53 protein-coding genes and 2 pseudogenes are annotated in these 55,931 nt (G+C 69.3%); 18 read left to right on the top strand and 37 right to left on the bottom strand.

Translation table 11 applies throughout. The features are described 5' to 3' along the window. Positions 1-343 precede the first annotated feature (343 nt). The gene (locus tag ACIHAX_RS24600) at positions 344-928 is read left to right on the top strand and encodes an NAD-dependent epimerase/dehydratase family protein (RefSeq protein ID WP_397279758.1); all 585 of its coding nucleotides are present in this window, start codon (positions 344-346) and stop codon (positions 926-928) included. 7 nt (positions 929-935) lie between these two features. Here the strand turns inward: ACIHAX_RS24600 and ACIHAX_RS24595 are convergent, their stop codons facing one another. From ACIHAX_RS24595 to ACIHAX_RS24540, 12 genes and pseudogenes are all read right to left on the bottom strand, one after another. Continuing rightward, positions 936-2,105: a MarP family serine protease gene (locus ACIHAX_RS24595; RefSeq protein WP_397279756.1), complete on the bottom strand. Its 1,170-nt coding sequence runs from the start codon at positions 2,103-2,105 to the stop codon at positions 936-938. Between the two features lie 118 nt (positions 2,106-2,223). Then, positions 2,224-4,935, bottom strand: a complete 2,712-nt coding sequence (locus tag ACIHAX_RS24590; protein ID WP_397279754.1) for a fumarate reductase/succinate dehydrogenase flavoprotein subunit — start codon at positions 4,933-4,935, stop codon at positions 2,224-2,226. Next, positions 4,932-5,180, bottom strand: coding sequence for a hypothetical protein (locus ACIHAX_RS24585; RefSeq protein ID WP_397279935.1), 249 nt, complete (start codon positions 5,178-5,180; stop codon positions 4,932-4,934). The genes ACIHAX_RS24590 and ACIHAX_RS24585 overlap by 4 nt, the downstream gene beginning before the upstream one ends. A 45-nt stretch (positions 5,181-5,225) precedes the next feature. Further along, positions 5,226-5,635, bottom strand: a pseudogene (locus ACIHAX_RS24580) (ATP-binding cassette domain-containing protein); the annotation flags it as partial. Positions 5,636-5,667: 32 nt separating this feature from the next. After that, positions 5,668-6,528 (bottom strand): ABC transporter permease, encoded by an 861-nt coding sequence (locus ACIHAX_RS24575; RefSeq protein WP_356969639.1) that lies wholly within the window; start codon positions 6,526-6,528, stop codon positions 5,668-5,670. After that, a complete protein-coding gene (locus tag ACIHAX_RS24570; protein ID WP_397279752.1) occupies positions 6,525-7,952 on the bottom strand; it encodes an ABC transporter substrate-binding protein in 1,428 nt (475 codons plus the stop codon). The genes ACIHAX_RS24575 and ACIHAX_RS24570 overlap by 4 nt, the downstream gene beginning before the upstream one ends. A gap of 12 nt (positions 7,953-7,964) precedes the next feature. Continuing rightward, positions 7,965-8,192, bottom strand: coding sequence for a ferredoxin family protein (locus ACIHAX_RS24565; protein ID WP_039797742.1), 228 nt, complete (start codon positions 8,190-8,192; stop codon positions 7,965-7,967). Beyond that, positions 8,193-8,948: a GntR family transcriptional regulator gene (locus ACIHAX_RS24560; RefSeq protein WP_379256255.1), complete on the bottom strand. Its 756-nt coding sequence runs from the start codon at positions 8,946-8,948 to the stop codon at positions 8,193-8,195. 236 nt (positions 8,949-9,184) lie between these two features. Then, positions 9,185-10,180, bottom strand: a complete 996-nt coding sequence (locus ACIHAX_RS24555) for a pyridoxal-phosphate dependent enzyme (RefSeq protein WP_364437987.1) — start codon at positions 10,178-10,180, stop codon at positions 9,185-9,187. Beyond that, on the bottom strand, positions 10,177-10,788 hold the full coding sequence (locus ACIHAX_RS24550) for a QsdR family transcriptional regulator (protein ID WP_356969632.1): 612 nt from the start codon (positions 10,786-10,788) through the stop codon (positions 10,177-10,179). The genes ACIHAX_RS24555 and ACIHAX_RS24550 overlap by 4 nt, the downstream gene beginning before the upstream one ends. A gap of 46 nt (positions 10,789-10,834) precedes the next feature. Beyond that, positions 10,835-12,628, bottom strand: coding sequence for an acyl-CoA dehydrogenase (locus ACIHAX_RS24545; protein ID WP_364437983.1), 1,794 nt, complete (start codon positions 12,626-12,628; stop codon positions 10,835-10,837). Positions 12,629-12,813: 185 nt separating this feature from the next. Then, the gene (locus tag ACIHAX_RS24540) at positions 12,814-15,810 is read right to left on the bottom strand and encodes an AAA family ATPase (RefSeq protein WP_397279749.1); all 2,997 of its coding nucleotides are present in this window, start codon (positions 15,808-15,810) and stop codon (positions 12,814-12,816) included. 264 nt (positions 15,811-16,074) lie between these two features. Between ACIHAX_RS24540 and ACIHAX_RS24535 the strand changes: the two genes are divergently transcribed. Further along, the gene (locus ACIHAX_RS24535) at positions 16,075-17,220 is read left to right on the top strand and encodes an epoxide hydrolase family protein (protein ID WP_397279747.1); all 1,146 of its coding nucleotides are present in this window, start codon (positions 16,075-16,077) and stop codon (positions 17,218-17,220) included. A 48-nt stretch (positions 17,221-17,268) separates the two neighbouring features. Next, positions 17,269-17,466, top strand: a complete 198-nt coding sequence (locus tag ACIHAX_RS24530) for a hypothetical protein (protein ID WP_397279745.1) — start codon at positions 17,269-17,271, stop codon at positions 17,464-17,466. A gap of 362 nt (positions 17,467-17,828) precedes the next feature. Here ACIHAX_RS24530 and ACIHAX_RS24525 read toward each other — a convergent pair whose 3' ends face one another. Beyond that, positions 17,829-18,302: an SRPBCC domain-containing protein gene (locus ACIHAX_RS24525; RefSeq protein ID WP_397279743.1), complete on the bottom strand. Its 474-nt coding sequence runs from the start codon at positions 18,300-18,302 to the stop codon at positions 17,829-17,831. Positions 18,303-18,365: 63 nt separating this feature from the next. Between ACIHAX_RS24525 and ACIHAX_RS24520 the strand changes: the two genes are divergently transcribed. Continuing rightward, positions 18,366-19,130, top strand: coding sequence for a metalloregulator ArsR/SmtB family transcription factor (locus ACIHAX_RS24520; RefSeq protein WP_397279741.1), 765 nt, complete (start codon positions 18,366-18,368; stop codon positions 19,128-19,130). Positions 19,131-19,144: 14 nt separating this feature from the next. Here the strand turns inward: ACIHAX_RS24520 and ACIHAX_RS24515 are convergent. The 3 genes and pseudogenes from ACIHAX_RS24515 to ACIHAX_RS24505 all read right to left on the bottom strand — a co-directional run. Then, a pseudogene (locus ACIHAX_RS24515) lies at positions 19,145-19,318 on the bottom strand (NAD-dependent epimerase/dehydratase family protein); the annotation flags it as partial. Positions 19,319-19,597: 279 nt separating this feature from the next. After that, the gene (locus tag ACIHAX_RS24510) at positions 19,598-19,771 is read right to left on the bottom strand and encodes a hypothetical protein (protein ID WP_364437958.1); all 174 of its coding nucleotides are present in this window, start codon (positions 19,769-19,771) and stop codon (positions 19,598-19,600) included. A 264-nt stretch (positions 19,772-20,035) separates the two neighbouring features. Further along, positions 20,036-20,530, bottom strand: a complete 495-nt coding sequence (locus ACIHAX_RS24505) for an MFS transporter (RefSeq protein WP_397279738.1) — start codon at positions 20,528-20,530, stop codon at positions 20,036-20,038. A gap of 93 nt (positions 20,531-20,623) precedes the next feature. Here ACIHAX_RS24505 and ACIHAX_RS24500 point away from each other — a divergent pair, with 93 nt between their 5' ends. Further along, positions 20,624-21,430 carry a LysR family transcriptional regulator gene (locus ACIHAX_RS24500; RefSeq protein ID WP_397279925.1) on the top strand — a complete coding sequence of 269 codons (807 nt, stop codon included), beginning with the start codon at positions 20,624-20,626 and terminating at the stop codon, positions 21,428-21,430. Between the two features lie 58 nt (positions 21,431-21,488). Here ACIHAX_RS24500 and ACIHAX_RS24495 read toward each other — a convergent pair whose 3' ends face one another. Then, positions 21,489-22,388, bottom strand: a complete 900-nt coding sequence (locus tag ACIHAX_RS24495; RefSeq protein WP_397279736.1) for an SDR family oxidoreductase — start codon at positions 22,386-22,388, stop codon at positions 21,489-21,491. Positions 22,389-22,552: 164 nt separating this feature from the next. Between ACIHAX_RS24495 and ACIHAX_RS24490 the strand changes: the two genes are divergently transcribed. Next, the gene (locus ACIHAX_RS24490; RefSeq protein ID WP_397279734.1) at positions 22,553-22,843 is read left to right on the top strand and encodes a hypothetical protein; all 291 of its coding nucleotides are present in this window, start codon (positions 22,553-22,555) and stop codon (positions 22,841-22,843) included. An 84-nt stretch (positions 22,844-22,927) separates the two neighbouring features. Here the strand turns inward: ACIHAX_RS24490 and ACIHAX_RS24485 are convergent, their stop codons facing one another. After that, positions 22,928-24,427 carry an MFS transporter gene (locus tag ACIHAX_RS24485; protein WP_397279732.1) on the bottom strand — a complete coding sequence of 500 codons (1,500 nt, stop codon included), beginning with the start codon at positions 24,425-24,427 and terminating at the stop codon, positions 22,928-22,930. A 123-nt stretch (positions 24,428-24,550) separates the two neighbouring features. On the opposite strand from ACIHAX_RS24485, the gene ACIHAX_RS24480 reads away from it, so the two are divergent. Further along, positions 24,551-25,519 carry a LysR family transcriptional regulator gene (locus tag ACIHAX_RS24480; protein WP_397279730.1) on the top strand — a complete coding sequence of 323 codons (969 nt, stop codon included), beginning with the start codon at positions 24,551-24,553 and terminating at the stop codon, positions 25,517-25,519. A gap of 101 nt (positions 25,520-25,620) precedes the next feature. Here ACIHAX_RS24480 and cysC read toward each other — a convergent pair whose 3' ends face one another. Genes cysC through ACIHAX_RS24465 form a run of 3 tightly spaced genes read right to left on the bottom strand, consistent with a single transcriptional unit; the run spans position 25,621 to position 29,297 of the window. Continuing rightward, positions 25,621-27,456 (bottom strand): adenylyl-sulfate kinase, encoded by a 1,836-nt coding sequence (cysC, locus tag ACIHAX_RS24475; RefSeq protein ID WP_397279728.1) that lies wholly within the window; start codon positions 27,454-27,456, stop codon positions 25,621-25,623. After that, the gene (gene cysD / locus ACIHAX_RS24470; protein ID WP_356969610.1) at positions 27,456-28,388 is read right to left on the bottom strand and encodes a sulfate adenylyltransferase subunit CysD; all 933 of its coding nucleotides are present in this window, start codon (positions 28,386-28,388) and stop codon (positions 27,456-27,458) included. Before cysD ends, cysC begins: the two co-directional genes overlap by 1 nt. Before the next feature lie 9 nt (positions 28,389-28,397). After that, complete coding sequence (locus tag ACIHAX_RS24465; RefSeq protein WP_397279726.1) at positions 28,398-29,297, bottom strand: helix-turn-helix domain-containing protein; 900 nt, start codon at positions 29,295-29,297, stop codon at positions 28,398-28,400. Between the two features lie 84 nt (positions 29,298-29,381). Between ACIHAX_RS24465 and ACIHAX_RS24460 the strand changes: the two genes are divergently transcribed. The 3 genes from ACIHAX_RS24460 to ACIHAX_RS24450 are packed head-to-tail and all read left to right on the top strand — an operon-like array spanning position 29,382 to position 32,494. After that, positions 29,382-30,545 (top strand): hypothetical protein, encoded by a 1,164-nt coding sequence (locus tag ACIHAX_RS24460; RefSeq protein WP_397279724.1) that lies wholly within the window; start codon positions 29,382-29,384, stop codon positions 30,543-30,545. Further along, on the top strand, positions 30,545-31,321 hold the full coding sequence (locus tag ACIHAX_RS24455) for an SDR family oxidoreductase (RefSeq protein WP_397279722.1): 777 nt from the start codon (positions 30,545-30,547) through the stop codon (positions 31,319-31,321). Before ACIHAX_RS24460 ends, ACIHAX_RS24455 begins: the two co-directional genes overlap by 1 nt. Before the next feature lie 9 nt (positions 31,322-31,330). After that, positions 31,331-32,494: a sulfotransferase family protein gene (locus ACIHAX_RS24450; RefSeq protein WP_397279720.1), complete on the top strand. Its 1,164-nt coding sequence runs from the start codon at positions 31,331-31,333 to the stop codon at positions 32,492-32,494. A 490-nt stretch (positions 32,495-32,984) separates the two neighbouring features. Here the strand turns inward: ACIHAX_RS24450 and ACIHAX_RS24445 are convergent, their stop codons facing one another. Beyond that, the gene (locus ACIHAX_RS24445; protein WP_397279718.1) at positions 32,985-33,662 is read right to left on the bottom strand and encodes a PaaI family thioesterase; all 678 of its coding nucleotides are present in this window, start codon (positions 33,660-33,662) and stop codon (positions 32,985-32,987) included. Positions 33,663-33,860: 198 nt separating this feature from the next. On the opposite strand from ACIHAX_RS24445, the gene ACIHAX_RS24440 reads away from it, so the two are divergent. Beyond that, positions 33,861-34,511: an HAD family phosphatase gene (locus ACIHAX_RS24440; protein ID WP_356969599.1), complete on the top strand. Its 651-nt coding sequence runs from the start codon at positions 33,861-33,863 to the stop codon at positions 34,509-34,511. 12 nt (positions 34,512-34,523) lie between these two features. On the opposite strand, the gene ACIHAX_RS24435 is transcribed toward ACIHAX_RS24440, so the two are convergent. Continuing rightward, a complete protein-coding gene (locus ACIHAX_RS24435) occupies positions 34,524-35,117 on the bottom strand; it encodes a TetR family transcriptional regulator (RefSeq protein ID WP_355078927.1) in 594 nt (197 codons plus the stop codon). A 93-nt stretch (positions 35,118-35,210) separates the two neighbouring features. On the opposite strand from ACIHAX_RS24435, the gene ACIHAX_RS24430 reads away from it, so the two are divergent. Together ACIHAX_RS24430 and ACIHAX_RS24425 are read left to right on the top strand one after the other, a co-directional pair. After that, complete coding sequence (locus ACIHAX_RS24430) at positions 35,211-35,504, top strand: hypothetical protein (RefSeq protein WP_355078929.1); 294 nt, start codon at positions 35,211-35,213, stop codon at positions 35,502-35,504. After that, positions 35,501-36,022, top strand: a complete 522-nt coding sequence (locus tag ACIHAX_RS24425; RefSeq protein WP_397279715.1) for a hypothetical protein — start codon at positions 35,501-35,503, stop codon at positions 36,020-36,022. Before ACIHAX_RS24430 ends, ACIHAX_RS24425 begins: the two co-directional genes overlap by 4 nt. Before the next feature lie 95 nt (positions 36,023-36,117). Here ACIHAX_RS24425 and ACIHAX_RS24420 read toward each other — a convergent pair whose 3' ends face one another. From ACIHAX_RS24420 to ACIHAX_RS24400, 5 genes are all read right to left on the bottom strand, one after another. After that, positions 36,118-36,615, bottom strand: coding sequence for a hypothetical protein (locus ACIHAX_RS24420; RefSeq protein ID WP_364437910.1), 498 nt, complete (start codon positions 36,613-36,615; stop codon positions 36,118-36,120). Positions 36,616-36,709: 94 nt separating this feature from the next. Next, a complete protein-coding gene (locus ACIHAX_RS24415; RefSeq protein ID WP_397279713.1) occupies positions 36,710-37,987 on the bottom strand; it encodes an RNA polymerase sigma factor in 1,278 nt (425 codons plus the stop codon). A 13-nt stretch (positions 37,988-38,000) separates the two neighbouring features. Beyond that, positions 38,001-38,351, bottom strand: coding sequence for a YciI family protein (locus ACIHAX_RS24410; RefSeq protein WP_397279711.1), 351 nt, complete (start codon positions 38,349-38,351; stop codon positions 38,001-38,003). Positions 38,352-38,462: 111 nt separating this feature from the next. Next, entirely contained in the window at positions 38,463-39,269 is an 807-nt protein-coding gene (locus ACIHAX_RS24405) for an ATP-binding cassette domain-containing protein (protein WP_355078939.1), read from the bottom strand. Continuing rightward, positions 39,266-39,937 carry a FadR/GntR family transcriptional regulator gene (locus tag ACIHAX_RS24400; RefSeq protein WP_397279709.1) on the bottom strand — a complete coding sequence of 224 codons (672 nt, stop codon included), beginning with the start codon at positions 39,935-39,937 and terminating at the stop codon, positions 39,266-39,268. Before ACIHAX_RS24400 ends, ACIHAX_RS24405 begins: the two co-directional genes overlap by 4 nt. A 169-nt stretch (positions 39,938-40,106) precedes the next feature. Between ACIHAX_RS24400 and ACIHAX_RS24395 the strand changes: the two genes are divergently transcribed. Beyond that, the gene (locus tag ACIHAX_RS24395) at positions 40,107-41,864 is read left to right on the top strand and encodes a 2-isopropylmalate synthase (protein ID WP_397279707.1); all 1,758 of its coding nucleotides are present in this window, start codon (positions 40,107-40,109) and stop codon (positions 41,862-41,864) included. Positions 41,865-42,058: 194 nt separating this feature from the next. Here the strand turns inward: ACIHAX_RS24395 and ACIHAX_RS24390 are convergent, their stop codons facing one another. Further along, on the bottom strand, positions 42,059-42,442 hold the full coding sequence (locus ACIHAX_RS24390) for a nuclear transport factor 2 family protein (protein ID WP_356969583.1): 384 nt from the start codon (positions 42,440-42,442) through the stop codon (positions 42,059-42,061). 88 nt (positions 42,443-42,530) lie between these two features. On the opposite strand from ACIHAX_RS24390, the gene ACIHAX_RS24385 reads away from it, so the two are divergent. Then, on the top strand, positions 42,531-43,316 hold the full coding sequence (locus tag ACIHAX_RS24385) for a helix-turn-helix domain-containing protein (RefSeq protein ID WP_397279704.1): 786 nt from the start codon (positions 42,531-42,533) through the stop codon (positions 43,314-43,316). Between the two features lie 15 nt (positions 43,317-43,331). Here ACIHAX_RS24385 and ACIHAX_RS24380 read toward each other — a convergent pair whose 3' ends face one another. Both ACIHAX_RS24380 and xylB read right to left on the bottom strand, forming a co-directional pair. After that, the gene (locus ACIHAX_RS24380) at positions 43,332-43,961 is read right to left on the bottom strand and encodes a maleylpyruvate isomerase family mycothiol-dependent enzyme (protein WP_355078945.1); all 630 of its coding nucleotides are present in this window, start codon (positions 43,959-43,961) and stop codon (positions 43,332-43,334) included. A gap of 142 nt (positions 43,962-44,103) precedes the next feature. Further along, positions 44,104-45,513 carry a xylulokinase gene (gene xylB / locus ACIHAX_RS24375; RefSeq protein ID WP_364437888.1) on the bottom strand — a complete coding sequence of 470 codons (1,410 nt, stop codon included), beginning with the start codon at positions 45,511-45,513 and terminating at the stop codon, positions 44,104-44,106. A 235-nt stretch (positions 45,514-45,748) separates the two neighbouring features. Between xylB and ACIHAX_RS24370 the strand changes: the two genes are divergently transcribed. After that, the gene (locus tag ACIHAX_RS24370) at positions 45,749-46,240 is read left to right on the top strand and encodes a hypothetical protein (protein ID WP_364437885.1); all 492 of its coding nucleotides are present in this window, start codon (positions 45,749-45,751) and stop codon (positions 46,238-46,240) included. Here the strand turns inward: ACIHAX_RS24370 and ACIHAX_RS24365 are convergent. The 6 genes from ACIHAX_RS24365 to ACIHAX_RS24340 form a co-directional block, all read right to left on the bottom strand. Then, entirely contained in the window at positions 46,231-47,253 is a 1,023-nt protein-coding gene (locus ACIHAX_RS24365) for a glycoside hydrolase family 172 protein (RefSeq protein WP_356969573.1), read from the bottom strand. The genes ACIHAX_RS24370 and ACIHAX_RS24365 overlap by 10 nt on opposite strands. Beyond that, positions 47,238-47,690 (bottom strand): thioredoxin domain-containing protein, encoded by a 453-nt coding sequence (locus ACIHAX_RS24360; RefSeq protein WP_356969571.1) that lies wholly within the window; start codon positions 47,688-47,690, stop codon positions 47,238-47,240. The genes ACIHAX_RS24365 and ACIHAX_RS24360 overlap by 16 nt, the downstream gene beginning before the upstream one ends. Before the next feature lie 56 nt (positions 47,691-47,746). Further along, positions 47,747-49,228 (bottom strand): FGGY-family carbohydrate kinase, encoded by a 1,482-nt coding sequence (locus ACIHAX_RS24355; protein WP_397279923.1) that lies wholly within the window; start codon positions 49,226-49,228, stop codon positions 47,747-47,749. A 2-nt stretch (positions 49,229-49,230) separates the two neighbouring features. Then, positions 49,231-50,643, bottom strand: a complete 1,413-nt coding sequence (locus tag ACIHAX_RS24350; protein WP_356969569.1) for an L-fucose/L-arabinose isomerase family protein — start codon at positions 50,641-50,643, stop codon at positions 49,231-49,233. Between the two features lie 119 nt (positions 50,644-50,762). Further along, the gene (locus tag ACIHAX_RS24345; RefSeq protein ID WP_364437877.1) at positions 50,763-51,641 is read right to left on the bottom strand and encodes a family 43 glycosylhydrolase; all 879 of its coding nucleotides are present in this window, start codon (positions 51,639-51,641) and stop codon (positions 50,763-50,765) included. A gap of 38 nt (positions 51,642-51,679) precedes the next feature. Continuing rightward, positions 51,680-53,968, bottom strand: a complete 2,289-nt coding sequence (locus tag ACIHAX_RS24340) for an excinuclease ABC subunit UvrA (protein WP_397279700.1) — start codon at positions 53,966-53,968, stop codon at positions 51,680-51,682. A gap of 63 nt (positions 53,969-54,031) precedes the next feature. On the opposite strand from ACIHAX_RS24340, the gene ACIHAX_RS24335 reads away from it, so the two are divergent. Continuing rightward, entirely contained in the window at positions 54,032-55,000 is a 969-nt protein-coding gene (locus ACIHAX_RS24335) for a helix-turn-helix transcriptional regulator (RefSeq protein WP_397279698.1), read from the top strand. A 67-nt stretch (positions 55,001-55,067) separates the two neighbouring features. Next, positions 55,068-55,469 carry a nuclear transport factor 2 family protein gene (locus ACIHAX_RS24330; protein ID WP_397279696.1) on the top strand — a complete coding sequence of 134 codons (402 nt, stop codon included), beginning with the start codon at positions 55,068-55,070 and terminating at the stop codon, positions 55,467-55,469. Positions 55,470-55,931 lie beyond the last annotated feature (462 nt).

Raw genomic sequence — 55,931 nt, 5'->3', positions numbered from 1 at the left:
TGCGCCGTTCGCGGCCCGGCTCGCGTCCGAGATGCGACTGCATGAGCGGCAAACCACGCGCAGCCCGGTCACTTCAACCGCGCGCGACGTCGCAGCATTGATACCGACGCGCCCCGCGCACCTGCACCACGTCTTTCGAGCGAAGCGAGACCGAGCATCCGCCGTGGGCGGCCCCGGGGGCGGGGGGGGGGGGGCCCCCCGCGCGCCCCCCCCCCGCCCCCCCCGGGGGGGGGCCCCCCCCCCCCCCCCGCCGGCCCCCCCCGCCCCCCCGCGGCGCCCCCCCCCCCCCCCCCCCCCCGGGGCCCCCCACCACGCCGCGACGAAGTCGCGGCAAAATGGTCCAGTGCGCATCTTCTTGGCCGGTGCGACCGGCGTTATCGGAGTCCGCTTGCTTCCGCTGTTGATCGAGGCGGGGCACGAGGTCGCGGGGATGACCCGATCGGCGGGGAAGGCCGATCCTTTGCGGGCGCTGGGGGCCGAGCCGGTGGTGTGCGATGTGTACGACGCCGACGCCCTGTCCGCCGCCGTGGTCGGGTTCGGGCCCGACATGGTGATGCATCAGCTCACGGACCTGCCGGACGACGCGGCGCTGCTGCCGGAGCGGGCCGAGGCGAACGCGCGCATCCGTACCGAGGGCACCCGTAACTTGATCGCCGCCGCGCGGGCGGCCGGGGCGAAACGCTTTCTCGCCCAGAGTATCGCGTGGGAGCCGGCCGCGGGCCGGGGCGCGGTGATCCAGGAGCACGAAGCGGCTGTGCTGGACTTCGACGGCGTGGTGGTGAAGTACGGCCAGTTCTACGGTCCTGGCACCTACTACGAGACCGAGCTGCCCGCGCACCCGCGTGTGCATGTCGACGATGCCGCGGAGCGGACCATTCCGCTGCTGGATGCCTCGAGCGGTGTGGTGATCATCGCCGACGCGTCCTGACCGGCGGTCAGGACGCGCAGGGGCCGGTGTCGACCGGGCGGTCGGAGCGCCACCCGTGGTCGAGCCGGTCGAGGACTTCCGGCAGGCTCGTGGCGAATCCGACATTGCTGTTGTTCTCGTCGACACCGAACACGATGCCCAGCACCCGGCCGTCGCGGTCGACCAGTGGCCCGCCGGAATTGCCGTGCTGGATCGAACCGTCCAAGGTGTAGATCTCGCGTTCCCCGACACCGGTGCGGTAGATGTCGCGCACCTGGCGTTCGGCCCGGCCGCGCACCCGCGTGGCGGACGCGGTGTAGGACCCGCCCCTGGGGTAGCCGAGCGCGATCGCGTCGTCGCCGGGATCGGCCGGTTCGGGCGCGACGGTCAGGGCGGGCGCGGTGAGCCCGGGGACGGCGAGCACCGCGATGTCCATGGTCGGATCGAACCGCACCACAGTCGCGGTGAGCGATCCGGCCGCGGTGTCGACGGAGACTTTGCTGGAGCCCGCGACGACGTGCGCGTTGGTCAGCACGCGCTCCGGCGCGATGACGAATCCGGAGCCGGACTGGCGCACGCCGCAGGTCGGCGCGAGATCCTGGACGCGAAGCACACTCTGGCGCAGTGCGGCGGGCATCGGTCCCGCGACGATGCCTGGATCGGGCGGCGCGAGCGGGCGGCCGAGCCCGGCGTCCACGATCGGTCCGGTGAGCACCTCCGACAGTCCGGACAGCCAGAACGGCGCGACGTCGTCGACGGTCCGCACGGTCGTCGAATCACGCACCAGGGCGGACGATTCCAGCGGTGCGGCGAACAGCCACACCACCAGCGGCACCGCGAGCGCGTAGGCGAGACATCCGCAGACGGCGTCGGCGCGTTGCGCGACGGGATCGGACACCGTCGCGCGGGCGGCTCGTCCGGCCCGGTGCCCGGCGACCGCGCCGAACGCGACCAACCCGGCGACCACCGTCAGCGCGAGCAGGAGCCGCACGGCGCCGGGAGCCAGCTGACCGAACACCGTGGCCGAGAGCGCCGCGCCGAGAATTGCTCCTGCCAAGGCGCCCGCGAAACCGGGCAGCCCCACGATCGCGCCGCGACGCCAGCCGAGCACCGCGGCCACCACGACGGTGGTGAGCACGGCGAGATCCAGCCAGTTCGGCAAGGTCAACGCCATACTCCCGTCGCTGCTGGTGGACAACGGCGACGGATTCGTCGTCGGCCGCCCCGTCGCCATCCGGCTGTGTCACGGCCGACGAGTCGGCAACGGTCGAGCCGCTAATCTAATCAGCGATTCGAGCTGCGGCAACCACGCCGCGCTAGGCCGTCGGCTGGGTGGCCAGCGCTCGCCGGGCATACGCGCGCACGTCGGCATCGGTGTCGTCGATCGCGGCGCGCAGCGCGTCGTGCGCGGCGGGCAGGTCCGGCCACGCCGACAGCGACAGCACCGCCGCCTTGCGGACGTCGAGATGCGGATCGTGCAGTGCCGCAGCCAGGATCGGCACCGCGAGATCCGGGTCGGCACCCGCGAGCCCGCGCGCCGCGCCCACCCGGATCTGCCAGGCCGAGTGACGCAGGGCGCCCGCCAGCGCGGTGACGTCGGCCGGCTCGGCGCCCAGCTGCGCGAACGCGGTCAGGGCCGCGGCGCGGACCAGCGGGTCTTGGTCGTCGGCGAGGCGGCGGATCACCTCGGCCCCGCCGCCGCCGATGGCGGCCAAGCCTTGGGCGACCGCGATCCGCACTTCCCGGTTGCCGTCGGCGGCCAGGGTGGCGACGCCGTCCCGATCGTTCAGCGAGACCAGCGCGCGGACCGCCTCGATGCGGACGCGATGATCCTCGTCCGCCAACGCCGCGCGGTAGTGCGCGGGTTCGCCTGCCCGCAGGGCGCGCAACAGATCGATCACCGTGGACCGCACGACGGGGTCGGCCGAGCCGAGCCGGTCGGAAAGTCCTGCCGCCGAGGGCAACACCTCGACGAGTTCGCGCAGGCTGGCCGCGGCGGCGCGCCGGACCGAGGCCGCCGTGTCGTCCAGCGCGTCGCCGAGGGCGGTCGCGAAGCCCTCCGGGGTGTGCTCGGTCAGCACCGAGATCGCCGCGGCCCGCACGCCCGCGTCGGCATCGGTCAGATAGCTGGACAATTGCTCCACGGTGGGCTCGTCGAGCGCGAGCAGCGCGACGATCCGGGGAGACGGGGGAGTGGCGGGCTGCGCCGGCGAACCGGCCGCGGTGCGATCGTGCTCAGCGCCGCCGCCGGTGTGCGGCGCACGGCCGACGACCTGGTGCGGCTGGTGCACCGGCACCACCTCGGCATCGGCCGAGGGCAGGTCGTCGAGCCCGGGCACCGGAACCAGGTACGGCGCCACCGGCCGCTTCAGGAACGCCATGGTTCCGTCGGGGTTCTTGCGCAGGTTGAGGTGGTATCGCCATTCGACATCGTCGCGTTCGGGTAGGTCGGCGCGCTCGTGGTAGAGGCCCCAACGGGATTCGGTCCTGGTCAGTGAGCTGCGGGCGGCCATCTCGGCGCAATCTCGGATGAACGACACCTCCGCCGCGCGCATCAGCTCGTGCGGGGTGCGCGCGCCGATGCCCTCGACCTCCCCGCGCATCCGGTCGAAGGTCTCCACCGCGATGGCCAGCTTGGTCGCCGTCTTGGGCGGCGCGACATAGTCGTTCACGAAACGTCGCAGCTTGTATTCCACCTGCGGTTGCGGCGGCCCCTCCGGCTGGCGCAGCGGCCGGTAGATCAGCTCATGGGCGGCGGCCAGCTGGTCCTCGGGCAACTCGGCGGGCGCGGCGACCTCGTCCAGGGTGGACGCGGCGTGCGCACCGGCGAGATCGCCGAAGACGAACGCGCCGATCATGTAGTTGTGCGGCACGCACGCCAGATCGCCCGCCGCGTACAAGCCGGGCACCGTGGTGCGCGCGTGCTCGTCGACCCACACGCCGGAGGCGGAATGGCCACTGCACAAACCGATTTCGGAGATGTGCATCTCGATGTCGTGGGTGCGATAGTCGTGGCCGCGGTTGGCGTGGAAGGTGCCTCGGGTGGGTCGCTCGGTGGTGTGCAGGATTCCTTCGAGCGTGCTCAGCGTCTCGTCGGGCAGGTGCGACACCTTCAGGTAGATGGGACCGCGCGCGGATTCGATCTCGCGCTTGACCTCGGCCATCATCTGGCCGGACCAGTAGTCGGAGTCGACGAAGCGTTCGCCTTCGGCGTTGACCTGGTAGCCGCCGAACGGATTGGCGACGTAGGCGCAGGCCGGGCCGTTGTAGTCCTTGATCAGCGGGTTGATCTGGAAGCATTCGATGCCGCTGAGTTCGGCCCCGGCGTGGTAGGCCATCGAGTAGCCGTCGCCCGCGTTGGTCGGGTTCTCGTAGGTGCCGTACAGGTATCCGCTGGCGGGCAGCCCGAGCCTGCCGCACGGCCCGGTGGCCAGGATCACGGCTTTCGCACCGACGGCAACGAATTCGCCGGTGCGGGTGTGCAGGGCGGCGGCGCCGACGGCGCGTCCGTTGTCGGTGAGCACGCGCACCGGCATGAGCCGGTTCTCGATGCGGATCTTCTCGCGCATCTTGCGCTGGCGCAGGACGCGATACAGCGCTTTCTTGACATCCTTGCCCTCGGGCATCGGCAGCACGTACGAGCCGGACCGGTGCACTCGGCGCACGGCGTACTCGCCGTACTCGTCCTTCTCGAACTTCACGCCGTAGCGTTCCAGCCGCTGCACCATGGCGAAGCCGCGCGTCGCGGTCTGGTAGATCGTGCGCTGGTCGACGATGCCGTCGTTGGCGCGGGTGATCTCGGCGACGTAGTCCTCCGGCTCGGCCTTGCCCGGGATCACGGCGTTGTTCACGCCGTCCATGCCCATGGCCAGCGCGCCGGAGTGCCGCACGTGCGCCTTCTCCAGCAGCAGCACGTTCGCGCCCTGCTCGGCGGCGGTGAGCGCGGCCATCGTGCCCGCCGTGCCGCCGCCGATGACGAGCACGTCGCAGTCCAGCCGAATCCGTTCCGATAGCGGCGGAATGTTCACAGTTTCTCCAGGATCTCGGCCTTGGTCGCGGCCCGGTCGATCGCGTCCCTCGGGCTGGGCACCGGCACCAGCGCCCGCAGCGTGCCGCCGCCGAGCACGGCGATGCGGTCGCCGAGCAGCAGGGCCTCGTCGAGGTCGTGGGTGACGAAGACGATGGTGGTGGGGTGGGCGCGCCAGGTCTGGATCAGCAGGCGCTGCATGGTTTCCCTGGTCTGGGTGTCCAGTGCGCCGAAGGGCTCGTCCATCAGCACGGCGCGCGGCGCGGCGGCCAGGCTGCGCGCGAGCTGGACGCGCTGGCGCATGCCGCCGGACAGGTCGCGCGGCAGGTAGTCGGCGTAGCCGGTGAGCCCGACCTCGTCCACCCAGTGCAGGGCGGTGGCCCGCCGCTGGGCTCGCGTGTGCCGCGCAGGCGCAAGGCGAGTTCGATGTTCTGCCGCACGGTGCGCCACGGCAGCAGGGCGTCGTCCTGGAACACCAAGGCACGGTCGGCCGCGGGCCCGGTGACGTGGTCGCCGTCGGCCAGGATGGCTCCGTCCTCCGGCCTCCGCAGTCCGGCGACCGCGCGCAGCAACGTCGACTTGCCGCAGCCGGATTTGCCGACCACGACGAGAATTTCGCCCGGCGCGATGGACAGGTTCAGCCCGTCGAGCACCGGCTCGCCGCTATAGGCGATGCGGACACCGCTGAGACTCAAGGCCATTCCGGTCGATGCCGGTGCGTCGATCACTGTGGTCATGCTTCGACCTCCCTGGGCAGCCAGCGGGTTATGCGGCGGCCGGCCAGCTCGACCAGCCCCGATGTCGCGAAACCGAGGACGCCGATGGTGATCATGCCGACGAACACCGCCGGATAGTCCACGATGGTGTAGGCCTGCCAGGTGCGGTAGCCGACGCCGAGGCGTCCGGAGATCATCTCCGCGGAGATGAGACAGATCCACGCCACGCCGACGCCGACGGACAGCCCGCTGAAGACGCCGGGCAGGATGCCGGGGAACACCACGCGGGTGAGCACGTCCAGCCGGGACGCGCCCAGCGTGCGCACCGCGTCCTCCCAGATCGTGGGCAGTGCGCGCACCGCGTGCCTGGTGCTGACCAGCACCGGGAACAGCGACGCGGTGAACGTGATGAACACGATGCCGGACTCGTCGTTGGGGAACAGCAGGATCGCGACCGGCACCAGGGCGATGGCCGGGATCGGGCGGACGAGTTCGGCCAGCGGGCCGAAGGTGTCGGCGAGCAGCCGCGACCGGCCCAGTCCGATGCCCGCGATCACGCCGATGACCGCGGCCAGCCCGAAGCCGGTGACGATCCGGATCAGCGACTGCGCGATGTCCAGGTAGTACTGGTCGGAGCGCAACTGCGTGCCGAATTCGGCGACGATCTCGGTGACGGTCGGCAGCGTGTCGAACCGCAGGCCCGCCGCCCGCACGTTGTTGACCGTGAGCAGCTGCCACAGTCCGACCGCGGCGGCGACCGAGCCCACCCGCAGCAGGCGCGAGCGCCAGGCCGATCGCAACGCCGGCGTGGCCGCCGATCGGGTGGCGGCGGGTTCGGCCGCGGCCCGCACCGCCGGTGCGGCCAGTTCGCTGGTCATCCGCGTACTTCCGTGACGGCCTGGTCGTAGCCGACCGGCGTGGCGGACGGGTGCGCCTGCCGGTAGCGCTGCGCGGCCGCGGTGGTGGTGAAGGGCAGGTAGGCGGCGCCGTCGCGCAACCAGATCGACTTGTCGGCGAACCAGCGGGTGCCGAGTTCGGTGTCCGGGACGTAGGCGGCGCGGATCGTCCGGCCCTGCGCTTTCGCGGCCTGGACAGCGCGCAGCAGGCAGGTCGGGTCCGCGGCCGGTTGCGGCTTCGCCGCGCCGTCCACCCACAGTTCGCCGGCCAGCGCGGGGTTCTCCGCCGCTTTGCCGCAGATCGGGTCGGCGCCGGTGACCCGGGTCGGGTTGGCGGTGGCGGCCAGGTCGCGGTCGTAGTCGCCGCGTCCGGTCTCCGTGTACGCCTTCCGCAGCGGCCCGTCGTCGACGAACCGATCGATGTCGAGGTCGGCGAAGTCGCCGATCGACTTCAGGTAGGCCACATCACCTTTGAGCGCGTTGACCAGGCTCGACTTGAGCGTGGTGTCGAAACTCGTTCCGCCGGGACCGTTGTAGAGGTACACCACCTCCTGCGGCAGCCCGGACCCGTCGGCGACGATCTCGGCGGCTTCGAACGGCTTCTCCTGCAGGAATTGGGTGGCATCCAACTGCGCGGCCAGGAACGCCTGCAGGACCTCAGGGTGATCGGCGGCGTACGCGCGTCGGGCCACCACGCCGTGGAAGGTCGGCACGCCGAGTTCGGCGCCGTCGTAGAGCAGCTTGGCCTTGTTCTGGAAGACGACCAGACCGGGCCACGCGACGAATTGGGACAGCGCGCCCACTTGGTGGGATTCCAGGGCGGTCGCGCCGACCTGCGGCTGCTGGTTGAGCACTTCAACGCCCTTGGCCGGATCGATGCCCGCCCGGGACAGCGCCTGCACCAGCGTACCGTGCCCGGCCGAGCCCACGCTGGCCGAGATCTTCTGGCCCGCCAGGTCGCCGATGCTGGTGGCCGCCGAATCGTTCGGTACGACGACCATGTTCAGCGCGCCCTTGGGGTTGTACCCGGTGACCGACACCAGTTCGGTCCGCGCGCGCTCGTTGACCTGGGTGCGAGAGCCGTTGATCAGCAACGGGTAGTCGCCCATGGAGCCGATGTCGATCTTCTCGGCCACCATCTGCGCGGTGATCGGCGCGCCGGTGTCGTAGTCCTGCCACTCGACCTGGTACTTCGCCCCACCGTTGTCGGTGATCTTCTGTAGCCGCTGCTCGAGGTAGCCCTGCGCGCGCAGCAAGGTGCCCGCGGTGACGGTGTTGATGGTCTTGGACTGGTAGCCGACGACCACCTTGACGGTGCCGGCGGGGGTGTCGTCGGACTGCTCCAGCGAGCACCCGGTCAACGCGAGCGCGGCGGCGAGCAGGACGGGGGCGAGTTTCACTTTCATCGGTCTTCCAGATCAGCGGAGCAGGTAGGGCATGTTGACGGTGACGGCGCCGGTGGGGCAGCGGGCCGCGCAGGGACCGCAGTACCAGCACTCGTCCACGTGCATGAAGGCTTTGCCGTTCTCGGGGTTGATGGCCAGCGAGTCGAGCGGGCAGATCTCGACGCACAGCGTGCACCCCTGGATGCACAGCGACTCGTCGATGGTTACGGGGATGTCGGCGCGCTGGTTGACGAGTGCCATCTAGAGGACCTTCCATTCGGGTGTGCTGCGGGTCAGGCTGCCGCGCATGGTGATGCGGTCACCGCGCATGCGGATGTACTCCAGATCGACCGGACGGCCGTCGTCGAGCCGGGTCAGTCGTTCCAGCATCAGCAGCGGCGCGCCGCCGGGGACGTCGAGGGTGGAGGCGGTGTGCGGGTCGGCGGGCACCGCTTCCAGGGCGAGGTCGGCCGAGCCGAGCGACTGGCCGCTGATGCGTTCCAGCAGCACGAAGACGTCGGTGTGCTCGAGGTCGTGGCCGAGCACCTCGGTGCCGATGTCGGGCACGAGGTAGGTGAGGTCGAGGCTCAGCGGCAGATCCGCCAGGTAGCGCAGGCGCTCCAGATAGACCACGCGCTCGCCGGGCGCGAGACCGAGCCTGCGCGCGACGGCGGGCGGCGCGGCGACGTGCATCGCCGCGCGCACCTCGTTGCGCACGGTGCCGTGGCCCTTGAAGGTCTCCTGCAGCCCGAGCAGAGCGTCGAGCCCGTGGTCGTACTTGCGGGTGGCCACCCGGGTGCCCACTTTCGGCGCCCGGTCGATCAAGCCCTCGTCCTTCAACAGCGCCAAGGCGTCGCGCACGGTGTTGCGGGAGGCGCCGTACTCGGCGGCGAGTTCCTGTTCGCTCGGCAGCGCGTTCTCGAACGCGCCCGCGTGCAACTGGTGGCGCAAGATGTCGGCCACCCGCCGCGCTTGATCGGCGCGCAACTGCCGCACCGGCGTGGGTTCCGCTGCCACCGTCTCCGCCTTTCTATCGCTGACCTGCACGAATAGCGACGATAGTGTGGTTGTGGTCGCGCGCTTTCCCGCGTCGCCGCCGGGAGAAATCAGAGGATGTTATTGCGCCGGGAGCCTCGCGGCCCGACCTGGCGATATGCGCGGCCGTACGGCTAATACGCCACGTCGGGTTACGGCGGCCGAATTCGGATCACAGCGATTCGAAAGCGAGGTCCCGCGGGCCGCGTCGCGCGAATCTACGGTCGCGGACCGTAGGTATTGAGGAACAGCGCCGGCCCGGCGCCGAAGAAGCCCGCGCGATCCAGAGCGAGCAGGGCCGCGAGCGCTTTGGCGGTGTAGACGGTCTCCAGGTGCAGCCCGGCGCGTTCGGCGCGCTGTGCGGCATCCACGGCGGCGGGCGTGGTGTGGCCGTAGCCGGGGCCGAGCCATTCGATGGTCAGCGTGAGGTCCTCCGGCCGCAGCCCGGTCGGCGCGAAGCGCGCTCCGCGGGCGCGGAGCAGACGCTCGGTCCGTCCGGCGAGCCGGACGATGTGCTTCGCGTCGAGGGGGAGCGTGTCGTTGACGACGACTCCGACCACGCGCGTGCGCAGTCCGGCCAGGCGCAGGCCGAGTGCGAGGCCCGCGGCGGTGCCGCCGGATCCGACCGCGGTGACGATGTGCCCCGGCTCGGGCAGCTCACCCGCCGCGATCTGTGCCGCGAGTTCGCACGCCACCTCGACGTAACCCAAGGCTCCGACCGGCGACGATCCGCCCGCAGGCAGGAAGTACGGACGCGTGCCGCCCCGCACGCGTCGCAGATACAGCCAGGGCGCCGCGAGGATCGTGCGCAGTTTGGTGTGCGTGAAATGCAGAGCGGCGCCTGATTTCTCCAGCCGCCGCAGTTGCGCGCGCACGTGGTCGTCGACCGGCTGGTCCACCAAGGCGAGCTCGGTATCGATGCCCTGGGCACGGCCGTACAGGGCGGTGGCGAGCCCCCAGTTTGTTCCGGTGCCGCCAACGGTGAGGATGGTGCGCGCGCCCCGTCGCCGTGCCTCCGGCAGCAGCCACTCCAGCTTGCGGACCTTGTTGCCGCCCCATTCGCCGTCGCCGTATCCGCTTTCGTCCTTGCACCACAGCTGGGCCGTGGTGCCGAGGTCGCACCGGCGGACGGGCGTCGGAGCGGTGCCGAGGCGGACGAACGGCAAGGTGTCGGCCACCTCGGGAAAACGCTGGTGCAGCAGCGCCCCGGTCACGGTGTGATCGCGTCGGGGATGCCCAGCAGCGCCGCCTGGACCTCGTGCAGCCGGTCGATGTCGCCGCGAATGCCCGCGACGTTGTCGTTGTACAGGAACGCCTCACCGAGCCGGACGAGCGCGTAGGCCAGCAGCGCGGGTTCCAGCGGCGGATCGTATCCGTCCTCTTCGGCGGCGCGCGCGATCAACTCCTGGACGGTGCCGACGACCAGCGGCTGTACCGGCCCGTCGCTCGCGGTGAGGATGCGCAGGCCGGACAGCGGCTCGTTCTCGAAGTAGCGCCGGAACGGCTCGTTGTCGGTCATCCAGCGGTTGACCCGGTAGAGCACGTCCAAGATGCGCCGCGCGCCGGTGGAGCGGCGACGGGCGTCGGCGCGGGTGAGCAGCGCCTCGAACTCGCCGGCCAGAACGGCACCGAGCACTCCGTCGCGGGAGCCGAACCAGCGGTAGACCGAGGCGCGGCTGAGTCCGAGCTGCCCGGCGATCGCCTGGATGTCCACGCGCTCGCCGGACAGGAACGCCCTGCGAGCATGCTCGATGACCTGTTCCCTGGTCGCGGAGGCCGGGCGGCCGGGAGGACGGGTGGTCCGCTGACTGGAATCGATCACCGCGGAATGGTACATCTTTTAGAACATGTATCGAAACGCGCCGTGCTCAGAACCACTCGTCCCGCATCTGCAAGGTGGTCGTATCCAAGGTGGCGAGCAGATCCAGCGCCGGTGCGGTCTTGGGTAATTCGAAACGATAGAAGAACCGGGCCGCGTGCCGCTTGCCATCGTAGAAATCACCGGATCGGTCCGCGGTGGCGAGGAACTGCTCCAGCCAGATCCAGGCCAGTACGGTGTGCCCGAACGCTTCCAGGTACACCGAGCTGTTGGCCAGCGCGGCTTCGATGTCGCCGGAGGCGAACAGTCCCGCGGTCACCTCGACCAGACGCCGCCACGCCGAATCGAGTTGAGCGGCAAGCTCGGCGGCCTCGCCGCCGGCCGCGCGCGCGGCGGTGATGGTCGCGTCCACCCGGGCCCCGAGCGCGAGCAGGCTCGCGCCACCCTGCTGGGTCACCTTGCGTCCCAGCAGGTCCAGGCCTTGGATGCCGTGCGTGCCCTCGTGGATCGGGTTGAGCCGGTTGTCCCGGTAGTGCTGCTCGACGTTGTATTCGCGGGTATAGCCGTAGCCGCCGAGTACCTGGATGGCGAGGCTGTTGGCCTCGAGGCACCACTGCGAAGGCCAGCTCTTGGCGATCGGGGTCAGGATGTCCAGCAGCAGGGTGACCGCGCGGCGTTCGTCCTCGGATTCGGCGGTGCGCTGCTCGTCGACCAACTGCGCGCAGTAGAGCACCAGCGCCAACGCGCCTTCGGCATAGGACTTCTGGGCCAGCAGCATCCGCTTCACGTCGGCGTGCTCGATGATCGGCCGCTGCGGCGCGGACGGGTCGGCGGGGAGCTTGGCCCGGCCCTGGGTGCGCGTGCGGGCGTAGTCGAGCGACTCGAGGTATCCGGTGTAGCCGAGGGCGGTGGCGACCAGGCCGACGCCGATGCGCGCCTCGTTCATCATGTGGAACATGTAGGTCAGTCCGCGTTGCGGCTCGCCGACCAGGTAGCCGATCGCGCCGGGCGCGCCACCGGGCGTCCAGCGGCCCTCGCCGAAGTTCAGCACGGTGTTGACCGTGCCGCGGTAGCCCATCTTGTGGTTGAGCCCGGCCAGAGCGACGTCGTTGCGCTCACCGATCGCGCCGTCGTCGCCGACCAGGAACCGGGGCACCACGAACAGCGAGATGCCCTTCGTGCCCGCGGGGCCGCCGGGGATCTTGGCCAGCACCAGGTGCACGATGTTCTCGCCGAGTTCGTGATCGCCGCCCGAGATCCACATCTTGGTGCCGAACAGGCGATACGTGCCGTCGCCCTGCGGTTCGGCGCGGGTGACGATGTCGGCGAGCGAGGAACCGGCCTGCGGCTCCGACAGGCACATGGTGCCGAAGAAGCGGCCCGCGAGCATGGGCTTCACGAACTTCTCGACGTGTTCCGGGCCGTGGGCGAGAAGCAGATTCGCGTTGGCCACCGTGAGGAACGGGTAGCCCGCGGTACCCGGGTTGGCCGCCTGGAACCAGGCGTAGCTCGCCTGCGCGACGGTCGCGGGCAGCTGGGCGCCGCCCAGTTCGTAATCCATTGCGGCCGAAGGCAGACCGGCCTTCGCGAAGGCGGCCAGCGCCTGGCCGACCTCCGGGATGATGGTCACGCGCTCGCCGTCGAAGGTGGGTTCGTTGGCGTCGTTGAGCTTGTTGTGCGGCGCGAAATACTTGGTGGCCAGCTGCTCGCTGAGCTCGAGCACGGCGTCGAAGGTCTCCCGCGAGTGCTCGGCGTACCGCTCGCGTTTGGTGAGCGCTTCGACGTCCAGCCACTCGTAGAGCAGGAACTCGAGATCGCGCCGGGACAACAAGGTCGACCGCATCAGCCAGTCCTTTCGAGACATGTTCGACTTATTGTATCTTACGGGCCAGTGTGCGGGTGCGGGACCGGTAGTCCCTGCCGAATGCGTATCCGGGTGCGCCGCCGGACCGGCTGTCGTGGACGATGTCCTCCCCGACGCTCCCACCAGGCTGGTCGTCCTCCAGTTCGGTCGTCCGCCGGTGGTCATCATCCGCAGCCGAGCAATCCGCGTTCTCGCGCGATCGCGGCCGCCTCGGTGCGGCTGGACGCTCCGAGCTTGGTGAGGATCCGCGAGACATGCACACCCGCGGTATTGGCGCTGATGAACAACTCGGCCGCGATCTGCCGGTTGCTCGCGCCCGTAGCCACCAGGCGTAGGACGTCGAGTTCGCGCGGGGTCAGGCCCGAGATGCTCGCTGGCCGGGCCGTGGCGGGCCGGTTCCCGGCTTCGGCGAGCTCGATGCCGGCGCGGTCGGCCAGCTGTCTGGCTTGCTCGGCAAGCGGCGCCGCCGCCAACTCGTCCGCAAGCCCGAGGACCGACCGCAGTGCGTCGCGTGCCGCCGCGCGATCACCCGCGGCCAATTCCGCTCGCTCGGTTTCGAGCAGGGCGCGCGCCAGCTCGTACGGCCGACCCAGGGCTTGCCAGGAGGAAACCGCCGCGGCCCAGTCGGCGGGACGGCCGCTGCGCACCGCGTGGCAGGAATTCCGGTACGCGGCGTCGACCGCGGTGGTCACCGGCAGCTTCGCGAGAGCGGAGTCGAGAACCATCGGCGCGCAGCGGGTTCGGGCGATCGCCTCGGCCAGTGCCCATGCCTCGTGCGGGTGCGCGAGCAGATCGTCCGCGGTCAGCGTCGCGGCGCCGATCTCGGCGGCGCGCTGCGGATTCCCCGCCGCGTGCGCGATCTCGGTCTGCACGGTGTGCAGCTGGATTTGATATTGCCTGGCCCAGCGCCGATTCCCGAGCAACGGCTGTGCGCTCGCCGCGCTCGCCGCCGCGGCCTGGTCGTCTCCACGCGCCAGCACGATCCGCGCGTGACACAGCAGCAGCGCGGCGGTGCTCAACGGGGGCAACTGCTCGGTGAGCGACTCATCGATCAGATCGAGAGCCTCGTTCCAACGACCCAGCGCGGTGAGCGCTTGCGCCCACTTGACCAGCAGGATCGGCGCGGCCTCGGCGAACCGGTAGCTCTCGTGCGCGGCGCGCAACCCCTGCTGGATCGCCGCGATGGCCGCCTCGTCGGCGCCCGCCGACACCAGCAGCGCCGTCTCCCACAGCACCACGGTCAGCAAGGTGCCCGGATTTCCCGCAGCATCAGCGGCGGCATGCGCCTGCTCGAAATGGGTCATGGCGACGTCGGGACGGCTCGCGGCGGCCAGCCCGAGATAGGCGTGGGCACGCGCGGCCAGCGACGCGGCGCTCCGGTCCTCGCGAAGGACGCTCGAATGCCGCCGGTGCCTCGCGGCGTCCGCACCAGCCGTGTCCTCTGCTTCGACGCCCCCGCCCGGGTTCGTTGCGACCGCGCCCGGCGCGCGGAGCGACGATGCCGTGACCGGCGAGGTGTCGTCGACGGGCGGGTCACCACGTAACTGTTCGGCTACCTCGACGGCGGCGCGCGCGTCGTTCTCGGCCGCTGTCGCGCCGCTGAACACCCGCACCGCCGCGAGTTCGGCGAGGATTTCACCGCGCAGTAGGGTCGGCCGGTCCGAAGGAAGATAGGTCAGCGCCGCGAGCAGGTCGTCTTCGCCGCCGCCGCTGCTCTGATTGCGCAGTCCGGCGCGGTAGTAATGCAGGCGCGCGGCACGCTCCGGGGCGATCCGCGCATCGGTGGCGGCCAGCGCCTCGTCGGCCGCCGCGATGCCGCGCTCGACTACACCGCCGCGATGACACGCGGCCACGACCGCTGCCAAGACGTCGAGCCGATCCGCGTCCAACCGATGTGCCGCTTCCGGTACGCGGTCCCACAAACCGAGCACCCGGTCCAGGTGGTGCACCTGATCGCGATGCGCGCTCACCCTTTCCGCCTCCGCTGCGGCGTCCCACGCGGCTTCGAACGCCAGCGGCAGCTCTCCGGCGGCATGCGCGTGGTAGGCCAGTTCGGCGGCCGGGAATCGGTCCGCGCCCGGCTTCCTTCGCCGGGTAGCCAGGGCTTGGGAAAGTCTGCTGTGCAGCGCTTGCCGCTCCGCCGGCAGGAGGTCTTCGTAGACGGCGTCGCGGATGAGAACGTGCCGGAACTGGTAGCCGGTGTCGGTGGAAACCAGGAGCCGCTGGTCGACCAGCTGACGCAGTGCTGTGGCGAGCGCGCCCTCGGGGAGATCGGAGGCGGCCGCCAGCAGGGTGTGCCGGACCGGTGACCCGGCCACCGCCGCGAGCCGCAGCACCGACGCGGCCTGATCGGACAGGTCGGACAGGTGATCGAGCAACAGCTCCGACAGCTCGGCGGGCGTGTCCTCCGGTGCGGGATCGAGTGCCTCGACGTACAGCGGAATACCCCTGCTGCGCTCGAAGATCCGCCCGATGGTCCCTGGCTCGGGCTCCCTGCCGCGCAGCGCGGCCAATTGCCTGCCGACCTCGTGCCTGGTCAGCGGTGCTGAATTCAGCAAGCGGACACTCGGATCTCGGCGCAGGCTCGCGATCAGCTTGCGCAACGGCTCGGAATCGGCAGGCCGGTGGGTGCCGACCAAGAACAGATCGCCTTCGGCGATGTTGGCCACCAGGAAGGCGAGCAATTCCAGGCTGGCGTCGTCGGCCCAGTGCAGATCTTCCAGCACCACCAACAGCGGCTTGGTCATCGAGAACTGTTCCAGCACGGTGAGGATCTCGCCGAACAACCGGATCCTGTCGGTGTCGGCCTCCGCCGCGCCCGACCGCGCCGCCAGTTCCGGAAGCCAGCGCGCCAGCGCCGGTCGCACTGGGAGCAGCGTCGCGAGCGCCTCCACGCCCTGGTCACGCAGCAGTGTGCGCATGACCGCGACGAACGGCGTGAACGGCACCCCTTTCGCGCCGAATTCCGGGCACCTTCCGTACGCCACTACCGTACGAGCCCCGAGCCGCGTCCGGAACTCCGCGACCAACCGCGACTTGCCGATACCCGCCTCACCTCCGACCAGCACGGTATGCACCGCCGGGTCCCGATAGGCATCCTGCAACGCCGCGAGCTCAGCGGCCCGCCCCACAAACGCGCCGCACACCGGAAGGCTGACCACGGCGCGATCATGCCCGCACCGCGCGCTCGACGCCAGTTCGCGAGTGGCACACCATCGAGAGGGCTTCTCGGCCGATGCCGCAGTGGTGTGCCACTCGCGAACTCGAGACCGGGGGCGGCCTCGGCGCGACCAGAGCGCCGCCGGGTTCGTGGCCGATAGTGGTACGGCCCGGGTTCGGCGTTACTCGTCGGGGGGCTGGGCGAGTGCGGAAATAGTGATTTCTCGTGATTCGGCGGCCACCTCGTTACGCGAAGTATCAATGGCATGACGAACACCGAGATCCGCCCCTTCCGTATCGACATTCCGCAGGCCGACCTGGACGAGCTTCGGCTGCGGCTGGCGCGTACCCGTTGGATCGACGAGCTGCCCAGCGCAGGCTGGGAGCGTGGTGTGCCGACGGGGTACCTGAAGGAGCTGGCCGGGTACTGGGCCGAGAAATTCGACTGGCGTGCGGCCGAGGCGGAGCTGAACGCCTACCCGCAGTTCACCACCACCATCGACGGCCAGAACGTGCACATCCTGCACGTGCGCTCGGCGCGGGAGGACGCAACACCGTTGCTGATGCTGCACGGCTGGCCCAGTTCGGTGGCCGACTTCCGCGACGTGATCGGCCCGCTCACCGACCCGGACTCGAACGCGTCCGCGTTCCACCTAGTCATCCCGTCGCTGCCCGGCCACGGTTTCTCCGGCCCGCTCACCGAGACGGGCTGGAACGACGGCCGGATCGCGGCGGCGCTCGCCGAACTCATGGCTCGCCTCGGCTACGACCGCTACGGCGTGCAGGGCGGCGACCACGGCGCGTTCATCGCCCCGACCCTGGCGCGGATCGACACCGACCACGTGCTCGGTGTGCACGTCAACGCACTGGTCACCTTCCCGACCGGCGACCCCGCCGACCTTGCCGCCCTCACCGACGCGGAAAAGGCGCGGCTCGCCGCGATGAAGAAATTCCAGGACGACGGCTCGGCCTACATGAACCTGCAAGGTTCCCGCCCCGACACCATCGCCCAGTTACTCGCCGACTCCCCGGCCGGGCTGCTCGGCTGGATCGCGGAGAAATACCGCGAGTGGACCGACAGCGCCAACGACCTGCCCGAACAAGCCGTCGATATCGACCGCCTGCTCACCACCGTGAGCATCTACTGGTTCACCGACACCGCCCGCAGCGTCGCGAACCTGTACTACGAACGCTTCCACGACGCCACCATGTTCGCCCCGAAACCGAAGGGCACCGTACCCACCGGCGTCGCGGTCTTCAAGGACGGCGACTACGCCATCCGCCGCTTCGCCGAACGCACCCACAACATCACCCACTGGTCGGAGTTCTACTCCGGCGGGCATTTCCCGGCACTCGAGGTGCCGGAGCTGCTGATCGGCGACATCCGCGAGTTCTTCCGGTCGCTCGGTTGATCCGAATGGAGCCTTTGGGCAGGCGGTCGTCGCCGGGGTGGGCGTTTGATGTCCGGCTGGTCCGAGTTCGGCGCAGCACTGATGGTGGGGGCGGCGGCGGTCGCGGTGCTGCTGACTGTCTTCCTCGCGGCGAGCCGATGGTGGCGGAAGCCGTTGCGTGGTCCGAGCGTCTATCACATCGCCGACGCGTGGGCCATGAGCAACTGTGCCTCCTGGGCTGGCCGCCATTGGGTTGGCCTGCGGTAGAGCCGAGAGACGGCCCGGAATTCGCTCCCGGCGATGCGCACGCGCTCATGCAGGTGCATTTGGAATGCGATGCCAACGAATGCTCGTGGAAATGCGCGGCGGTCGAGGCCCTTCGGCTCACGGGCCGGATGCGCCCTTCCAAGTATCCGCGCCGACCAGACCACCATTGACCTCATGCTGCCCGAGGCAGGGGTGGACTGCGGTATGGCTCGAGGCGACGGTGATCGACGTCAGTCCGAGCCCATCACACCGCCCGCGCCCGATACGTTCTTGTGAGCCCACTGATCAGTCGACGTGGTGCGTTGAAGGCCGCGTCGAAGCTGCCCGCGTTGCTGGTCCCGGTTCGGTTGTCCGGTCCGCAACTAGCCGCCGGAGACGATGGCGGCAAGGTTGGCGAGCTCGTTCTCCCGTCCCTGGGTGAGGCGCTGAGTCCAGACGTCGTCGTGCATGGCGTCGACGGTCATGACCACGCGGACGCCCGCGTCGGTCGGCTCGAGCTCGACGGTGGTGAGAAATTCGTACGGCTCGACGCCGGGGATGAAGTCGGCCAGGGAGGTGTAGGCGAGCCGGTCGGGGCCGTCGATCTCGGTGAACGTCTTGCGGGACTCGGTCGACAGTGGCATGCCCGCGGATCGCATGAATTCGATCTGCGCGGGGGCGGTCGCGGTCATCGTGTAGACCAGTTCGCCGCCAGGGCGCAGGTCGAGCTGGTCGACGCGGACGGTGAAACCGTCGGGCGCCCACCACTTCTCGATGCCCGCCGGGGTGGTCCACAGTTCCCAGATCGCCTGGGCGGTGGCGGGGTAGTCGCGTTCGATGCGGATCTGCTCGGACATGTCGTGCTCCTGGTTCAGAAGTATTCCTTGAAAGGAATATATCTGAGGAGGCATGCTTGGTCAATGGACCCCGCACTATTCGCCGCTCTGGCCGAACCGAACCGCATGCGGATCGTGGAGTTGCTGAACGCCGCGCCGCGTCCGGTCGGCGAGATCGCTACCGCACTCGGCCTGAGACAACCGCAGACGACCAAACATCTCCAGGCGCTCCAGCGCGCGGGCCTGGTGGTAATGGAACCGCTCGGGCAGCGCCGCATCTACGCCCTGCGCCGGGGTCCGCTGCGCGAGCTGCGACAGTGGCTGGCGGGATTCGAGGCCGACCATCCCTCGGAGTCGGTGCTCGCCGAATACCGGGTGGCAATCGCCGCCGAGCCGTTGTCAGCCCACGAATTCCATCGGACGCTGTCGGCGCCGCCGGCGACCGTGTGGGAGTGGTGGACCTCGCCCGATCTGGCGCGCCGGTGGTGGCACCCAGCGCATTTCGAGGTCGCCGACTGCGTCCTGCGGCCGGTCGTCGGGGGCGCCCTGTCGATCGTGCTCCGCGAGGGCGACGGTGCGCTGTATTCCAGCGCCGGGCGCTACCTCGAAGTCGTTCCGCCCGAACGGCTCCGGTTCGAGTTGTCACCGCTGGACGGCAACGGGACCCCGTTGTTCCGGGCCGACCATCTCCTCGAGTTGACCAGCGTCACCGGCGGCACCCGCGTCGACCTACAGATCGACGTGTCCGACCCGACCCCGGGCTCGGAACCGGCCATGGCCGGCATCCGCTTCGGCTGGAATCAGCTGCTGGACAACCTTGCTCACGTCATCAACTCGGCCACAAGCTGATTCGGCTACCGAGTGATGCTGTCGAGATCATCGAGGTCGCCGCGCCTCGCCCGGGCTCCTTTCCGCTCGAGCGCGGCGGCCGATGCACCCGAACGGGCGAGCCCGGTGACCTCGTGACCAGCGTCCAGCAACTGGTCGACGACGGCAGAACCGATCCATCCGGTCGCTCCGGTGACAAAGATTTCCATGCTGATACTCCTTCGTGTAGGTCCGCGACTACTCCGCTGATTCGATCCGGCGGTGAGCAGAGCGGCAACCAGCGGTCTGTGATGTAGACGGACGCCCGTAACCCGTGCAGCGGTATCCGCTGGTCGGCTGCGGGTGCTGACACGGCGACCGGTGGTTGCGCAGCGCACTGGGCAGAGCGCTGAATCGGCCCGCATATTGAGCTGATGGCGGCTATTTGGGGGAAAGCTGTTCGATGGTTGTCGGACTACCGCACCCGATATGTCGATATCGTCCGCTGATCAACCGGCGACGGGCCCCCTCCGCCGGGACAGCGCAGACTGCAGCACCACCAGCCCGCCGAGGACGACTACGGTCACGCCGATCGCGCGGAGTCCGGCGTCCGCGCCCGAGACGAACGCCGTTATCACTTCGGTGGCGCGATCGGGGGCAGTCGAGGCGAGGGCTTCGGCCACGGTGTGCGGAGAATGGCCGGGCGCGGATGTCCGGCGGCAGCGCACCGGCGATGGCGCCGGACAGCGTCGGAAGTGCCAGTGCCACACCGCTTCCGGTGACTACGAGCCATGCCGCGTACGCGATGTAGGACGTCTGTGTGCCGCTGGTGGACAGTCCGAGCAGTCCGCAGCCGACGAACGCGAAGGCCAGCGCGATGGTCGCGTCGAGGCCGATGCGTCCCGAGACGCGTCCGGCGTGTCGTGCGCCGAGGATGATCGGGACGGTCAGCGGCACGATGCCCAGCCCGGTGCGCAGCACGCCGAAACCCTTGCCCCCTTGCGTTCGGCGGGGACGGCGTGCAGCAGGACCGAAAGGGTGTTGGGCAGCACGGCGGCGGCGCCGACTCCGGTGATCGCACGGCCCGCCAGCAGCAGGGCTACGTTCGGTGCGAGCGCGGAGATCAGTGCGCCCGCCGCGAACAGCACCCGCCTGACGAGCAGTACTCCCTTGCGCCCGAAACGATCCCCGGCGGCACCGCCCGGGATCACCAGGCACGCGAAGACGATCACGTAGGTGTCGACGATCCAGATCAGTGCCGAGGCGGACGGGTGAAGCGCGCTCGCGGCGAGCATCGGGACGGCGAGATTGATGGCGGCGACCATCCCGACGACGAGCACCACGCAGGCGCACATCACCGCGAGCAGGCCACGCCGCGTGACGGGAGGGGGCATCGGGTCCGGTGACGGCGCACGATCCCGGATCAAGACATTGAACGGCATGTCGACGACGGTATGGACCTCGCGTGTCTGCATGCCACGCAACTTTGACAATCACCTTTTGCGTACCATGCAACTACGCCGGAGCAGCTCGATCTGAACCTGCTGCGCGTGTTCGACGCGCTGCTTCAAGAAGGCAGCGTCACGGCGGCTTCCGAGCGCCTGCACCTGTCGATCCCGGCGACCAGCCGGGCGCTGGGACGCTTGCGCCGGTCGATGAACGACCCGATCTTGGTACGGGCCGGTCGCGGAATGGCTCCCACAGCGTTCGCGCTGCGCACCGCTCCGCGAGTGCGGTCACTGCTCGACGAGGCATCCGCACTGATCAGCGCCGACCGCGAGGTCACGATCGGCGAGCTAAAGCGCACCTTCACGATCCGCATCAACGACGGTGTCGCGGCGACACTGGCGACGGCTGCGGTCGAAGCCACGGCCGCCGCCGCTCCCGGCGTGGTGCTGCGCTTCGTGACCGAAGGCAGCGAAAGCGCCGAGGCCCTCCGCGACGGCTCGGTCGATCTCGATATCGGCGTCGGCGACGTCGCGGCTCCCGACATCCGGACAGCCGTGCTGTATCGGGAACGAATGGTCGGCATCGTCCGAGCCGACAGCCCGCTGGGCATGCGCCGCCGCCCGACCTTGCGCCAACTGTGCCGCCATCCGCACGTTTCGGCCTCCCGCCGCGGCCGGGCGCGCGGACCGCTCGACGACGCACTCGACGCCGTCGTGCTGCAACGCCACGTCGCGGCCGTCGTCCCGTCCTTCGCGGTCGCGGCGCTACTGGTCGCCACGAGCCGCTACGTCGGCCTCGCCCCGCAGCGCCTCGCCGAACAGTACGGCCCCACCCTCGGCCTACATGAACCTGAAGGGTTCCCGCCCGAACACCCGATCCGCGAACGCAAGTAGAAGGGCAGGCGGGTTGATGACCGCCTGCCCTTCTGCGACCGCGAGGAGCAACCCCTGCTCAGCGGTAATAGCAGCCGCTGTCGAGGTCCTCGAACAGTCCGGGCCCGCTGGGGGACCAGCCGAGCAGCGCGCGGGTCGCGTCGCTGCCCGCGGCCATGTCCGCTCCGAAGAACCGGCTCAGCCAGCCGAAATGCTCGTCGCCGCGGTCGGCCGGGACCGAGACGACGGGCAGGTCGAGTTCGCGTCCGATGGCCTCGGCGATGTCGCGGGTCGGGATGCCGGTCTCGGCCGCGGCGTGCAGGACCGTGCCCGCCGGGGCGTGCTTGTCCAGGGCGAGTTGCACGATGCGGCCCGCGTCGCTGCGGTGGATCGCCGCCCAGCGGTTGGTTCCGTCGCCGAGGTACGCCGAGACTCCCTTGGCGCGAGCGGTCGCCACCAAACCGGTGATGAATCCGCGGTGGTCACCGTCGCCGTGCACGGTGGGCGCGAAACGCACGACGATCGTCCCGACGCCGCGCTCCACGAACTCCAGCGCCAGATTCTCACTGCCGCCGCGTAGTGAGCCGGCGCCGTGGGCCGGGGACCGGTCCTGCTCGGTGGCCAGACGGCCGGGGGCGAGTAGGGCAAGGGCGGAGGCGAGCACGAACGGGCGGTGCGAGCCCGCGAGGGCCTCGCCGATGGTCAGCACGGCGTCGCGCTCGGTCTGGTTGGTCATGGCCGGGTCAGCGAAATCGTGCTTGTTTGCCAGATGGACGACGGCGTCGGCGTCCGCCGAACCGGCGCGGAGGCTGTCGAGATCGTCGAGGTCGCCCCGCCGGGGCCGGGCTCCTTTCCGTTCGAGCGCGGCTGCGGAGGCGTCCGAGCGGGCGAGTCCGGTGACCTCGTGACCGGCGTCCAGTAACTGGTCGACGACCGACGAGCCGATCCATCCGGTCGCTCCGGTGACGAAAACGTGCATGTCGATACTCCTTCGTGCAGGTCCGCGATCGACAGTCGCGGATTTGATCTTTCGGTGGCCATCAGCGAGCGACCGGTGGTCGGGGGCGAGGCCGTTCGGCTCGGCCGCAACATGGAGGCCTGCGCGTTCGGGCTCGTGCACCGGATCGCTGGCATGCTCGAGAAATGGCAACTATTCGGGGGAAAGCCGTTCGATGGGTGTCGGACACTCAGCCGGGCGTTATCGCGGTCGAGTTCACCGACGTCGACGGCGTCACGCACACGTTGATCGACAAGCTGCCGATCTTCGGCGTATCAGATGATCTCGGGCCGGATTCGGTCTATCCGGTACCGGTCGAGATCGGCGTGGAGTTGGTCGAGCGCGTCGGTGAGGCGACGGTCATCGACCTCAGCGCAGAGGCGCACAACACCGACCGCATCCGGTATGTCGTGCGGAGCGCGAGTATCGTCTACTGATCGGCGAAACGATGACAGCGACCGGGCGCCCGCGAGCCTTCACCTGAGTGGTTCCGGCAGCCGTGGTGTGATCGACCGTGCGTGTCACATCGTGTGAGCTGCGGTATCGGGCGACGACGACCGGGACCCGCCACGCCGGGACATCAGCGACTGGAGTACGACGAGCCCGCCGAGGACGAGCACGCTCACACCGACCACCCGAAGTCCGGCGTCCGTGCCCGAGACGAACGCCGCGACGATGTCGGCGGTGCGATCGGGCGCGGTGGCGGCGAGTGCCTGTGCCACGGTGTGCGGATCGTGTGCGGCGCGGATGTCCGATGGCAGCGCGGCGGCGAAGCGCGCGGTGAGCACGGTGCCGATGACGGCGACACCCAAGGCGCTGCCGAACTCGCGGGTGGTGGCCTGCAATCCGGCTCCGACCCCCGCCTGCTCCGGCGGCAGCGAACCGGCGATGGCTGCGGAGAGCGTCGGAAGGGCCAGCGCTACACCGATTCCGGTGACGACGAGCCACCCCGCGTACTCGGTGTAGGGCGTCTGCGTGCCGCTGGTGGACAGCCCGAGCAGTCCGCAGCCGACGAACGCGAAGGCGAGCGCGATGGTGGTGTCGAGACCGATGCGCTGTGCGAGGCGGCCGACGTGGCGTGCGGCGAGGATGATCGGGATGGTCAGCGGCACGATGCCGAGCCCGGTCTCCAGCACGCCGAATTCCTTGCCGTACTGTAGGAACGACGCGTTGACATAGAACAGCGCGAACATGCCGAAGAAGACGGTCGTCATGCCGAGGCAAGCGCTGCGCAGGCCCGGTACACGGAACAATCGCGGATCCAGCAGCGGGTGTCCGACCTTCAATTCGACGAACGTCCACACGGTGAACAACACTGCGGCGCAGACGAATCCGGCGATGACGACCCCGCTGTCCCACCCCGCTTCCGGCCCCTGGACGATGCCGAGCAGCAGCGCGATCGACGCACCGACGAGCAGCACCGCACCGACCGGGTCCAGGCGGCGGTCATGGCGCGGCGACACCGGCGCGACACGCCCGACGAGCAGACCGAGAACCAGGGCGATCGGCACTGCGGCGGCGAACAACCAGCGCCACGATCCGCCCGCCAGGATCGTCCCTCCGCCGACGTTGCCGACGACTCCGCCGATGCCCGTCATCGAGGCCCAAGTGGCGATCGTCGCGCCCTTGCGTTCGGCGGGGGCGGCGTGCAGCAGGACGGACAGCGTGTTGGGCAGCACCGCGGCGGCGCCCATACCCGTGATCGCACGGCCCGCCAGGAGCAGGGCCACGTTCGGTGCGGTCGCCGACAGCAGCGCGCCCACCGCGAACAGCGCCAACCCGGTGAGCAGTACTCCTTTGCGCCCGAAGCGGTCTCCGGCGGCACCGGCTGGGATCACCAGACACGCGAAGACGATCACATAGGTGTCGACGATCCAGACCAGAGCCGACGCGGAGGGACGCAACGCGCTCGCGGCGAGCATCGGGACGGCGAGATTGATCGCGGCGACCATCCCGACGACGAGTACGACGCAGGCGCACATGAGCGCGAGCAGGCCGCGCGTCGCGACGGAAGGGGACATCGGGTCTCGTGATGACGCACGATCCCGGACCAAGACGTTGAATGGCATGTCCACGACGGTATTTACCTCGTAGGCCTGCATGCCACGCAACTTTCACAATCCAGATTTGCGTACCATGCAACTATGCCCGAGCAGCTCGATCTGAACCTCCTGCGTGTATTCGACGCGCTGCTCCAGGAAGGCAGCGTCACGGCGGCTTCCGAACGCCTGCACCTGTCCATCCCGGCGACCAGCCGAGCGCTGGGCCGGTTGCGCCGGGCGATGAACGACCCGATCCTGGTGCGGGCCGGGCGAGGCATGGCTGCCACACCGTTCGCGCTGCGCACCGCGCCGCGGGTGCGGTCACTGCTCGACGAGGCGTCCGCGCTGATCAGCGCCGACCGCGAGGTCGCGATCGGCGAGCTCGAGCGCACCTTCACGATCCGCATCAACGACGGCCTCGCGGTGACCCTGGCGACGGCGGCGGTGGAAGCCACGGCCACCGTGGCCCCCGGCGTGGTCCTGCGTTTCGTCACCGAAGGCAGCGAGAGCGCCGAGGCGCTCCGCGACGGCTCGGTCGATCTCGACATCGGTGTGGGCGACATCGCGGCTCCCGACATCCGGACAACGCTGCTGTACCGGGAACGGATGGTCGGCATCGTCCGCGCCGACAGCCCGCTGGGCAGGCGCCGCCGCCCGAGCTTGCGGCAACTGTGCCAGTATCCCCACGTCTCGGCCTCGCGTCGTGGACGCGCGCGCGGCCCACTCGACGACGCGCTCGACGCCGTCGGGCTGCAACGCCACGTCGCGGCCGTCGTTCCGTCCTTCGCGGTCGCGGCGCTGCTGGTCTCCGCGAGCCGCTACGTCGGCCTCGTCCCGCAACGCCTCGCCGAACAGTACGGCCGAACCCTGGGCATTCGCTGGTTTCCCCTCCCCACGGACCTGCCGGAAGTCGAAGTGCGACTGCTCTGGCACGCCCGGCTCGACGCCGACCCGGCCCAGCGCTGGCTACGCGAGACGATCCGCGACGCACTCAGCGCGCCACGCGCCGAGAAGCCCGCGGTATCCGCTCGCACCGCCGAGCATGGCGGCCGGCCCGGGACAGGCGCGTGAAGGTCCGGCAACCGCCGGCGCAGGCCTCCGGCTGACACTCTGGTATCCCCGATGCAACGCCGACGAGGTGCGAGCATCGGTCGACCGCGGGATTCGTCCGGTCAGTCCATCCGGCTCAACCGCGCGAGGATCGTCGCCGCCATCGCCGCCGGGTCGCCGTGGTCGGGCCGCAGGACGATCTCGGCTTCGGTCGGCGCTTCGTAAGGGGCGTCGATGCCGGTAAAGCCGCGGATCTCACCCGCACGGGCTTTGGCGTACATCCCCTTCGGGTCGCGCGCCTCGCACTCCGACAGCGGCGTGTCGACGAACACCTCCAGGAATGGGATGCCCGCCGCTTCGTGGGCGGCACGGGCGCGGTCGCGGTCGGCGCGGTAGGGGCTGATCAGCGAAACGACCGCTACCACACCGGCTTCGGCGAACAGTTTCGCTACTTCGCCGACCCGGCGGACGTTCTCTTCCCGATCGGCCGCGCTGAATCCGAGATCGGAGTTGAGGCCGTGGCGCAGGTTGTCGCCGTCGAGGAGGAACGCCGGGCGGCCCGCCGCCACCAACCTGCGCTCCAGTTCCACGGCGACGGTGGACTTTCCGGAGCCCGACAGCCCGGTGAGCCAGACCGTCAGGCCGCGGGTGGCGCGCTCGTCGCGCTCGACAGCGGTGGAGTGCCAGACCACCCGGGAGGACGGCAGGCTCGGACCGGTGATCATGCCCGCCGCGACGGTGTTGTTCGTGGTGTCGTCGACCAGGATGAAGCTGCCGGTGGCGCGGTTGCGCCGGTACGGGTCGAACAGCAAGGGCTGGCGGGTGCGCAGCTGGACGCGGCCGATCTCGTTGAGCGACAACGTCTCCGCGTGCTCGTCGCGGTGCAGGGTGTTGACATCCAGCCGGTAGTCCAGGGAGCGCACCTCGGCGGTGGCCGCGCGGGTGGTGTGCCGGATGGTGTAGGTCGCGCCGGGCGTGAGCTGGGTTTCCTCGGCGAACCAGCACACCATCGCGTCCAAATCGCGCCCGGTGTTCGGGCGGTTGTTCGGGCGGCAGATCAGGTCGCCGCGGGAGATGTCCAGCTCGTCGGCGAGCTGGATGGTGACCGCCTGCGGCGGAAACGCTTCCGCGACAGGCGTGCCACCCGGCCCCCAGATCGCCTGCACCGTCGTGGTGAAACCCGACGGCAGCACCGCCACTTCGTCGCCCGGTTTGAACACCCCGCCCGCCACCGTGCCCGCGTAGCCGCGGAAGTCCTGGGCATGGTTGCGGGTGACGTACTGCACCGGGAAGCGGGAGTCGATCAGGTTGCGGTCGGAGGCGATGTGCACCTCTTCGAGGTGATGTAGCAGGGGAGTGCCCTCGTACCACGGCATGCTCGCGCCCCGGTGCACGATGTTGTCGCCGTGCAGCGCCGACACGGGCACGAAGGTCAGGTCGGAGACGTCGAGTTTGGAGGCGAACCGCGCGAACTCCTCGCGAATCTCTTCGAACCGTTCCTGCGACCAGTCGACCAGGTCCATCTTGTTCACGCACAACACCAGGTGCGGGATGCCGAGCAAGCTGGCGAGGAACGCGTGCCTGCGGGTCTGCTCGACCACGCCTTTGCGGGCGTCCACCAGGATCAGCGCCAGGTCCGCGGTGGACGCGCCGGTCACCATGTTGCGGGTGTACTGAACATGCCCGGGGGTGTCGGCGATGATGAACTTTCTTCTGGGCGTGGCGAAATAGCGATGCGCCACGTCGATGGTGATGCCCTGTTCGCGTTCGGCGCGCAGGCCGTCGGTGAGCAGCGCGAGGTTAGGGTAGTCGTCGCCGCGGTCGCGGCTGGTGCGCTCCACGGCGGCGAGCTGATCGGTGAACAGCGTCTTGGAGTCGAACAGCAGTCTGCCGATCAGCGTCGATTTGCCGTCGTCGACGCTGCCCGCGGTGGCCAGGCGCAACAGTGTGGTCGTCATCAGAAGTAGCCTTCGCGTTTGCGGTCTTCCATCCCCGCCTCGGAGATGCGGTCGTCGGCACGGGTGGCGCCGCGCTCGGTCACCCGCGCCGCGGCGACTTCGGCGACCACGTCCGCGGGTGTGGCCGCGGTGGACTCGACACAGCCGGTGCAGGTCGCGTCGCCGACGGTGCGGAAACGGACGGTGGCCTCATACGGCTCCTCGCCGTCGAGCAGCTGGAGAAAGCGGGTGTGCGCCAGGAGCATTCCGTCGCGCTGCACCACCGGCCTGCGGTGCGCGTAGTACAGCGGCGGCAGCTCGATGCCCTCGGCGGCGATGTAGCTCCAGATGTCCAGTTCGGTCCAGTTCGACAGCGGGAAGACGCGAATATGCTCGCCCGCGCGGTGCCTGCCGTTGTAGAGGTTCCACAGTTCGGGGCGCTGCCTGCGCGGGTCCCACTGGCCGTACTCGTCACGGAAGCTGAACACCCGCTCCTTGGCGCGGGCCTTCTCCTCGTCGCGGCGCGCGCCGCCGAAGACCGCGTCGAACGCGCCCTCCTGGATCGACCGCAGCAGCGTCGTCGTCTGCAACCGGTTGCGGGAGGCGCGCGGCCCGGTCTCCTCGACGACCCGTCCTGCATCGATGTCGTCCTGCACCCGTCCGACCACCAGGCGCAGGCCCAGGCGGGCCACCGTCTCGTCGCGATAGGCGATCACCTCGTCGAAATTGTGCCCGGTGTCGATGTGCAGCACCGGGAACGGTAGCGGCGCTGGCCAGAAGGCCTTTGCCGCCAGGTGCAGCATCACCACCGAATCCTTGCCGCCGGAGAACAGCAACACCGGGCGCTCGAATGTCGCTGCCACTTCACGGAATATGTGCGCCGACTCGGCCTCGAGCGCGTCCAGATGGGGCAGCTCGTAGGTGCTCGCCGTCGACTTCGCGTACTGGCTCACACCGCAAAACTAGAACACGTTTCGGTCTTCGGTCAATGGTCTGCGTCCGCCCGAGTTCGCCGTGACCGCGTCAGCGGCGTCCACCAGCGCCGCGCCGCGGCGGGCGATCTCCGCCCCGGTGATCGAGCGGCCGACGTACATCGTGAGCACCATGTTCTGCCTGCCGTCGCCGTCGTAGGTCGGTGCGGCGAGCAGGCTCACCGCGTGCTCCTTGCGTGGCCGTAGATCCGCGCCCAGATACACCCGCTCGCCGAGGCTCGTCACCAGTTCGCCGACCAGTTCGCGCAGCTCAGGGGGTAGGTCCCGATCGGCGACCCCGGCCAGCAGTGAGTACAGCCGACGTCCCGCGGTGGTCATGCTCTCCACCAGGAATCCCCGCTCGCGGCATTCGGCGACCACTTGACGCAGGCGCGTCTCGTCCTGTCGCAACGGCACCGCGGGCGGCTTGGCCAGCCAGGCGTCGAACGCCGCGTCGGTGTCCCAGAGCACGTACATCAGGCCGACCGGAGGCGCGAAATGGTAGGCCGCGCCCACCTTCACCAGGCCGGGTCCGGTGCTCTCCAGCACCATGATCTGCTCGCCGACGACCGCGGACGCGGTGCAGGTGGTGTGGTAGCGCGCGGAGAGTTTGTCCAGCTCGACGCGGGCGAGCGTGGAGATGGCGAAGCTGTCCTGCGCCACCCGGCCCGCCGCGATCAGTGCGGGCCCGAGCCCGTAGGTGCGGGTGTCGGCGTCGCGCATCAGGTAGCCGCCCGCGGTCAGCTCGGTGAGGATGCCCAGGCAGGTCGGCTTGGCCAGGTCGAGTTCGCGGGCGAGCTCGGAGAGCCCGAAGCGTTTCCCGCGCTGTTCGACGAAGAAATCCAGGACCTGCACCACGCGTGCGGTGGGCGCGGACCGACGACCGACCATTGACCACTCCTAGAACACGTTCTAATCTTTCTCCTATCGAAATGTACCAGAGTGGTACATATTTGGAACACCGGAGAGAGCCTCTTGCTGACACAGCCGTTCGCGGACGCCATCGCCGCCGCCGAGCAGATCATCACCGGAGCCGCGCACATTCGCACCGAACAGGACCTCGTCGAGGGCTACGACTATCTGGCGGGCAGCATCCGCGCGTCGTTGCAGATGGCCTGGGCCTACGAGCTGGACTTCCCGTTCTTCGTCATGTCCACCGGCCCGTACACCAAGATGGGGCTGGACAACCCCGACACCCTCTACTACCACTCCTACCTGCGCCCGGACGCCGAATATGTGGTGACCGGCACCCGCGGCACCACCCGTGACCTGAGCTTCCAGGTGCTCAACGGCAACTATTCGCCCGTCGACGTGCCCGACAGCCTCACCGCTTTCGACGACCGAAAGCTCGACATCCGCGCGGACGGGACCTACGAGATCCGCTTCGGACCCGGCGAAGCGGGCCCCGGCTATGTGCACCTCGGCGCCGACGCGGCGATGCTCGTGGTCCGCGAGGTGCACAGCGACTGGGTGACGGAGAAGGCGGGCACGATCCGCATCCAGCGCGTCGACCGGATCGGCGACGCGCCGCCGCCGCTGACCAAGGACGTGCTCACCAAGCGATACGGCGTGGCGGGCAAGATGCTGGTGTCGCGGTTGAAGACCTTCCTGGCCTTCCCGGAGTGGTTCTATCTGAACCTGCCGGTGAACACGCTGACCGAGCCGAGGCCGACGCCGGGCGGGCTGAGCACCCAGTTCTCCTCGGTGGGTCACTACGACCTGGACGACGACCAGGCCATGATCATCACGGTGCCCAGATCCGACGCCCCCTACCAGGGCTTCCAGCTCGGCAGCATGTGGTACCTGTCGCTGGATTACATCAACCATCAGACCAGCCTCACCGCCGACCAGGCACACGTGGACCCGGACGGGATGATCCGGCTGGTGGTCAGCGAGCGTGATCCTGGCCTGGCCAACTGGATCGAGCGCACCGGTCATTCCCGCGGCTACCTCCAGTTCCGCTGGCAGCGGCTGTCGCGGGAGATGAAACCCGACGACGGGCCGACCGTGGAGATCGTTTCCGTCGCGGACCTGCCCAATCGCCTGCTGTTCCACGAACAGGCGCGGGTCACGCCGGAGCAGTGGCGCGACCGGATCGCGGCGCGTCAGGTCGCCGTCGCGGAGAGGATGCTCGGCTGATGTTGCTGCGGGACAAAGTGGTCGTCGTCTCCGGCGTGGGGCCGGGACTGGGGCGTGCGATCGCGGTGCAGAGCGCGAAGGCGGGCGCGGACGTAGTGCTGGCTTCCCGGACCGAATCGCGACTGACCGAGGTGGCCAAGGAGATCACCGAACTGGGCAGGCGCGCGGTGGTCGTGCCGACCGACATCAACGACGAGGCCGCGGTCGTGAATCTGGTCGAGACCGCGCACAGCGCCTTCGGCAAGGTCGACACGCTGGTGAACAACGCCTTCGCGATCCCGCCGATCGTCGACCTCGCCGACGTCGACCTGGATCAGGTCCGCGCGGGCTTCGAGACCAACGTGCTGGCCGCGCTGCGCCTGACCAGGTTGTTCGTGCCCGCCCTCACCGAGACCAAGGGCTCGGTGGTGATGATCAACTCGGCCGTGCTGCACCACTCGCGGCGCACCTTCGGGCCGTACAAGATGGCCAAGGCCAGCCTGCTCGCGCTGGCGCAGAGCCTGGCCACCGAACTCGGTCCGAAGGGCATCCGGGTCAATTCCGTCGCGCCGGGCTACATCTGGGCCGACAACCTGAAGTGGTACTTCAACTACCTGGCGCAGCAGCGGGGGATCACCTCCGAGGAGGTCTACGCCGAGACCGCGAAGACCACCGACCTGCGCAAACTGCCCGAACCCGACGAGATCGCCGACGCGGTCGTGTTCTTCGCGTCCGCCTTGGCGCGCGCGATCACCGGCGCGTGCCTGGACGTCAACGCCGGCGAATTCCACCACTAGGAGATGACCGTGATCGGTAGGGACGACGTCGGGACCGTCGACGATCTGCACGCCTCGGCGACCAAGGTGGTCGGGCTGGACGCCTTCGGCACGGACGACTACCGCGAAGGGCTCGAGGTGCTGCTCGAGTCCTATGCGAAGGACGCCGAACTCACGCCCTTCGGCAATAAGGTGAACCGCGCGTTCCTGCGCGGCGCGCTGATCGCCCGGCTGCTCAGCGAGGCGGCCTGGCGGCAGCATCCGGAACACGCCGACGTGGCGATCGAGCGCCCGATCTTCGTGACCGGTCTGCCGCGCTCGGGCACCACGGCGGTGCACCGCCTGCTCAACGTCGACCCGGCGCACCAAGGGCTGGAGATGTGGCTGACCGAGATGCCGCAGCCGCGCCCGCCGCGCGAGACGTGGGCGAGCAACCCGGTCTACCAGCGCCTCGCCGCCGCCTACGACAAGCACCACGTCGAACATCCGGAGTTCATGGGAGTGCACCACATCTCGGCCGACCAGGTCGAGGAGTGCTGGCAGTTGCTGCGGCAGTCGGCCATGTCGGTGTCCTACGAGTGCCTGGCCTACCTGCCCACCTACTCCGAGTGGTTGCGCGAGCGGGATTGGACATCCGCCTATCGCAGGCACCGGCGCAACCTGCAACTGATCGGACTGCCGGACGCGGGCAAGCGATGGGTGCTGAAGAACCCGAGTCACCTGTTCGCGCTGGACGCGATCTTCGAGGTCTATCCGGACGCGCTGGTCATCCAGATGCACCGCGATCCACGCACCATCATCGCGTCGGTGTGCAGTTTGAACGAGCAGGCGTCGGCGGGCTGGTCGGAAAAGTTCCGCGGCCCGGTGGTCGGCGCGACGCAGCTGGATCTGTGGGCGCGCGGCGCGGAGCGGTTCCTCGCCGACCGCAAACGCCACGACGCGGCGCAGTTCTGCGATGTCGACTACGACGAGTTCGTCGCCGACCCGATCGGCACGGTGACGTCGATCTACCGGCACTTCGGGCTGCCACTGACCGCCGAGGCCGAGGCGGCGATGACCGCGTTGCACGCGGAGAGCACGTCTGGGGCGGCACGCCCGGCGCACCGCTACACCCTCGCCGATTTCGGGCTGACCGCCGAGCAGGTGGACGCGCGGTTCGGCGCGTACCGGGAAGCGCACTTCCCGGGGCGGTGAGCGGTCGGCGCTCGCCGGTGGCAGGTCCGACCGGCGAGCGCCGGAACGCGGCGAAGGCATTTCACGCGAGTCTGCATCGTGTGCAGGTGTGGTCGCGCCGGATTCGCGGGTGGCTCGCCTGCCTGCGCCTTCGGGGTCGACGCGAATCGATCTGACCGACAGGGCATTCCGTGCAGTCGTGCACAGTGCGCCATGCGCGCGGGTGCTCGGGGTCCGGCTCGTCGGCAGGTGAATCGCTTATCGAGGGCGACCATTGCGCGTCGGCGGACTCGCGATCCGTCGACGCGACAGCGTGTCCCGGGGGGCGACGAGCGCGGGCGCTATGAATGCGGCGCGAGAGCGGAGAGGACAGGAAAGCGGCGCTCGTCCCCGGCATGCGGTGGCCGGGCCGTTCACCGTCCGTGCGAGAAGCCGACGCCGCCCAGCGGACTCCGGCAGGTGCGGGGCCGAGGCTCGAACCGGCCGATCCTCGCCGCGCAGGCGCCGAGCTTCAGGGCTGTCCGGGCTTCAGCACGATGAACAAGCCGTTCGCCTCCGCGCACAGCCGGTCGCCGTCGTGCAGGGTGGCCCGCACATAGACCTTGCGCCCCTCCTGCCGTTCGGCCCACGCGCGCACCTTGAGTTCGGTGTTCAGCGGCGTGATGGAGCGGTAGTCGACGGTGAGCGACGCCGTTCTGGTCACCGCGCCGGAGCGCACCGCGGCCGCCATGCCGAGCAGGTCGTCGAAGGCGATGGCGATCTGACCGCCGTGGGCGGCGCTGTTGCCGCCGAGGTGGAAGGTGCGGAAGGTGAGGCGCGCGTCGACGCCGTTCTGCGGGTCGACATGGTCGATCAAGAACGGCGGCAGGGTGATGTTGCCGCGGGCGGGCAGGTCGAAGCGGGTCCAGTTGGGCGTCGACCACTCGTCCACCCGTGCGGCGTCGAGCTTGTCGTTCAGCTCCTTGAGAATGCCGATCGCCTCCACCGCCAGCTCGTCGGAGGGCGAGGCCAGCCGGACGCGGTCCATCAGGCCGCGCACCTGCTCGATGAACTGGCCGTAGTGCGGCCCGCCGCGGGAGATGTCGTCCTTGGCTGCCTCGTGGGCGGCGATCAGCTGGGTCATCGGCCGGAACCCGCCCTCGTGGTGCTCCTGACTCGGCAGCGAGTCGCCGTCCTGCGGTTCGTTCATGAGAACAAGTTATCGGTTGCCCGGTGAATGCTCGCCGCGCGGGTGCTGTGTCCGTCGTCACGAGCCGTCACCGCCTAGGCTGGTGCGCGACCGCATATCGCCTTTCCCGGGTGGTATCGGCCTGGTTCCGGCGGCCGGATACGCGTCGCGGCCGCGCTGGATCCCTGACCGCTTCGGCTGGCGAAAGGCTCTGTGCGCATGGGTATCACCGCGGTCGTGTTCGACATGGACGGCGTATTGATCGACTCCGAGCCGGTCTGGGAACTGGTGCGGCGTGGCTACGTCGCGGAGAAGGGTGGGCGATGGCTGCCCGACACCCAGCAGCGGCTGATGGGGATGAGCACCGGGGAATGGTCGACCTATCTGAGCGGCGAACTCGGGGTCGGCGAGCCCCCGGAGACCGTCGCGCGGGAGGTGATAGAGCGGATGTCCGAGCGCTACGCCGAGGGCGTGCCGGTGCTGCCGGGTGCGGTCGAGGCCGTGCAGCGGATCTGTGAGCACTGGCCGCTGGGGCTGGCCAGTTCGTCGCCGCGCGCGCTCATCGACACGGTGCTGGGCCGGACGGGTCTGATCGAGTACTTCTCCGTCACCTTCTCCACCGAGGAGGTCGATCGCGGCAAACCGGCGCCTGACGTCTACCTGACGGTCGCGACGTTCCTGCGTCAGCGGCCGAGTGACTGTGCGGCCGTCGAGGACTCGAGCAACGGCCTACGCTCGGCCCACGCGGCCGGGATGCGGGTGATCGCGGCGCCGCGCCCGGAGTACCCGCCCGCTTCCGATGCGCTCGGCCTGGCCGCCAAGGTCATCTCCGGCCTCGACGAACTCACTCCCGGGCTGATCACCGGCTGAGCCGTCGCCAGGTCAGGGCCGATAAGAAGTCAGCAGGGTGCGGGCGGCGGCAGCCAGGTCCTCTTCCAGCCAGGCGGGCAGCTGCGCGGCGTGGGCGTGGCGGCGCAGCGCCGCATAGGGCAGGTCGACGATCGCGCGGCTGACCGCATCGATCTCTCGCTCCTCGTCCCTCCCGAACAAGGCGAGCGCGATGCGGCGCAGATGCTCGATCAGCGGCGCGTTCATCTCGGCCAGGGTCGCGCGGAACTCGGCGTCCGGCTCGCCGTCGAGCAGATCGCTGGGACGCAGCTCCAGCAGGAGCTTGGCGTCCTGGGGGAGTTCGCGGCCGAACCGCAAGGCGGCGCGCACCATCCCGACGCCCGCCTCCACCGGATCCGGCTGGTCGGCGGCGGCGAGGGTGCCGTCCTGGAAACGGCGCAGCGCGCGCAGCCACGCCGCGGTGAGCACACCGTTGCGGTTGCCGAAGCGGTGATACAGGGTGCCGACCGGAGCGCCACTGGCCTCGGCGATGGCCGACACGCTGGCCGCGCGGGGCCCTTCGGCGAGGACCAGCGCGCGTGCTGCGTCGAGGATCACGTCGCTGTCGTGCTTGCGGGGCGGCGCCATGTACTAGTACGTTCCTTCTATATGGAGCGATTGTCCTATATTGATGAGCATGCCAGATCGGTCGACGCGAATCGCGACCGGGCGTGGCAAGCGATGCTGAGAGTCGTCTGCCGCGACCCGCACAAGCCGTCGCCGCCCACCGGGTTCGTCGTCGATTCCGTCGCGGAACCGCACCGTTTGGCGCTGCGCGGCCAGCACTGGTTCTCGAAATACGCGCTGATCTTCGAATTGGACGAGGAAGGCCCTGGCCGGACTCGCGTCCGCGCGCGTAGTTACGGCGACTTTCCCGGTCTGCACGGCCGGATCTATCGTGCGCTGGTCGTGGGGACGGGGGGTCACCGATTGGCGGTGCGTCAGATGCTGCGCAGGATCGCGGCGGCGGCATGATCCCGGGGACGGTGTGGGGCGCCACCGAAGCCGAACGCGAGGAACCCTTGCCGTGCGACGACCGGCAACCTGGCGGTCTCCAGGCCGATCGAGCGATCAGCGTCGACGCGCCGCCCACTCTCGTCTACGCCTGGCTGTGCCAGTTGCGCGTCGCGCCCTACAGCTACGACCTGCTGGACAACTTCGGCAAACGCAGCCCGCGCCGGCGCGACCCGATGCTCACCGAACTGGCGGTGGGGCAACGGTTCATGTCCCAATTCGAGCTGGTCTCCTTCGTCCTGGGCAGGCACATCACGCTGGTCTCGGGCAAGGTGTGCGTCACCTACGCGGTGCGACCAGAAGGCACGGGAACCCGCCTCCTGGTCCGGATACGCTGCGGCGCGCCCAGACTCGTCGCGGTGACATTGGCCCTCGGCGACCTGCTCATGATGCGTAAGCAACTGCTGACGCTGAAGAAACTCGCCGAAGCCGAATACCGCGCGGCCCCCGCGGATTCTCCGGGACCACCGGAACGGTAGCGCCGCATCGGCCGCGAGGTGCCCGACCGGCGACGGTAGAGCGATCCGGGCGGTGGGGGAGACCGGAGGTCATCCGCACGAGCGAAGGGTGAGGTTTACGAAAGGCGTTCGACCAAATCGAACTTGCGTTGTTCATAGCCTTTCGGCACGGTGTCGCGGACCGAGATCAGGGCGTGTGCCCAAGAGCCGAGGAGAGTGCGGTCGCCCACCGTGCGGCCGGGATCCGGTGTGGGTTCGGCGGTGAGCAAGGGGAGTGGGTGGATGCGGTGACGGGCCTCGTTCTCCAGTACGGTCGCTTTGTCCACGAAGATCCGCAGGTCGTGATTGAGGAGATAGCGGCCGACCGCGCCGTGTTCCGGCGGCCGCAGTGCGGCGACCGAACCTGCTGTGCGATAAAGGTTTTCGCCTAGTCGTGGTCGTTGCGCATCCCGGCCCGCCCAGGTGACCCGAGCGGGTTCGGTGAGCAGTCGCTCGATCCCTTGGACGAGGTGGTGGCCGATCCTGGCGTGTTCCATGAGCCGCGGGCCCGCGTCCACGTAGCCGAGCAGGCGGTGGTCGCCGGTGCGGAGTACTGCTCGATAGAGCTGCCACACGTAGTCGTATTCCCTTCGGTGGTAATCGATTTCGTTGCATGCTCACACGCGTTTGCGGTGTGGCGATTACAGCGGCGTTACCACCGTGGTGCGGTCAATCGGCCTGCGCGCAGGCGACCGCCCGGTCGAGCAGGAGGGCCTGCTCGGAAGTATTGCCCGTCAGTTCCGCCGCGCGCGTGAATTCGGCGCGGGCCTGCGCATACCGGCCCAGCTGGGCGAGCAGGTCGCCGCGCACGGCGTAGCGCAGGTGGTAGTCGGTGAGGGCGCCCGCGGCGACGAGCGCGTCCACCAGCTCCAGCCCCGCTGCGGGGCCGTGCACCTTGCTCACCGCGACCGCGCGATTCAGCTCCACGACGGGGGAGGGAAAGCGTTGCGCCAGAACGGCGTACAGTCCGGCGATGCGCCGCCAATCGGTCTCTTCCGGCGTCGCCGCCATCGCGTGCACCGCGGCGATCGCGGCTTGCAGCGCGTACCGTCCCGGCGGCAAGGCGCGCTCACGTGCCGTGCTGTTCGCCCGCCCGAGGGCGGCCAGCCCGCGCCGGATCAGCAGGCGATCCCACCGTGCGCGGTCCTGGTCGTCGAGCAGCACCACCTCTTCGCCGGTTCCGGTGCGCGCGGGCAGCCGGGAAGCCTGTAGCTCCAGCAGCGCGACCAGGCCGTGCGTCTCCGGCTCGGCGGGCAGCAATTCGCCGAGCATGCGGGCCAGGCGCAGCGCGTCCTGGCACAGCTCCTCGCGGACCCAGTCCTCGCCCGCCGTCGCCGCGTAGCCCTCGTTGAAGATCAGGTAGACCACGGCCAGCACCGAGGCCAACCGATCGGCCAGCTGGGCACCGCGTGGCACCGTGTAGGGGACCCGCTTGTCGGCGATGGCGCGTTTCGCGCGCACGATCCGTTGCGCCACGGTCGATTCCGGCACGACGAACGCCCGGGCGATCTCCTGGGTGGTCAGCCCGCCGAGCAGCCGCAGGGTGAGCGCGACCCGGGCCGGTTCGGTGAGCATCGGGTGACAGGCGGTGAACATCATTCGCAGCAGGTCGTCCTCGACCAGGTCGTCGTTCGTATCGGGCGGCGGCTGCTCGGTCACGAGATCGCGACCGAGCAGCTCCAGCTTGCGGGCGAAGGTGCGGTTGCGCCGCACCCGATCGATCGCCCGGTGCTTGGCGGTGAGCATGAGCCAGCCGCCCGGGTTCGGCGGCACGCCGTCGCGCGGCCACTGCTCCAACGCCGCGACCAACGCGTCCTGCGCCAGTTCCTCGGCGGCGCCGATATCGCCGACCATCCGGGTGAGCCCGGCGACCAACCGGGGCCACTCCATCCGGGTCACGGCTTCGGCGGCGCGTCGCGCCGAATCCGCGGACGGCTGCCCGCTCATCCGCCGTGCCCGCTCAGGCGGGTTCGGCGATCTGCCGGACCTCGACCTCGATGTCCCATTCGGGTCCGTGTACGGCGAGGAAACGAGAAGTCCATTCCACCGCCTCTTCCTTCGACTTGACCTGCAGAATGCAGTATCCGCCGACGATCTCCTTGGATTCGGTGAACGGTCCGTCCAGCACGGTCTGCTTGCCGCCGGACTGGGTGACCCTGGTGGCTTCGGTGATCGAGTGCAGACCGTTGGTGTCCAGCAGCACGCCCGCCTTGGTCATCTCCTCGATCACCTTGCCCACCTGTTCGACCAGCGCGTCGTCCGGCTCCGGGGAAGTGTCGGGGTCAAGGCGGATGAGCATCATGTATCGCATCTCGGCATCCTCGGTCGATGTGGCGTCAGGATCGGTCGATCCTCACATCACTGCATCGAACGACCCCCGCCCGAATCGACATGTCGGCGGAAATTTCTCCGGCCGAAGCGCCTACCGCGGCCACGCGATGGTTTTGCGGGCCGCTCGCGCGGTCCAACGGCCGTCGTCATGGCGGACCTCCACCGGGTGTGCGAAGGCGGCGGTGACGTTCTCGGTGGTGATCGTCTCCAGCGCGGGGCCCGCCGCGACGGCGTGACCGCCCGCGATGAGCAACGCGTGGGTCGTCGTGCTGGGCAGCTCTTCCAAGTGGTGGGTGACCAGGATGGAGGCGACGTCGGGGTGGGTGCGGTCCAGGGTGTCGAGAGTGTCCAGCAACTGCTCGCGCGCGGCGACGTCCAGGCCGGTGGACGGTTCGTCGAACAGCAGTAGCCGTGGCTCGGCGATCAGCGCTCGGGCGATGAGCGTGCGGCCGCGCTCGCCCTGGCTCAGCGTGGGCCAGATCTCCGTCGCCTTCCCGGTCAGGCCCACGGTGTCGATCATCGCGTCGGCTCGGTCGAGCTGGTCGGCTGTCGGTGTCCAGCGCATGGGGGTGTCGATCGTCGCGGTCAGGCCGGTCAACACGACCTCGCGGATGGTCAGCGGAGACCGCAACGGGTGGCGTGGGTTCACCTGGCCGATGCCGCGGCGCAGCTGCTGCAATTCGACGCGACCGAGTTCAGCGCCGAGCACACGGACCGAACCCGACGTGGGGAAGGTGACCGCGCCGCAGAAGCCGAGCAGGGTGCTCTTTCCCGCGCCGTTCGGACCGAGCAGCGCCCAGCGTTCGCCGGCGCGCACGGTCAGCGAAATCCCGCCGATGATCTTCTTGCCCTCGCGGCGGAAGGTCACGTCGGTCAGTTCCAGCACCGGTTCGGTCACGTGAAAGCCTCTTTCAGAGTGGTCAGGTGGGCGCGGCTGTACTCCGCCGCGGCGGCCGGGTCGCGGGCGGCGATGGCGTCGGCCAGCCGCTGATGCGCGGCGTGATCCACGGACTCCGACGGCACCGGGCGGATCTTCAACATGTCGATCATCGCCAGCCGCAACCGGGGCAGGAAGCTGTCGAACAACTGGGTCAGTACGTCGTTGTGGGCGGCCACGATGACCGCCCGGTGGAACGCCATATCGGCGTCTACGTGCTCGGCCACCGGCTCGCCGTGTGCTTCGCGCGCGGCCAGGGCCCGGCGGATCATGCGCAGGTCGGCGGGGGTGCGCCGCTGGGCGGCCAGTGCGGCGGCCTCGGCCTCGATGGCGATGCGCGCCTCGATCACCGAGGCGATGGTGGCGCGGCGCAACACGGCGTCCCATTCCTCGGTCGCCTCGAGCGCGGTCACGAAAACGCCCGCGCCCTGCCTGCTGTCCAGGACGCCTTTACCGGCCAGCTCGCGGATCGCCTCCCGCAGCGTCGAGCGTCCGACGCCGAGCTGTGCGGCCAGGGTGGTCTCACCGGGCAGGCGGTGACCCAGCGGCCATTCGCCCGCCTGGATGCGGACGAGCAGCACTTCGGCCGCCTGCGCGGCCAGTGGATGGCGCCGTACCTGGGAGATCATTCACTACCTCTCTACTTGTCTGAGGAGTCGTGTACAGTCTAGCCATCATGCGCACCATGCTTCTGCTTAGCCGCCACGGCGGGGCCTGAACGACCGGCCGCCCGCCGTGGGGCTTCGTCGTGGCCGGTCACCCTTGTCGTGACGGCCGCAATGGCCAGGAAGCAGACCCATGACCACCGCATTCCCCACCATCCACACGCCTGCGGGGCAGGTGCCCGATCAGGCTCCGGCGTGGAATCGCCAGCGGCGCTCGCAAATGCCGTCGCACCGCTATCGTGACATCCACCGACGCGTGGAAGTACCGCTCACGCAACGGAAATGGCCCGACGCCCGGCTCACGCAGGCGCCTCTGTGGGTGCCGGTCGATCTGCGCGACGGCAATCAGGCACTCGCCGAGCCGATGGACCCGGCGCGCAAACGACGCTTCTTCGAGCTCCTGGTCGCCATGGGCTACAAGGAGATCGAGGTCGGCTACCCGTCGGCGTCCCAGACCGACTTCGACTTCGTTCGGCTCATCGCCGAGGAGGATCTCGCGCCCGAGGACGTGACGATCGCCGTCTTCACCCCGGCGCGGCGCGATCTCATCGAGCGCACCGTCGCATCGGTCCGCGGCATCCCCAACGACGTCGTGATCCACATGTACACCGCGACGGCTCCCGCGTGGCGGGACATCGTGCTCCGCAAGGACCGCGCGGCGCTGCGCGAGCTGATCCTCGACGGCGGGCGCGCAGTGCTGGACTGCGCCGGGGACCTGCCGAACGTGCGGTTCGAGTTCTCGCCCGAGGTGTTCAACCTGACCGAGCCCGACTACGTCCTCGAGATCTGCGACCGGATGACGACATTGTGGGACGCCACACCGCGGCGTCCGGTCATCCTGAACCTGCCCGCCACCGTCGAAGTCGCCACCCCGAACGTCTACGCCGACCAGATCGAATACATGCACCGCAATCTGGCTCGCCGCGACAGCGTCATCCTGTCGGTGCACCCGCACAACGATCGCGGCACCGGCGTCGCGTGTGCCGAACTGGCGGTACTCGCGGGCGCGCAACGCGTCGAGGGCTGCGTCTTCGGCAACGGTGAGCGTACCGGCAACGTCGACATCGCCACGCTGGCGCTGAATCTGCACGCGCAGGGCGTCGATCCGATGATCGACTTCTCCGACATCGACGAGATCCGGCGAACCGTCGAATATTGCACGCGTATGCCGATCCACGAAAGACACCCGTATGTGGGCGATCTGGTGCACACCGCGTTCTCCGGGACTCATCAGGACGCGATCAAGAAGGGCATGGCCGAGCATCGCACCCGGGCCGCCACGACGGGCATTCCCGAGCGCGCGGCCGACTGGCACGTGCCGTATCTGCCCATCGATCCCGCCGACCTCGGCCGCAGCTACGACGCGGTGATCCGGGTCAATTCCCAATCCGGCAAGGGTGGCATCGCCTACCTGCTGCACACCGAATACGGCATGGACCTGCCACGACGCCTGCAGATCGATTTCGCCGGGCACGTGCAAGCGCTCGCCGACGACACCGGCGTCGAGATCGGCGCCGCCGAACTGCGTGACCTGTTCGAGGCGATCTACTGCGACGACCCGTCGGGGCTGGCCGTGAAGGACTGGCGCACCAGCGGCGACGGCGCCGAAGCGGACACCGAGATCACGCTGATCGTCGACGGCGTCACCCACCGTACGCGGCGCGGCGGCGGCCCGGTCGCGGCGCTCACCGAGGCACTGGCCGAGGCGGGGTATCGCATCGAGGTGCTCGGCCTGACCCAGCAGGCGACGGACCGAGACGAGGGCGCCATCGCTTACCTGGAATACCGCAGCGGCGAACACCTCGGTTGGTCCTGCGGCCGAGCCGATTCCGCGCAGGCGGCGGCATTCGCCGCGATCCTGCGCGCTGCCGGACGCTCGGCCCGGCGGTGACCATCTGGCACCCGCTCTCGCGCTGACCGACTCGTGGCGCGATGGCAGGTCGCGGCTGGTGCGCGTATCACGCGCGTACCACCGACGATCCGATCGGGTACTCGAGCCCCGGTACCCGATCGGATGCGGGCGCTGCACGGCAGGTGACGGTCAGGCTCCGGCGAAACCGTCGCCGGAGAACCGAATTTTCCCGGTCAGAACATGCCGTGCGGTATCTGCGCGGGCTCGGGCACCGATTGCACGACATCCCAGTGCTCCACGATCTTTCCGTCGGCCACCCGCCAGATGTCGACCACAGCCAGGTCGGGCTCTTCGTCGCCCGGCGGGATCATGCGGTAGTGCATGACCACGTATTCGTCGTCGGCGATCACCCGCGCCAGCTCCAGCTTCGACCCGGCCACCGGTGCCTGGGCGATGAACTCGATGAAAGCGTCCTTCCCGGAGGGATTTCCGGGGCTGTGCTCGAGGAAGTCGTCGTGCAGCAGAGTGCGCAGCACGTCGACGTTGCCCGCCGCGAACTCCGTGAAGCCGTTCAGGAGCAGTTCCCTGTTGCGCGCTGCCGCGCTGTCGTTCGTCATGCCGACGAGACTGGCAGCGCGCGAACCGGGGTGTCGATTACCCGCCATGTAATGGCGGGCGTGACCCGGGCGTCGTGATACTGGGCCGATGAACGGTGATCGACCGGTCGGCGAGCTGCTGCGAGAGTGGCGGCACCGGCGGAAGCTGAGCCAGCTGGACCTGGCCATCCAGGCCGACGTGTCCGCCCGGCATGTCAGTTTCGTCGAGACCGGCCGCACGACGCCCAGCCGAGCCATGGTGCTGCACCTGGCCGAACAGCTCGACATTCCGCTTCGCGAACGCAATCGCGCGCTGATCGCCGCCGGACACGCTCCCGAGTTCCGGCGCAGTGACTGGAACGACCCCGCGCTGCGGCGCGCCCGCGACGCGGTGCAGCGGGTACTGCGGCTGCATGAACCGTATCCGGCGCTGGCGGTGGACCGGCGCTGGAATCTGGTGCAGGCCAACGATTGTGTGGGCGTGTTCTTCGACGCTGTGGATCCGCGACTGCTCGAACCGCCGATCAACATGATGCGGCTCGGCCTGCACCCGGCGGGCTTCGCCTCCCGGCTGCGCAACCTCGAGCAGGTCCGCGCTTTCCTGCTGCCCCGCCTGGCGCGCCAGGTGATGGCGACCGGAGATCCCGAACTGGCCGCGCTGCACGAGGAACTGCGCTCCTACGGCTCGCCGGGCGGCGCGGACAGTGACATCGCGGACATCCTGCTGCCGATCCGACTGCGCCACCGCGACACGGAACTCGCGTTCTTCAGCACGATCACGACCTTCGGCGCGGCATTCGACATCACGCTCGACGAGGTCGCGGTCGAAGCGTACTTCCCCGCCGACGACGAAACGGCTGCCTACCTGCGTGCGTGCGCCGAAACCGGCCGGTGAGCGACGGGCGTCGGGTCAGTCGCGTGCGGTGAATCGCTCCGCGGGCTCGCCGGTGAGGTGTCCGGCGGGCAGTTTGCGGCCGCAGAGGACGAGCAGCAGGTCCTGGGCGCGCCCCGACAGCACCGTCCCGGACCCATAGCTGAAGTCCAGGTCGTCGGCGCGCAGTTCGATGCCGCCGAGTTCGGCGCCGAACAGCTTGACGGTCCTGGGGTCGATCGTGTCCAGCACCAAGCGCATCCGGTCCTCGGGCACCAAGCGGTCCAGGCCCAGGGCAACGGTGATGTCCAGCCCGTGGATCACATCGTGGCTCAACGCGTTGGAGAGCCCGCCGCCCGGCGGGCGCCAGGGGTGATCGACGTTGTCCCACAGTGATTTCAGCAGATCCGAGGTGCTCAGCGTGGCGGCGTCCATCCGGGCGGTGCGGTCGGCCAAGCGGTTGAAGTTCCCGAACGCCGCGACCATCCCCACCGCCAGGCGCGCGCTCGACAGGCGATACGGCATGGTGATGTGCGCGACCACTTCGCGTACCCGCCAGCCCGCGCAGAGGGTCGGCGAGTCCCAGCCCTCGGCGTCCAGTCCGGCCAGGAGTTCGGCGAGTTCGGCTCGTTCCGCCGTCACCGCCCTTCGCACCTGGGTATCGGTCATTCGTCCACCTCTCTTCGACGAGGTGATCCAACCCCTCCGGCCGTCGAGGCGCCACCCGGCGACGAAAATCGGCTACCCGCAGAGCGGAAACAGGGCGCTTCCGGATTCGCTGCGCACGCAGGGACTGCGGTGAAGACAGTGGTCAGCCGTACAGCGCCTGGCGGGTCCTCCGATACGCGGCCCGGATGTCCCGTCCGGTCGCGGTGTCGGCCGGTGGCGGAATCTCCGCGACCGAGCATGCGGGCCAGGACGGCGGCCGGGACGTGCCGCTGAGCGCCCATGCCGCTTGCCTGGCAGCGCCGAGTGCCACGTACTCGGCCGGTTCCGGCACCGTCACCGTGACGCCGAAGACCTGCGCGGCGATGGCCGCCACCAGCCGGGAGCGCGCCGCGCCGCCGATGAGCAGCACGCGCCGCGGCGAGACCCCGCCGATCTCGGTGAGGTGGTCGAGCGCGTCGGCGAGATGACACAGCAGAGCCTCGAAGGCGGCGCGGGCCACTGTGCCTGCGCGCATCGCCTCCGGCCGCAACCCGTGCAGGCTGCCCGCGGCGTGCGGCAGGTTGGGCGTGCGTTCACCGGCGAGGTAGGGCAGCATGACCACGCCGTCCGCGCCCGGCGGCTCCTGCGCGGCCAGCGATTCCAGCGTCGGCAGATCCACGCCGAGCAGATCGGCGGTCGAAGTGAGGATGCGGGCGGCGTTGAGCGTGCAGACCAGCGGCAGGAACGCGCCGGTGGCGTCCGCGAAACCGGACACCGCGCCGGTCTCGTCGGCGGCCGGACGGTCGGTGCGAGCGTATGCCGTTCCGCTGGTGCCGAGGGAGACCACCACATCGCCATCAGTGATGCCCAAGCCGAGCGCGGCCCCGGCGTTGTCTCCCGTTCCGGCGGCGACCAGTGCGCCCGAAGGTGTGTGCCCGGCGGACTGGTCCGGGCCGAGGACCCGGGGCAGGCCCGGGTGGCGCCCACGAAAAGCCATGGCGAGCAGATCTTCGCGATAGTCTCCGTCGGCTGGTGACCAATAGCCGGTGCCGGAAGCATCGCCCCGATCGGTGGTCGGCTCGAGCATGTGTCCCGGTCCGCCGCCCCGTAGCCGCCAGGTCAAGTAGTCGTGTGGCAGCACGACGTGGGCGGTGTTGTCGGCGAGTTCCGGCTCGTGGTCGGCCAGCCAGCGCAGTTTGGCGACGGTCAGGCCTGCCACCGGTACGTTGCCGACCGCATCGGCCCACGCCCGCGGGCCGCCCAGGTCGGCGATCAGTTCCTTCGCCGCGTCGGCGGAGCGGACGTCGTTCCACAGCAGCGCGTCCCGCACCGGGACACCCGCCGCGTCCAATGGGACCAAGCCCTGTTGCTGCCCCGCGACGGCTACCGCGTCGACGTCGTCGAGCAATCCCGCACTCGCCGTCTGTAGCGCGTCCCACCACGCGGCCGGGGCGACCTCGGTCCCCTCGGGGTGCGTGGCCCGCCCCTGAGCGAGAACCTCACCGCTGTCGGCGTCGCAGACCACGACCTTGCACGCCTGGGTGGAACTGTCGACTCCCGCCACGGTCGTCATGGCGCCTGCCCCGATCGAAGCCCGCTCGCGTCGCCGACACCGCCCCCGTCGCACAGCGGACGCGGGCGGATCGACACCTCGGCGGAAACCGGTCGCATTTCGAGGACGAGCCCGTCGCGCGATCCGGCGAATCGTCCGATCGTCTGGAGCACACCCATACCGACCACCTTGCCCCTCGCCGCCCGGCACCGGAGCCTTTCGGGTATTCCGCCGCCGTATCGGGCAGACTGTCGCGATGAGCATCGACCCCACCGACGTGCGCATCCGCACGGGAGACGGGACGCAGCTGCCGGAGCTGACCGAGGAAGCGCTCGGCGACCTGCTCGGCGAACCGGCCGGGCCGGAAGACGCCGTGCTCGAACTCAGCCGTGCCGACCTGCACGAGATCCGGGCCAGGCTGCTGCCCGACGGCGTCTACGAGCTGGAGCACCGGGCCGGGTCGGCGACCGAGTCGTTCCAGATGTACACCTCCGACCCGGTGCTGGTGCGTGCTGTGCTGTGGGCATGGCTCTGCGACGATCCGTGGTGGCGCGACTCGGTCGCGTGGTTCCCCGTCGACCCGGCGATCGCCGAGCTGCGCGCCGTGCAGGACGAACTCACCGGACTGCTGGACGGCCTGACCGTGATGGACGATCTCACCGCGGGCATGGACGCGGCGCTGGCGCGCGCCGACGAACTGCTGGCGTCGGAGCTCCCACCGGATGCGGACGACTCCGCTCAAGCCTGATACCACCAGGCGGTGGTCGCCACGTCGGCGTCCTCCAGCGGGAGATAGGTCTCGGCGTCCTGCCATCCGAGGGCTTGGACGGTGACGCGCAGTTCGCGGTCGAAACAGATCGGATCGCGCACATGCCAGCGATACATGCCGAAGCGCTGATCCGCTCGATAGATTTCCTCCGGCGGCAGCACTTGATGCAGCCCGAGATAAGGCGTGGAATATGTCCGGTATGTCCCGTCGAGATCGAAATTCCAGGCGCCGCCGAAATAGTCTTCGGTGCCCGTCCCGCAAATGGTCGGATGCTCGGTGTCCCCGTCGAGGAAGAACTTGACCTCGCCCTCGCCCCACCATCCCGGCGCGCCCGGGCGGATGGCGAGGTAGGTGCCGACGTAGCGGCCCGGCCCCGGCACCGTGTCGAGCACGGTGTGGACGGCAGGGTTCCCCAGGCCGGTGGTCCGCGTCCACCGGGTGTGCAGATACCCCGCTTCGTCCGGTACGTCCTCTTCGGTGTAAGTCGCCTGGTAGTACACCGGAACCTCGCGTCCGCAGTGGTTTTCGAGCGTGATGCGAGCGCGGTGCCGAAACGGCATGGGCCAGTAGCTGTTCAACCCACCCGCTGGCGCGACGACCACCATCTCCGAACTCAGCAGGGCGGTCTCGCCCCATCCGTTGCAGAAGAAGTCGCCGAGGGGCGAGGAGATCGCGGGCCGTGCCGCGTCGTCCCAGGTCATCCGCAGCGTCAGCCCGCGAAGGACGGAACGCTCGGTGGTCAACCAGAAATGCCGGAAAACGCCGGGACCGGATACGTCGGCCAGCGTGGCGGTTTCGCCGTGGGCGAGCGCGATCGAGGGGGAGATCTTCCACCCCGCCCCGAGCAGCCGTGCCGCGTGCGCTCCGGTGCCGTCGGTCGCCCGCGCGCCCGCGCCGGGCGCCCCCGTCGGATTCTCGGCGCTGACCGACCGCGTTCGCGTGCCGTCCAGCCGCCACAGTTCACCGCCCGGCGCGGTCACAGTCCCGGCCATCCGTACCGGGGTGCGGTCGGCGCGAGCCCGGCCCGGTGCGCCGTGGCGGCCCCGCCGGTCGCGGCCAACTGCCGGGTGTCGGTCTGCTGGGCGAGTTCCCGGCGGAACTGGTCCATGTCCAGCCAGAGGATCTGCTGCACAAGGTCTTCCAGCGCGTCCGAGGCGAGGGCGCCCGCGGCGGAGTAGACGAGCAGGCCGTCCCGGAACGCCATCACCGTCGGGTACTGCGTCACCTGGGCGGCAGCGGTCAACGCGACCTCGGCTTCGGTGTCGACCTTGCCGTGCACGATCTGCGGATGCCGCTGCGACGACGCTTCGTACACCGGAGCGAAATACTGGCACGGCCCACACCAACCGGCCCACCAGTCCACCAGCACGATCGGATGCGACGTGACGACGGAGTCGAAATTGTCCTGGGTCAAGGTGATCGTGGGCATGACATCCTCGTATCGTTCCGCGGAGCAACTGTGCATCGTCGCACGGATATTCGCGATCAGGAAGCCGCCCCGGCGCGGTGCTGTTCGGCCGCGAGGAAATGCGCGATATTCGTCGTCCGATCGTACAGATCGCGGTAGTGCCGGTAGTACTCGTCGTAGATCGCGACACTTTCGGGCTGCGGTCGCACGGTGTCGACGACGGGATTCCACCCGGAGGTGTCGATCCCGGCGGCCTCGGCCGCGAGCAGGGCGTCGCCGAGACTCGCCCCGACGGTGTCGGCGGGCAATTGCTGCGGCAGCCCGGTGACATCGGAGACGATTCGGGTCCACAGCCCGCCTCTGGTGCCGCCGCCCACCGCGACCAGACGTCCCGCCTGCCCGCCTGCTTCGGTCATGGCCTCGAGGTTGTGGCGCACTCCGTAGGCGATGCCTTCCAGAACCGCGCGGTAGAGCTCGGTCCGTCCGTGCCCGAGGGTCAATCCCGCGACGATGCCGCGCGCGTCCGGATCGAACAAGGGCGTGCGTTCCCCGGCGAAATAGGGCAGCGCGAGCAACCCCCTGCTCCCCGCGGGCACCTCCGCTGCCGCGGCGACCAAGTCGGTGAACTCGCCACCCACGAGCTTGCGCAGCCAGTCGGTGACCGCGCCGGAGGTGGCCATGCCCGCGGCGAGGGTATACGTGCCCGGCCAGGTGCCGCAGGTGCCCCAGAGGCCGGGATGTGGGCGCGGGTCGGTGAGCACCTGCACCAGGAACATGGTGGTGCCGTACATGATCATCGCGTCGCCCGGAGCGCGGACGCCGACGCTGGCCGCCTCGGCCCAGGCATCGATGGTCCCGGTGGTGACGGGCAGCCCCGACGGAAGTCCGGTCGCGGCCGCCGCGTCCGCGCTCACCCGGCCCACGATCTCGGTGGGCCAGGCCAGCTCCGGCAGCCGCCAGCCCGGCACGATCCGCTCGGCCCAGTCGCTCGCCCAGGCACGTTCGCGCAGGTCGTAGAGGGGCACGCACTGACTGGCCGATTGGTGGTCCAGCACGTACCGGCCGGTGAGCCGGTGCACCAGGAAAGAACTCGCCATCAGCAGCATCGCGGTGCGTGCGGCGACATCCGGCTCGTGCCGGGCCAGCCACCGGGCTTTCGGGCCGACAGCCTGGCTGGTCAGCGGCGATCCGGCGCGGTCGAGCACGGCCCGCGCGCCGAATTCGTCGTTCAATTCCGCTATCTCGACGCTCGCCCTGGTGTCGACGCCGTAGAGGATGGCCGGGCGCAACGGCCTGCCCTTCGCGTCGGCGGGCAACAGGCACGGGCCGATGCCGGACACCGCGAGTCCCTCGAGCGCGGCGCCGCCGGCCGCCGCCACCAGCTCACTGGCGAGTGCGAGAAAATCCGCCCACCACACCTTCTCCGCGTCGTGCTCGACCCAGCCGGGGTGCGGCATGGATACCTCATGCGCCCGCTCGGCCCTGGCGATGACCGTGCCGCGCGCGTCGGTGAGCACGCCCTTCGAACTCGAGGTCCCGATGTCGATACCGAGAAACATCGTCACCGCGTGAACTCGTCCACCGTGACGTCGAGCAATTCGCACGTCGCGCGCACGGCTTCTCGGTGGTCGCCGGGCACCGCGTGAATGTGGTTGGCGCCGAAGCGGTTCAGGAAATCCTCGGCGCGCGCGTCCAGCCGGGCGAACGCGTGCGGCCATTCCCGGGTCGACTGCTTCATCAGGGCTTCGTTGGTCTGCTCGTCGTATTCCTCGAATTCGCCGAGCATCAGCTGCATGCGGTAGTCGCCGTCGAGCCGGGTGAGCCGGGCGAGAGTCATCCGGCCCGGTGCGGCCAGATGATGCACCGAGGCGCCGCCCGCGGGAAAGAAGAACACCTCCGGGTACAGGTGCACCTTCGCCAGGTTCTCCGCCGGATCGTCGCTACGGGCGGCGAACCAGGTGGCGTGCTGGCCGGAATTGCAGAGATCCCAGATGTCCCGATCGGCGTGATAGTGCCGGACGTCGGCGAACAGCACCGGGGTGCCCGCGATCCCTTTGAGCAGCTGCATGGTCAGCGCGCCGTCCATGTCCGCCTCGGTCGCGCAGACGTGCGGCTCCTTCGGTCCGTTCCAGTCGTAGGGGTCGTTGAGGAAGGCCTCGGTGACGTCCATGGTGGCGAAATACTGGGTGAGCTCGGGCTGCCCCTTGATCCCCGAGAAATCCAGGCGCCACTCGTCGATCAGCTCGCGCACCGCCAGGTACGAGCGGATCTGACGTTCCAGCAGTTGCGGGGTGAGCTTGGCGCCGTCGTAGTACACGCCCGCGGTGTTGCGCTCCAGCCACTCGCGCGCGGCCTTCGCCTCGCCCGCGTCGGCCAGTTCCGCGCGCCGCACGATCTCCCACTGATCGATTTCCTCGACGTCGATGCCGAACAGGCGCTGCCACTGATCGGTGTTGGCGACCGCGGTGTTCATGCCCATCGGCCGCCCACCGAAGCGCCCGAACGTCGAACCGCGCAGGCTCGCCACGGCTGCCGCGGCCCGCGCGCGCACGCCGATCGCGTCGATGAGTTCGGGATCGGACGGATCGCCCCACAGCCTGCTGTGCCGACGTCCGATCTGATCCAGCGCACCTCCGGCGGCGAGCATGCCCACCATTCCCGGCTGGACCGGGTCGATATTCGACAGCAACAGCAGCGGCCCCGGAATCGCGCCCGCCGCCAGCATGGTGAAATGCGGGAACGCCCAGACCGCGTAATGCAGGACGGTGAGATCGACGCCCGCCGCGGCGACCGCGCGCGCCACCGCACCGGCCGACGCGTTGTCGCTGATCGGCGCCGCGCCACGGACCACATCGTGGCCCGCGTCCGCGAGCGCGGCCACCAGCCGGTCCTCGGTGGAGGCGATGAAATCGGCGATGCCCGCATGCACATAGTCGCGGCCATCGGAGATGCTGATGATGCCGATACGGGCCATGCCGGTCCCTCCCGTAGGTGGGTGATCGGAGAGTTCGACTCGATCAAGAGATACCAGCCGCGACCGCGCTCGGAGACGCGTTTCGCCGAAATAGCGCTCGGCCCGGTGCTTCGGACCGCTTAGCGCGGAACCGTTTTGACGACCCGCGACTGCGGGAAGCCGAGCGGCGCCAGATGTACCCCGCCCTGTCCCCACCCCGCACTGGTGATCCACCAGCGGCCGTCCTCGTCGACCACCTCGGCGGCGTGCGCCGCGATGTGTCCGACCTTGTCGCCGATGCGGAAATGGAAAGGATTGTCACTGCGGAAGACGTCGGTGCCGACGTAATGCGGGCGCGGACCGATGAACAAGTACCACCATCCCCCGTACCGGAGGACGTAAGGCGATTCGGTGTTGCCCGCCTCGGTGCCTTTGGCCGGGTCCGTGTACGCGATGTGCCGATCGCCCCAGTGCAGGAGGTCGGCGCTGGTGCGGTAGGCGACGACATGGTGACCACCCGCCGGGGCGCTGGTCGCGCAGTAGTACATCACCCATTGTTCGCCGACGCGCACCACCATGGGATCGCGAGCGTCGTAGCCGTCGCGGAACAGCGGGCCCTCCGCCGATCTGGTCCAGTGGAAGAGGTCGGGCGAGGTCGCCAGATTCATCGCCGCGGCGGTGCGGTCGGCGCCGCCCGCGGCGTAGAACATGTAGTACCGGCCGTGAGCGCCGAGCACATAAGGCGCCCACAGATGCGTCTCCCCGTAGTCCCGGTCCACCCGCAACGCGGAGGCATGCTTGGTCCACGCACCGTGCAGCCGGTCGGCGGTGGCGTGAGCGAACTCGATCTCGTCGAACGGATCCGCCGGCTCGAGGTGGGTGATCCCGAAAAGGTGCCACCTTCCGGCAGCGTCGCGAACGAATGTGTGATCGTTGATGTACCAGGCCTCCGACTCCCCGGCGCTCGGATCGTAGATCCGCGCGAAAGCTCCCGCCCGGACCACCTCCCGTGTCGCCATGGATTCATGATGCCGCGATCACGTCCTCGGTGGCGGAATCATCGGGCAACGACACTGCGCCGCAGGTATTCCGCGGTCAGCGACCGGTCGTCCGCCAGCAAGTCCGCCGGTGTCCCGGCGAAAACGAGTTCGCCCCCGTGCTTTCCGCCGTCGGGTCCGAGGTCGATCACCCAGTCGGCCCGAGCGACGACGTCCAGGTCGTGCTCGATGACGATCACCGTGTTGCCCGCGTCGACCAGCCGGTCCAGCAGCCCGACCAGCGCGTCGACATCGGCCATGTGCAGCCCCGTGGTCGGCTCGTCCAGCACGTAGACAGCGGCTTCGGCGCGACGGTGGAGGTGATCGGCCAGCTTGACGCGCTGGCGTTCGCCACCGGACAGCGAGGACAACGACCGGCCGAGGGTGAGATACCCGAGACCGACGTCGAGCAGCGACCGCAACGGCGTGCCGATCCGCCGGTCCCCGTCCGCGGCCCAGAAGTCCAGCGCTTCCGCCGCGGGCATCTCCAGCACGTCGGCGATGGACGCCCCGCGAATCTCGTAAGCGAGCGCCTCCGGACGGTATCGGCGTCCGTGGCAGGCCTGGCAGATCGTGGTGACCGGATCCATGTACGCCAGGTCGGTGAAGATCACTCCGGCGCCGTCGCATTCGCCGCACGCGCCGTCGGAATTGAAGCTGAACAAGCCCGGTCGGACACCGTGCCGCTTGGCGAACAGCTGACGCAGCGGATCCATGATGCCGAGATAGGTGGCGGGGCTGGAGCGCCGGGAGGCGGCGATCGCGGCCTGGTCCACCGCGATGACCTGCGGATGCGCCGCGACGAACGCGCCGGACACCAGCGTGCTCTTCCCGGAGCCCGCCACGCCGGTCACCGCAGTGAGCACACCCGTCGGAAACCGTACGGTGAGGTTCTTCAGGTTGTAGGCGTCGGCATCGGCGACGGTGAGCCATCCCGCCGGCTCGCGGACGTCCTCCTTCACCCGCCGCACCCGGCGCAGGCCCGCACCGGTCGGCGTCTCCGCACGCCGCAAGCGATCGACGGTGCCCTGGAACACCACCTGCCCGCCGCGGGAACCGGCGCCCGGCCCCATGTCGACCACATGGTCGGCGACGGCGATGACATCGGGGGAGTGCTCCACCACCAGCACCGTGTTCCCTTTGTCCCGCAGCCGGCTCAGCAGAGTGTTCAGCCGGCCCACATCCCGGGGATGCATGCCGACGCTGGGCTCGTCGAAGATATAGGTCATGCCGGTGAGGCTGGAGCCGAGATGCCGGACGACCTTCAGGCGCTGCGCCTCGCCGCCGGACAAAGTGGCGGTTTCCCGATCGAGCGACAGGTAGCCGAGCCCGACCTCCTCGATCCGGCGCAACCGGGCGACGGCGGCCTGGGCGATCGGCCGAGCCACCGGATCGTCCAGGCGGTCGAGCACCTCGATGAGGTCGGTGATCTCCAGCCTTCCGTAGTCGGCGATGCCGAGGCCATCGATCCGGCTCGCCAGCGCGGCGGCGTTGAGCCGTGCGCCCCCGCAGTCCGGGCAGACCTCCTCGGTCACCACCGCGCGGGCGGCTTCGCGATTCTTGTCCGACAACGCGGTGAGATCACGCTTGATGTAGAGGCGGTCGAACCGCTCCAACAGGCCTTCGTACGCGTTGTTTCCCGCCGAACCGTTGCGATTCTTGCGCGGCACCCGGAAACCCTTGCCATGTAGGAACAATCGCCATTCCTCGGTAGTGAAGTCCCGCAGCGGCTTGTCCGGATCGAAGAGCCCCGACTCGGCGTAGAGCTGCCATTGGAACGTTCCGACCGCGAAGGGCCCGAAGGTGATGGCGCCCTCGTTGAGCGATTTGCCGCGGTCGATGAGCTTGCCCAGATCCGGCCGCACCACATTGCCGAGACCGCCACACGCGGGACACATGCCCAGCGGATCGTTGAACGAATAGCGCGTGGCCTCGCCCGCGCTCGGCGCGCTGTGCCGGGAGAACAGGACGCGGATGACGGAGTGGATGTCGGTCATGGTCCCGACCGTGGAACGGGAATTGCCGCCGATCGGCTTCTGATCGACGACGACGGCGGGCGCCAGGTTGTCGATCGCGTCCGCCTCCGGACGCTCGTATTTGGGCAGCCGATTGCGGATGAACCAGGTGAAGGTCTCGTTGAGCTGCCGCTGCGATTCGACCGCCACGGTCCCGAAGACGATCGACGACTTGCCCGAACCGGAGACGCCGGTGAAGACCACGATCTTGCCTTTGGGAATCGTCAGCGAGACATCGCGCAGATTGTTCTCGCGAGCCCCGACGATCCTGATGGTGTCTCGATCTGCATGCACGGACCTCACGCTAGGCAGCGATGAGGTCGGTTTCTGTCCTCCTTCGCGGCCATACTCGAGTACGTGACCCGGACCGCCGAGCGACTGCTCCAGCTGCTGTCGCTGTTGCAGACCCGCCGCGAATGGAGCGGTCCCGAACTGGCCGCGCGGCTCGGCGTCACGGTGCGGACGGTGCGCCGGGACGTGGAGCGTCTGCGCGAGCTGGAGTATCCGGTGGTCGCGAGCCTCGGCGCGATCGGCGGCTACCGCCTGGAAGCGGGCGCGGCACTGCCGCCGCTGCTGCTCGACGACGAGGAAGCGGTCGCGATCACGCTCGGACTGCGCGGCGCGGCGCAGGGCGCGGTCGCGGGTATCGAGGAATCGGCTGCTCGCGCCTTGGTGAAGCTGCAGCAGGTCCTGCCGTCGCGCTTGCGCCGCCGAGTCGACGCGATAGACGCCACCACCGTCTCGCTCGGCGGGCCCGCCGCCGGTCCGATGATCGATCCCGAGGTGTTGGTCGTCCTGGCCGCCGCCGCGCGCGACAGCGAGCGGATCCGCTTCCGATACCGCGACAAGACCGATACGGAAAGCAGCCGCCTCGCCGAACCGCACAGTCTGGTCTCGGCGGGTCGGCGCTGGTACCTGGTCGCCTGGGATGTCGACCGCGCCGATTGGCGCACTTTCCGCGTGGACCGTGTGACGTCACCGCGGCCGATCGGAATACGCTGCGCACCTCGCGCGCTGCCCACCGCCGACGCGGCGAGTTTCGTGACCAGCCAGTTGGCGCGCTCCAGACCGGTTCGTCCCGTGGTGCTGCGGGTGCATGCCCGCGCCGCCGTGCTGGCCGAGACGTTCCGCGTTCGCGCGGAGGAAGTCGAACCGCTGGACGAGCGGACCTGTCTCTTGCGCACCTCCGCGGATTCGCTGGAGTGGACCGCCCTCCGCATCGCGCACCTCGACCTGGACTTCGAGGTCGTCGAACCCGTCGAGATGAAAGACCTGCTCGCCCGGCTCGGCGCCAAACTGCTTCGTGCGGCGGACAAGCCTGGCTGAGCGAAGGCCGCCGCGGCGTGCGGATACTCGGCTGCCCGATGCGGGAAGCGGCACTACGGTGCTGCGCATGACGCTCTCAGTGGAAGACCGCCTCGATATCACCGACCTCATCGCCCGGCACGGCCACATCATCGATGCGGGCGAACTGGATCGCATGGACGAGCTGTTCAGCGCGGAGGTCGTCTACGACCTGACCGCCATGGGATACGGCGAATTGCGCGGCATCGCCGCTGTGCGTGACGCGGCCCTCGCGCTCGGCGACGCGAATCCGGTCGGCCATCACGTCACGAATGTGATCGTCACCGAAAATGAGGCCGACCGCGCACAGGTGTTGTCGAAGGGAATCGGGATCGCCGCCGATGGTCGCTGCGGAAGCGTTACGTATGAGGACGTGGTGGTGCGAGAACCCGTCGGCTGGCGGATCACGTATCGCAAAGTCATTCCGCGCCGCGCTCCGCTGGGTGGCTGATCGCCGACGGGCGCATTGTCGTAGAAGCGCTGCCAATCGATCTTGTCGTGGTCTGAATCACACTTGTGTCATTCGCGCCGGAGTTTCGCCGCGCGCACGCCGCTGACCTGCGAAAAAGCGCGCTGGTCAGGCGATTTGACGAAGCGTTATCCGCCGCGTAACTTATTCCAAGTCAGAGCGACACGGACACCGACCCGGAGCCGAGAAGCGAGGCGGAGACGCCGAGCGGAAGGACCGGGAAACGAGGTAGGACGAGGAGCGCCTGGCGATCACACTGGCTCGATCGGGAGCCCGATTTTGATCGGGTGAGCGAATGAGCTAAGCTGGAAAAGTTGCCTCACTGAAGGTTCGAAGTAATTCGGATTGAATGTGTGTGCGTGTGTTCTTTGAGAACTCAATAGTGTGTCGATGAATGTCAGTGCCAAATATTTTTTGGTTCCGGCCTTTTCACCCCCCGTGTGG

Origin of the sequence: Nocardia sp. NPDC051929 (genome assembly GCF_044548645.1) — a bacterium.
Lineage (GTDB): Bacteria > Actinomycetota > Actinomycetes > Mycobacteriales > Mycobacteriaceae > Nocardia > Nocardia sichangensis.
The sequence above is the reverse complement of the archived record's forward strand: the minus strand, read 5'-3'. Positions and strand labels throughout refer to the sequence as shown.

What these genes read in the sequence shown, in the direction of transcription:
- ACIHAX_RS24585 (WP_397279935.1), bottom strand. Translation starts at nt 5,180, where the DNA reads ATGGACGAGCCCTTCGGCGCACTGGACACCCAGACCAGGGAAACCATG.
- ACIHAX_RS24575 (WP_356969639.1), bottom strand. Translation starts at nt 6,528, where the DNA reads ATGACCAGCGAACTGGCCGCACCGGCGGTGCGGGCCGCGGCCGAACCC.
- ACIHAX_RS24570 (WP_397279752.1), bottom strand. Translation starts at nt 7,952, where the DNA reads ATGAAAGTGAAACTCGCCCCCGTCCTGCTCGCCGCCGCGCTCGCGTTG.
- ACIHAX_RS24565 (WP_039797742.1), bottom strand. Translation starts at nt 8,192, where the DNA reads ATGGCACTCGTCAACCAGCGCGCCGACATCCCCGTAACCATCGACGAG.
- ACIHAX_RS24545 (WP_364437983.1), bottom strand. Translation starts at nt 12,628, where the DNA reads ATGCGGTCGACCTTGTTGTCCCGGCGCGATCTCGAGTTCCTGCTCTAC.
- ACIHAX_RS24535 (WP_397279747.1), top strand. Translation starts at nt 16,075, where the DNA reads ATGACGAACACCGAGATCCGCCCCTTCCGTATCGACATTCCGCAGGCC.
- ACIHAX_RS24530 (WP_397279745.1), top strand. Translation starts at nt 17,269, where the DNA reads ATGTCCGGCTGGTCCGAGTTCGGCGCAGCACTGATGGTGGGGGCGGCG.
- ACIHAX_RS24525 (WP_397279743.1), bottom strand. Translation starts at nt 18,302, where the DNA reads ATGTCCGAGCAGATCCGCATCGAACGCGACTACCCCGCCACCGCCCAG.
- ACIHAX_RS24520 (WP_397279741.1), top strand. Translation starts at nt 18,366, where the DNA reads ATGGACCCCGCACTATTCGCCGCTCTGGCCGAACCGAACCGCATGCGG.
- ACIHAX_RS24505 (WP_397279738.1), bottom strand. Translation starts at nt 20,530, where the DNA reads ATGCCGTTCAATGTCTTGATCCGGGATCGTGCGCCGTCACCGGACCCG.
- ACIHAX_RS24495 (WP_397279736.1), bottom strand. Translation starts at nt 22,388, where the DNA reads ATGCACGTTTTCGTCACCGGAGCGACCGGATGGATCGGCTCGTCGGTC.
- ACIHAX_RS24490 (WP_397279734.1), top strand. Translation starts at nt 22,553, where the DNA reads ATGGCAACTATTCGGGGGAAAGCCGTTCGATGGGTGTCGGACACTCAG.
- ACIHAX_RS24485 (WP_397279732.1), bottom strand. Translation starts at nt 24,427, where the DNA reads ATGTCCCCTTCCGTCGCGACGCGCGGCCTGCTCGCGCTCATGTGCGCC.
- ACIHAX_RS24480 (WP_397279730.1), top strand. Translation starts at nt 24,551, where the DNA reads ATGCCCGAGCAGCTCGATCTGAACCTCCTGCGTGTATTCGACGCGCTG.
- cysC (WP_397279728.1), bottom strand. Translation starts at nt 27,456, where the DNA reads ATGACGACCACACTGTTGCGCCTGGCCACCGCGGGCAGCGTCGACGAC.
- ACIHAX_RS24465 (WP_397279726.1), bottom strand. Translation starts at nt 29,297, where the DNA reads ATGGTCGGTCGTCGGTCCGCGCCCACCGCACGCGTGGTGCAGGTCCTG.
- ACIHAX_RS24455 (WP_397279722.1), top strand. Translation starts at nt 30,545, where the DNA reads ATGTTGCTGCGGGACAAAGTGGTCGTCGTCTCCGGCGTGGGGCCGGGA.
- ACIHAX_RS24445 (WP_397279718.1), bottom strand. Translation starts at nt 33,662, where the DNA reads ATGAACGAACCGCAGGACGGCGACTCGCTGCCGAGTCAGGAGCACCAC.
- ACIHAX_RS24440 (WP_356969599.1), top strand. Translation starts at nt 33,861, where the DNA reads ATGGGTATCACCGCGGTCGTGTTCGACATGGACGGCGTATTGATCGAC.
- ACIHAX_RS24435 (WP_355078927.1), bottom strand. Translation starts at nt 35,117, where the DNA reads ATGGCGCCGCCCCGCAAGCACGACAGCGACGTGATCCTCGACGCAGCA.
- ACIHAX_RS24430 (WP_355078929.1), top strand. Translation starts at nt 35,211, where the DNA reads ATGCTGAGAGTCGTCTGCCGCGACCCGCACAAGCCGTCGCCGCCCACC.
- ACIHAX_RS24425 (WP_397279715.1), top strand. Translation starts at nt 35,501, where the DNA reads ATGATCCCGGGGACGGTGTGGGGCGCCACCGAAGCCGAACGCGAGGAA.
- ACIHAX_RS24415 (WP_397279713.1), bottom strand. Translation starts at nt 37,987, where the DNA reads ATGAGCGGGCAGCCGTCCGCGGATTCGGCGCGACGCGCCGCCGAAGCC.
- ACIHAX_RS24410 (WP_397279711.1), bottom strand. Translation starts at nt 38,351, where the DNA reads ATGCGATACATGATGCTCATCCGCCTTGACCCCGACACTTCCCCGGAG.
- ACIHAX_RS24400 (WP_397279709.1), bottom strand. Translation starts at nt 39,937, where the DNA reads ATGATCTCCCAGGTACGGCGCCATCCACTGGCCGCGCAGGCGGCCGAA.
- ACIHAX_RS24395 (WP_397279707.1), top strand. Translation starts at nt 40,107, where the DNA reads ATGACCACCGCATTCCCCACCATCCACACGCCTGCGGGGCAGGTGCCC.
- ACIHAX_RS24390 (WP_356969583.1), bottom strand. Translation starts at nt 42,442, where the DNA reads ATGACGAACGACAGCGCGGCAGCGCGCAACAGGGAACTGCTCCTGAAC.
- ACIHAX_RS24385 (WP_397279704.1), top strand. Translation starts at nt 42,531, where the DNA reads ATGAACGGTGATCGACCGGTCGGCGAGCTGCTGCGAGAGTGGCGGCAC.
- ACIHAX_RS24380 (WP_355078945.1), bottom strand. Translation starts at nt 43,961, where the DNA reads ATGACCGATACCCAGGTGCGAAGGGCGGTGACGGCGGAACGAGCCGAA.
- xylB (WP_364437888.1), bottom strand. Translation starts at nt 45,513, where the DNA reads ATGACGACCGTGGCGGGAGTCGACAGTTCCACCCAGGCGTGCAAGGTC.
- ACIHAX_RS24370 (WP_364437885.1), top strand. Translation starts at nt 45,749, where the DNA reads ATGAGCATCGACCCCACCGACGTGCGCATCCGCACGGGAGACGGGACG.
- ACIHAX_RS24365 (WP_356969573.1), bottom strand. Translation starts at nt 47,253, where the DNA reads ATGGCCGGGACTGTGACCGCGCCGGGCGGTGAACTGTGGCGGCTGGAC.
- ACIHAX_RS24360 (WP_356969571.1), bottom strand. Translation starts at nt 47,690, where the DNA reads ATGCCCACGATCACCTTGACCCAGGACAATTTCGACTCCGTCGTCACG.
- ACIHAX_RS24355 (WP_397279923.1), bottom strand. Translation starts at nt 49,228, where the DNA reads ATGTTTCTCGGTATCGACATCGGGACCTCGAGTTCGAAGGGCGTGCTC.
- ACIHAX_RS24350 (WP_356969569.1), bottom strand. Translation starts at nt 50,643, where the DNA reads ATGGCCCGTATCGGCATCATCAGCATCTCCGATGGCCGCGACTATGTG.
- ACIHAX_RS24345 (WP_364437877.1), bottom strand. Translation starts at nt 51,641, where the DNA reads ATGGCGACACGGGAGGTGGTCCGGGCGGGAGCTTTCGCGCGGATCTAC.
- ACIHAX_RS24330 (WP_397279696.1), top strand. Translation starts at nt 55,068, where the DNA reads ATGACGCTCTCAGTGGAAGACCGCCTCGATATCACCGACCTCATCGCC.